This window comes from Methylobacterium oryzisoli (assembly GCF_046557895.1).
GTDB lineage: Bacteria > Pseudomonadota > Alphaproteobacteria > Rhizobiales > Beijerinckiaceae > Methylobacterium > Methylobacterium oryzisoli.
Map to the genome: position 1 here is coordinate 413 of NZ_JBKIBX010000046.1, position 49287 is coordinate 49699.

The 49287-nt window shown below is 71.1% G+C and carries 42 protein-coding genes and 3 pseudogenes; 10 read left to right on the forward strand and 35 right to left on the reverse strand.

The features are described from left to right. Positions 1–3 precede the first annotated feature (3 nt). From ACKUB9_RS28550 to ACKUB9_RS28560, 3 genes are all read left to right on the forward strand, one after another. The gene (locus tag ACKUB9_RS28550) at positions 4–189 is read left to right on the forward strand and encodes an Lrp/AsnC ligand binding domain-containing protein (protein WP_410825970.1); all 186 of its coding nucleotides are present in this window, start codon (positions 4–6) and stop codon (positions 187–189) included. Between the two features lie 404 nt (positions 190–593). Next, complete coding sequence (locus ACKUB9_RS28555) at positions 594–8039, forward strand: SDR family NAD(P)-dependent oxidoreductase (protein WP_407529993.1); 7446 nt, start codon at positions 594–596, stop codon at positions 8037–8039. Then, positions 8040–9407, forward strand: coding sequence for an aminotransferase class I/II-fold pyridoxal phosphate-dependent enzyme (locus tag ACKUB9_RS28560; RefSeq protein WP_407529994.1), 1368 nt, complete (start codon positions 8040–8042; stop codon positions 9405–9407). A gap of 13 nt (positions 9408–9420) precedes the next feature. Here ACKUB9_RS28560 and ACKUB9_RS28565 read toward each other — a convergent pair whose 3' ends face one another. Continuing rightward, the gene (locus ACKUB9_RS28565) at positions 9421–10269 is read right to left on the reverse strand and encodes a formyltransferase family protein (RefSeq protein WP_407529996.1); all 849 of its coding nucleotides are present in this window, start codon (positions 10267–10269) and stop codon (positions 9421–9423) included. A gap of 8 nt (positions 10270–10277) precedes the next feature. Continuing rightward, positions 10278–11045: an SDR family NAD(P)-dependent oxidoreductase gene (locus ACKUB9_RS28570; RefSeq protein WP_407529998.1), complete on the reverse strand. Its 768-nt coding sequence runs from the start codon at positions 11043–11045 to the stop codon at positions 10278–10280. Positions 11046–11195: 150 nt separating this feature from the next. Here ACKUB9_RS28570 and ACKUB9_RS28575 point away from each other — a divergent pair, with 150 nt between their 5' ends. Next, positions 11196–13178, forward strand: a complete 1983-nt coding sequence (locus ACKUB9_RS28575) for a capsule polysaccharide biogenesis protein (RefSeq protein ID WP_407530000.1) — start codon at positions 11196–11198, stop codon at positions 13176–13178. Between the two features lie 248 nt (positions 13179–13426). Then, a complete protein-coding gene (locus ACKUB9_RS28580) occupies positions 13427–14584 on the forward strand; it encodes a YncE family protein (RefSeq protein WP_407530004.1) in 1158 nt (385 codons plus the stop codon). 63 nt (positions 14585–14647) lie between these two features. Here the strand turns inward: ACKUB9_RS28580 and ACKUB9_RS28585 are convergent, their stop codons facing one another. After that, positions 14648–15997, reverse strand: a complete 1350-nt coding sequence (locus ACKUB9_RS28585) for a capsule polysaccharide biogenesis protein (protein WP_407530006.1) — start codon at positions 15995–15997, stop codon at positions 14648–14650. Positions 15998–16649: 652 nt separating this feature from the next. Between ACKUB9_RS28585 and ACKUB9_RS28590 the strand changes: the two are divergent. Then, positions 16650–17831 (forward strand): annotated as a pseudogene (locus ACKUB9_RS28590) (polysaccharide biosynthesis/export family protein); the annotation flags it as partial. Between the two features lie 11 nt (positions 17832–17842). Continuing rightward, positions 17843–17992 (forward strand): annotated as a pseudogene (locus ACKUB9_RS28595) (polysaccharide biosynthesis/export family protein); the annotation flags it as partial. A gap of 314 nt (positions 17993–18306) precedes the next feature. Here ACKUB9_RS28595 and ACKUB9_RS28600 read toward each other — a convergent pair. Next, positions 18307–24948 (reverse strand): autotransporter-associated beta strand repeat-containing protein, encoded by a 6642-nt coding sequence (locus ACKUB9_RS28600; RefSeq protein ID WP_407530009.1) that lies wholly within the window; start codon positions 24946–24948, stop codon positions 18307–18309. Positions 24949–25769: 821 nt separating this feature from the next. Here ACKUB9_RS28600 and ACKUB9_RS28605 point away from each other — a divergent pair. Beyond that, positions 25770–25984 (forward strand): annotated as a pseudogene (locus ACKUB9_RS28605) (IS5/IS1182 family transposase); the annotation flags it as partial. Positions 25985–26200: 216 nt separating this feature from the next. Next, a complete protein-coding gene (locus ACKUB9_RS28610) occupies positions 26201–26836 on the forward strand; it encodes a GntR family transcriptional regulator (RefSeq protein ID WP_407530016.1) in 636 nt (211 codons plus the stop codon). Positions 26837–26873: 37 nt separating this feature from the next. Here the strand turns inward: ACKUB9_RS28610 and ACKUB9_RS28615 are convergent, their stop codons facing one another. Then, positions 26874–27848 (reverse strand): D-2-hydroxyacid dehydrogenase family protein, encoded by a 975-nt coding sequence (locus tag ACKUB9_RS28615; protein ID WP_407530011.1) that lies wholly within the window; start codon positions 27846–27848, stop codon positions 26874–26876. Between the two features lie 95 nt (positions 27849–27943). Beyond that, entirely contained in the window at positions 27944–30991 is a 3048-nt protein-coding gene (locus tag ACKUB9_RS28620) for an esterase-like activity of phytase family protein (protein ID WP_410824713.1), read from the reverse strand. Between the two features lie 233 nt (positions 30992–31224). On the opposite strand from ACKUB9_RS28620, the gene ACKUB9_RS28625 reads away from it, so the two are divergent. Beyond that, positions 31225–32328: a branched-chain amino acid ABC transporter substrate-binding protein gene (locus tag ACKUB9_RS28625; RefSeq protein WP_407530574.1), complete on the forward strand. Its 1104-nt coding sequence runs from the start codon at positions 31225–31227 to the stop codon at positions 32326–32328. 151 nt (positions 32329–32479) lie between these two features. On the opposite strand, the gene ACKUB9_RS28630 is transcribed toward ACKUB9_RS28625, so the two are convergent. From ACKUB9_RS28630 to ACKUB9_RS28770, 29 genes are all read right to left on the reverse strand, one after another. Then, on the reverse strand, positions 32480–33757 hold the full coding sequence (locus ACKUB9_RS28630; RefSeq protein ID WP_407530569.1) for an aspartate aminotransferase type Ic: 1278 nt from the start codon (positions 33755–33757) through the stop codon (positions 32480–32482). Positions 33758–33987: 230 nt separating this feature from the next. Further along, entirely contained in the window at positions 33988–34407 is a 420-nt protein-coding gene (gene rplQ, locus ACKUB9_RS28635) for a 50S ribosomal protein L17 (protein WP_407530567.1), read from the reverse strand. A 150-nt stretch (positions 34408–34557) separates the two neighbouring features. Further along, positions 34558–35607: a DNA-directed RNA polymerase subunit alpha gene (locus tag ACKUB9_RS28640; protein WP_407530572.1), complete on the reverse strand. Its 1050-nt coding sequence runs from the start codon at positions 35605–35607 to the stop codon at positions 34558–34560. Between the two features lie 196 nt (positions 35608–35803). Further along, positions 35804–36193 (reverse strand): 30S ribosomal protein S11, encoded by a 390-nt coding sequence (gene rpsK / locus ACKUB9_RS28645; protein WP_012330319.1) that lies wholly within the window; start codon positions 36191–36193, stop codon positions 35804–35806. Positions 36194–36324: 131 nt separating this feature from the next. Continuing rightward, complete coding sequence (rpsM, locus tag ACKUB9_RS28650; protein ID WP_407530565.1) at positions 36325–36693, reverse strand: 30S ribosomal protein S13; 369 nt, start codon at positions 36691–36693, stop codon at positions 36325–36327. Between the two features lie 219 nt (positions 36694–36912). Further along, on the reverse strand, positions 36913–37512 hold the full coding sequence (locus tag ACKUB9_RS28655; RefSeq protein ID WP_407530563.1) for an adenylate kinase: 600 nt from the start codon (positions 37510–37512) through the stop codon (positions 36913–36915). A gap of 207 nt (positions 37513–37719) precedes the next feature. Next, positions 37720–39057 (reverse strand): preprotein translocase subunit SecY, encoded by a 1338-nt coding sequence (secY, locus tag ACKUB9_RS28660; protein WP_407530561.1) that lies wholly within the window; start codon positions 39055–39057, stop codon positions 37720–37722. Between the two features lie 210 nt (positions 39058–39267). Then, positions 39268–39756 (reverse strand): 50S ribosomal protein L15, encoded by a 489-nt coding sequence (gene rplO / locus ACKUB9_RS28665; protein ID WP_407530559.1) that lies wholly within the window; start codon positions 39754–39756, stop codon positions 39268–39270. Positions 39757–39766: 10 nt separating this feature from the next. Continuing rightward, positions 39767–39958, reverse strand: a complete 192-nt coding sequence (gene rpmD / locus ACKUB9_RS28670; RefSeq protein ID WP_407530557.1) for a 50S ribosomal protein L30 — start codon at positions 39956–39958, stop codon at positions 39767–39769. Positions 39959–39969: 11 nt separating this feature from the next. Next, on the reverse strand, positions 39970–40545 hold the full coding sequence (rpsE, locus tag ACKUB9_RS28675; protein WP_407530556.1) for a 30S ribosomal protein S5: 576 nt from the start codon (positions 40543–40545) through the stop codon (positions 39970–39972). 101 nt (positions 40546–40646) lie between these two features. Beyond that, entirely contained in the window at positions 40647–41009 is a 363-nt protein-coding gene (gene rplR / locus ACKUB9_RS28680) for a 50S ribosomal protein L18 (protein ID WP_407530554.1), read from the reverse strand. A 12-nt stretch (positions 41010–41021) separates the two neighbouring features. Next, positions 41022–41555: a 50S ribosomal protein L6 gene (rplF, locus tag ACKUB9_RS28685; protein ID WP_407530552.1), complete on the reverse strand. Its 534-nt coding sequence runs from the start codon at positions 41553–41555 to the stop codon at positions 41022–41024. Positions 41556–41583: 28 nt separating this feature from the next. Continuing rightward, positions 41584–41979, reverse strand: coding sequence for a 30S ribosomal protein S8 (rpsH, locus tag ACKUB9_RS28690; RefSeq protein ID WP_407530551.1), 396 nt, complete (start codon positions 41977–41979; stop codon positions 41584–41586). Positions 41980–41995: 16 nt separating this feature from the next. Then, entirely contained in the window at positions 41996–42301 is a 306-nt protein-coding gene (gene rpsN, locus ACKUB9_RS28695) for a 30S ribosomal protein S14 (protein WP_407530549.1), read from the reverse strand. A gap of 43 nt (positions 42302–42344) precedes the next feature. After that, positions 42345–42911, reverse strand: coding sequence for a 50S ribosomal protein L5 (rplE, locus tag ACKUB9_RS28700; RefSeq protein ID WP_407530547.1), 567 nt, complete (start codon positions 42909–42911; stop codon positions 42345–42347). Next, positions 42904–43221 (reverse strand): 50S ribosomal protein L24, encoded by a 318-nt coding sequence (gene rplX / locus ACKUB9_RS28705; protein ID WP_407530545.1) that lies wholly within the window; start codon positions 43219–43221, stop codon positions 42904–42906. The genes rplE and rplX overlap by 8 nt, the downstream gene beginning before the upstream one ends. Next, positions 43221–43589: a 50S ribosomal protein L14 gene (rplN, locus tag ACKUB9_RS28710; protein WP_012330332.1), complete on the reverse strand. Its 369-nt coding sequence runs from the start codon at positions 43587–43589 to the stop codon at positions 43221–43223. The genes rplX and rplN overlap by 1 nt, the downstream gene beginning before the upstream one ends. A 268-nt stretch (positions 43590–43857) precedes the next feature. Further along, entirely contained in the window at positions 43858–44118 is a 261-nt protein-coding gene (rpsQ, locus tag ACKUB9_RS28715; RefSeq protein WP_407530543.1) for a 30S ribosomal protein S17, read from the reverse strand. 15 nt (positions 44119–44133) lie between these two features. Continuing rightward, entirely contained in the window at positions 44134–44349 is a 216-nt protein-coding gene (gene rpmC / locus ACKUB9_RS28720; protein WP_238237959.1) for a 50S ribosomal protein L29, read from the reverse strand. 13 nt (positions 44350–44362) lie between these two features. Next, entirely contained in the window at positions 44363–44776 is a 414-nt protein-coding gene (gene rplP / locus ACKUB9_RS28725) for a 50S ribosomal protein L16 (protein WP_012330335.1), read from the reverse strand. Between the two features lie 32 nt (positions 44777–44808). After that, complete coding sequence (gene rpsC / locus ACKUB9_RS28730) at positions 44809–45561, reverse strand: 30S ribosomal protein S3 (RefSeq protein WP_238237961.1); 753 nt, start codon at positions 45559–45561, stop codon at positions 44809–44811. A 10-nt stretch (positions 45562–45571) separates the two neighbouring features. Continuing rightward, positions 45572–45955 carry a 50S ribosomal protein L22 gene (gene rplV / locus ACKUB9_RS28735; RefSeq protein ID WP_015928591.1) on the reverse strand — a complete coding sequence of 128 codons (384 nt, stop codon included), beginning with the start codon at positions 45953–45955 and terminating at the stop codon, positions 45572–45574. A 1-nt stretch (position 45956) separates the two neighbouring features. Then, positions 45957–46235: a 30S ribosomal protein S19 gene (gene rpsS, locus ACKUB9_RS28740; protein ID WP_407530539.1), complete on the reverse strand. Its 279-nt coding sequence runs from the start codon at positions 46233–46235 to the stop codon at positions 45957–45959. A 20-nt stretch (positions 46236–46255) separates the two neighbouring features. Next, the gene (gene rplB, locus ACKUB9_RS28745) at positions 46256–47092 is read right to left on the reverse strand and encodes a 50S ribosomal protein L2 (RefSeq protein WP_238237966.1); all 837 of its coding nucleotides are present in this window, start codon (positions 47090–47092) and stop codon (positions 46256–46258) included. Between the two features lie 27 nt (positions 47093–47119). Continuing rightward, complete coding sequence (locus ACKUB9_RS28750) at positions 47120–47416, reverse strand: 50S ribosomal protein L23 (protein WP_407530537.1); 297 nt, start codon at positions 47414–47416, stop codon at positions 47120–47122. After that, positions 47413–48033 carry a 50S ribosomal protein L4 gene (rplD, locus tag ACKUB9_RS28755; protein ID WP_407530535.1) on the reverse strand — a complete coding sequence of 207 codons (621 nt, stop codon included), beginning with the start codon at positions 48031–48033 and terminating at the stop codon, positions 47413–47415. Before rplD ends, ACKUB9_RS28750 begins: the two co-directional genes overlap by 4 nt. Beyond that, positions 48033–48779 carry a 50S ribosomal protein L3 gene (gene rplC, locus ACKUB9_RS28760; protein WP_407530533.1) on the reverse strand — a complete coding sequence of 249 codons (747 nt, stop codon included), beginning with the start codon at positions 48777–48779 and terminating at the stop codon, positions 48033–48035. Before rplC ends, rplD begins: the two co-directional genes overlap by 1 nt. Before the next feature lie 47 nt (positions 48780–48826). After that, positions 48827–49135, reverse strand: a complete 309-nt coding sequence (gene rpsJ, locus ACKUB9_RS28765; RefSeq protein WP_012330343.1) for a 30S ribosomal protein S10 — start codon at positions 49133–49135, stop codon at positions 48827–48829. Between the two features lie 82 nt (positions 49136–49217). Beyond that, positions 49218–49287, reverse strand: a 70-nt coding sequence (locus tag ACKUB9_RS28770) for an EF-Tu C-terminal domain-related protein (protein WP_490390956.1), incomplete at its 5' end; no start/stop codon positions are given.

Below are 49287 nucleotides of genomic sequence, written 5' to 3' on the forward strand. Positions count from 1 at the left end.
GGCGTGGCGAGCGCGCTCGCCGACCGGGAAATCGCCTCCGAGATCTACTCGACGGCCGGGCATTACGACGTGCTGGCGAAGTTTCACGTGGAGGACGGGGTCGATATCGGCCACTTCGTCGCCGAGAACGTTCAGACGATCCCCGATATTCAGGACACCCGTACCATCATCACCTTCAAGGCCTTCTGACTTTCCGTCGCGCCGGCCCCGGCGCTGGACTCGGCCGGCGGCCGGCCTGAACTGTCAAGGTTAACTTCCCGCCATTCACGGTCTGCCGTATTGCGACCCGAATTGCAGGCTTATTAGCGTTCCAGACAACTGAGGGTCGCGATCGGGCCTCGACGACTTCGTGACCTCGCCCGTGCTCGTCCCGGTGCAGGCCACAATGGCGCCGAGAAGAGCAATGTGCTGCCTTTTGCGACATGAAGTTGACTGAGGATGATCGGCAACACCTGTAGCCTCTCAGTGCGAGTTGAGCGGCCTTCGACCAGCCCCAGGGTTGGACTCAGGTAGTGCCTCATACTATGGGTTGCCATGTCTGCCCGGGGCCGGAAACCCCGTCCTCTGGTCTTCAGCGAGCGTGCGAAGCGAACGTGAGACATCGTCCTGACATCGCGATCATCGGTCGGGCTTGCCGACTCCCGGGTGCCACCGGCATCGACGGTCTCTGGCAGCTCCTCAGCGAAGGGCGCTGCGCGGTTTCCCGCGTGCCGGAGGACCGCTGGTCCCAGGAGCGTCTCGGCCATCCCCGGGCTCAGGAGCGTGGCAAGAGCTACACCTGGGCGGCGGGCGTGCTCGACGACATCTGGTCGTTCGATCCCACGGTGTTCGGCATCTCGCCGCGCGAGGCGGAGCAGATGGATCCCCAGCAGCGCCTGCTGCTGGAGCTGACCTGGGAAGCGTTCGAGGATGCGGGCCTGCGCCCCTCGGCGGTGGCGGGCAGCGAGATCGGTGTCTTCGTCGGCGCCTCGTCCCTCGATTACGGCAACCTGCGCGTGCTCGACGCGGCCTCGGGCGACGCCTACGCGGCGACCGGCAACACGCTGTCGATCCTGTCGAACCGCATCTCCTACATCTTCGACCTGAAGGGTCCGAGCTTCACCCTCGACACGGCCTGCTCGTCCTCGCTGGTCGCCCTCGACGCGGCCGTGGCGGCGCTCGCCTCCGGGCGCATCGACACGGCGCTGGTGGCGGGCGTCAACCTGCTGGCGAGCCCGTTCAACTTCATCTCCTTCTCCAACGCGTCGATGCTCTCGCGCACCGGCCTATGCCGCGCCTTCTCGGCGCAGGCGGACGGCTACGTGCGCTCCGAGGGCGGCGTCGTGCTCGTGCTGCAATCCGCCGAGGCGGCGGCGCGCGCGGGCGCGGCGGTGCGCAGCGTGATCGCCGCCTCGAAGGTCAATTCCGACGGGCGCACCACCGGCATCTCCCTGCCCTCCGGCTACGCGCAGGGCGTGCTGCTCGAAGAGATCTACCGCGAGGCGGGGATCGCCCCGGACGCGCTGGCCTTCGTGGAGGCCCACGGCACCGGCACGCCGGTCGGCGATCCGATCGAGGCCGGCGCCATCGGCGGCAGGCTCGGCCGCGCCCGGCAGGCGCCGCTGCCGATCGGCTCGATCAAGACCAATATCGGCCATACCGAGCCGGTCTCGGGGCTGGCGGGCCTGCTCAAGGCGAGCCTCGCGCTGGAGCACGACCTCCTGCCGCCCTCGCTCCACTGCGACGCCCTCAACCCGGCGATCCGCTTCGACGAGCTGAACCTCGCGGTGAACACCGCCGCACGGCCCCTCCCCCGCACCAGGGCCGAGCGCTTCGCGGGCGTCAACTCGTTCGGCTTCGGCGGCACCAACGCCCACGTGGTCCTCACCGATCCCAAGGTCCTCACCGATCCCAAGCCCGCCGTCCCGGCCCGGGCGACCGCCCCGGCCGCGGCGCCCGAGGTGCTGCTCGTCTCGGCCCAGACCCGCGCGGCCCTCAACGAACTCGCCGAGGCCTATGCCGACCGCCTCGCGGCGGAGCCGGCCGAGGCCGGGCGCATCGCGGCGGCGGCGGCTCATCGCCGCGACCGGCTGCCCGTGCGCGTCGCCGTGCCGCTCGGCGAGGCCGCCGACATGGCCGCGACCCTGCGCGCCGTCGCGGCCGAGGAGGAGGCCCCCGGCGCCACGCTCGGCACCGCGGTCGAGCGCGCCGGCGCGGTCGCCTTCGTGTATTCGGGCAACGGCAGCCAGTGGGCCGGCATGGGCCAGGAGGCCTATGCGGAGAGCGCCGTCTTCCGCGAGCGGTTCGACCGGGTCGACGCCCTGTTCCGGCCGCTGGCCGGCTGGTCGCTCAAGGAGGCCCTGTTCGCCGAGGATCTGGACGAGCGCCTCGCGCTCACCAGCGTGTCGCAGCCGCTGATCTTCGCGATCCAGAGCGCCTCGACGGCGGCCCTGCGGGCCGTGGGCGTCAAGCCCGACGTGATCCTCGGCCACTCGGTCGGCGAGATCGCGGCGGCCGAGGGCGCCGGGATCCTCAGCCTCGATCAGGCCGTGAAGGTCATCTTCCACCGCTCGAAGCATCAGGAGATGACCCGGGGGCTCGGCACCATGGCGGTGCTGCTCGCGCCGGTGGAGGAGGTGCAGGCCTTCCTGGTCGAGTATCCCGACCTCGACATCGCGGCCCTCAACAGCCCCAAGGCCGTGACGGTGGCCGGGCCCGTGGCCTCGATCGATGCCGCCATGAAGGCGCTGGCGCGCAAGCGCCGCCGCGGGCGCAAGCTCGACCTCGACTACGCCTTCCACGGCCGCCTGATGGACCCCACCGAGGGGCCGCTCCTGCGCGACCTCAAGGGCCTCGCGCCCGCCGCCGGCACGGTGGCGCTCGCCTCGACGGTGACGGGCGACGTCCTCGACGGCACGCAGTTCGGCGCCGGCTACTGGTGGCGCAACATCCGCGAGCCCGTGCGCTTCAGCGAGGCGGTCCAGGCCGCGGCCAAGCGCGGCGTCCGCGTCTTCGTCGAGGTCGGCCCGCGGCCGACCCTCCTGCCCCATATCGGCGACTGCCTGGAGCCGCTCGGGATCGATGCCGCCACGGTCGGCGTCCTCAACAAGAAGCCGGTGGGCGGCGATCCCTTCCTGCGGGCGTTCGCCTCCGCCCTCGTGCAGGGCGCGGCGGTCGACGAGGCCGTGGCCTTCGGACAGGACCCGCAGGGCGCGGTCGCGCTGCCCACCTACGCCTGGCAGCGCCGTCCCTTCCGGCTGGCCGAGACCACCGAGGTCGCGGCCGCGGTCGGCCCCCGGGCCTACCATCCGCTGATCGGCTCGCGGCTTTTCGCCAGCGGGCTCGAATGGCAGTCCCACATCGACATCGCGACCCTGCCCGACCTCGACGACCACCGCATCGAGGGGCAGGCGATCCTGCCCGGCGCGGCCTTCGTCGAGATGGCGCTCGCGGTGGCGCGCGAGCACCTGGGCAGCGAGTCCGTCACCCTGGCGGATGTCGAGATCCAGCAGCCGATGGTCTTCGCCGAGGAGGGCCTGCGCGAGGTGATGTCCCGCTTCGCGCCGGGCGCCAACCTCGTCCAGATCCTGTCGCGTCCGCGCCTGAGCCAGGCGCCCTGGCAGCTCCACGCCGTCGCCAAGGTGGTGGAGGGCGACGCGCCGGTGCCGCCGCGGACCGATGCGGCCGTGCCCGACGAATCCGCCGTGACCGGCGAAGAACTCTACCGCCGCGCGGTCGCCTCCGGCCTCGGCTTCGGCCCGAGCTTCCGGCAGGTCGCCCGCAGCGCGCGCCTCGACGAGGCGACGATCGTCTCGGAGCTGCTGCCCGCCGAGCCGAACGCCCGCTACGGCCTCGTGCCGGCGCGCCTCGATTCCTGCTTCCACGGCCTGATCCTGCTCTTCGCCGATCTCCTCGGCGAGAATGCCGGCAAGGCCTACGTGCCGGTGCGGTTCGGCGAGGTGCGCCTGCTGCGGCCCGGCGCCGTCATCGCCCGGGCGGTTATCCGCACGCGCCGCTGCAACGAGCGCAGCATCCTGGCCGACTTCACCCTGGTGGACGAGGCCGGCGAGGTGATCGCCACCCTGCGCGAGGGCCGCTTCCAGGCGCTGCGCGCCAAGGGCGGCGGGGAGCTCGACGCCTACCTCATCACGCAATCGACCGAACTCGCCACCGAGCCGACCGCGATCCCGCTGGAGCCGCAGCCCGCGGTCGCGGCTGTCATCCGGCGGCAGGCCGGCGGCGTGACGGTGCAGGGCGAGGCCGCGCTCTCGGCCGGCCACATGCTGCTCGAAGGCTGGGCGACCTCGCTTGCCTACCGCCTGGTGCGCGGGCTCGCCCGCGGCGGCGTGCTCGACCTCGCGGCGCTGCCCCGCGTGCCGGCCGACCTCCGGCCGTGGTTCGTCAACCAGATCCTGGCCCTCGAAGGCAGCGGCCTCGCCGAAAGCCTCGGCGATGCGCGCTGGCGCCTGCGCACCGACGTCACCCTGCCGGATCCCGACGAGATCATGCGCTGGATCGCGGCGGACCATCCCGACCTCTCGGCCGAGCTGCTGCTCTGCGCCGAACTCGGGGCGGTGGTGGCCCGCATCCTCGACGGCACGCTGGAGCGGGCGCCCGCCCTGCCGCAGGCGGCGCTGGACGCCTTCGCGCTGCGGGGCGCCACGGTGCGCGCCTCGGCCGCGACCCTGATGAACCTGATCGAGCGCAGCGCCCCCGCGCTGCCGCGCGACCGGGCGCTGCGCCTGCTCCAGGTCGGCTTCGGGCCGCTCTCGGCCCAGGTCGCGGCCTTCGCGCAGGGCGCCGAGGCACGGCTCACGGTGTTCGAGGCCGACCGCCGCCTCGCCGAGCGCGCCCGCCTCGCCCTGCCGTCCGGGGTCACGGTGGTGGAGGATCCCGCGAGCCTCGTGCCCGCGAGCGTCGACGCCGTGCTGGCGAGCGACGTCCTGCACCGCAGCGACCGCGACCTGCTCGGGCGGCTGGCGGCGAGCCTCGCCACCGGGGGCCTGTTCGCGGCGATCGAGCCGGCGGCCTCGCTGTTCCGCGACCTCGTGTTCGGCCTCAACCCCGGCTGGTTCGAGGGCGAGGCCGACCTGCCAGTCGGGCGCCTCGACGACGTGGCGGGCTGGCAGCGCACGCTGTCGGCGGCCGGGCTCGTCAAGGTGGCGGCGGACCGCGCCGCGACCCAGACCGGCAGCGACCTCCTGCTGCTCGCCGAGGCGCCGCCGCGGCCCAAGCCCGCTCCGGGCCAGACCTTCGCCTTCGTGATCGGCTCGGAGGACGATTTCGCGGCCGAGACCGCCTCCTCGCTGGCGACGCTGCTCGTCGCGAGCGGCGTCCACGTCTCGATCATCCTCGATTCGGAAGCCTCCCTGCGGGAGCTGGAGCGCGAGACCCCCGACACGGTGGTCTACCTCGCGGGGGCCTTCGCGCGCCGCGGCGAGCCGGCCGAGCGCCTGCGGGACCGCTGCCTCAACCTCAAGCGCTGCGTCGAGCATCTCGGCACGCGCCCGACCCGCCTCTGGGTGGTCTGCCCCGGCGCCACCCGCGACCGCGGCGGGCAGGGCTGCAGCATCGAGGCCGGCGTGTGGGCCTTCACCCGCACGCTCGCCAACGAGGTGTCGAGCCTCGACGTGCGCCGCGTCGACCTCTCCTCGGCCCTCACGTCGAAGCGCACGGCCGAGCGGCTGCGCGACCTGATCCTGTCGGGCACGCCCGAGACCGAGATCGTCATCGACGACGACCGCACCCGGGTGGTGCGCTTCGCGCCGGGCTCGGCGGGCCTGCGCTCGGCCCGCGAGGCGGGCCCCGCCCCGGCGGCGCGGCTGGAGCGCAGCGTGGCGGGCGGCCTCAACGAGATGCGCTGGGGACCGGCCGAGCGCGCCGCCCCCGGCCCCGGCCAGGTGGAGATCGCGGTCGAGGCCACCGGCCTCAACTTCCGCGACGTGCTCTGGGCGCTCTCGATGCTGCCCGAGGAGATCCTGGAGGACGGGTTCGCGGGTCCGCGGCTCGGCCTCGAATGCTCCGGCCGGGTCGCGGCGGTCGGCCCCGGCGTGACCGCGGTCAAGCCCGGCGACGCGGTGGTGGCCTTCGCCCAGTCGGGCTTCGCCACCCACGTGATCGTGCCCGAGACCGTGGTGGCGCCCGCCCCGCAGGGCGTGAGCCTGGAGGCGGCGGCGACCACGCCGGTCGCCTTCCTCACGGCCCATTACGGGCTCGTGACGCTCGCCAACCTCAAGGCGGGCGAGTGGGTGCTGGTGCACGGCGGCGCGGGCGGCGTCGGTCTCGCGGCGCTGCAGATCGCCCTCCTGCGCGGGGCGCGCGTCATCGCCACGGCGGGCTCGAACGAGAAGCGCGCCCTCGTGAAGGCGCTCGGGGCCGAGCACGTGCTCGATTCCCGCTCGCTCGCCTTCGTGGACGACGTGCGCCGCATCACCGGCGAGGGCGTCGACGTGGTGCTCAACAGCCTCTCGGGCGAGGCGATGGAGCGCAGCCTCAACGCGCTCAAGCCGTTCGGCCGCTTCGTCGAACTCGGCAAGCGCGACTACGTGGCCAACACCCACATCGGCCTGCGCCCGTTCCGCCGCAACCTGTCCTACTTCGGCGTCGACCTCGACCAACTGCTGCAGTTCCGCCCCGAGGAGGGCCAGCGCCTGTTCCGCGAGGTGATGGGGCTCTTCTCGGACGGGTCGCTGAAGCCGCTGCCCTACCAGCCCTTCGCGGCCGAGGAGGTCTCGGACGCGTTCCGGCTGATGCAGCAATCCGGCCACGTGGGGAAGATCGTCATCGCCCCGCCGAAGGCCGGCACGGTGCCGGCCGAGACCCGCAAGCCCTTCGTGGTGGCGCCCGACCGCAGCCACCTGATCACCGGGGGACTCGGCGGCTTCGGCATCGAGGCGGCGCGCTGGCTGGCCGACCGGGGCGCCCGGCACCTCGTCCTCGTCGGCCGCAAGGCGCCGTCGAGCGAGGAGGCGCTGTCGACCCTGGCCGACCTCGCCGCCCGCGGCGTCTCCGTGCGGGTGAAGTCCTGCGACATCACCGACCGGGATGCGGTGGCGCGTCTCCTCGACGAGGTCGAGGCCGGGGGGCCGAAGCTCGCGGGCCTGATCCACGGCGCGATGGTGCTGCAGGACGGCCTGATCGCCAACCTCGACGCGGCGGCCCTCGACGCGGTGCTCGCGCCCAAGGTCGCGGGCGCGATCCACCTCGACGCGCTCACCCGCACGCGGTCCCTCGACTACTTCGTGGTCTTCTCCTCGGCCACGACCTTCATCGGCAACCCGGGCCAGGGCGCCTACGTGGCGGCCAACGGCTTCATGGAGGGCCTCGCCCGCCAGCGCCGCCGGCTCGGCCTGCCGGCGATGGCGGTGGCCTGGGGCGCGATCGGCGACGTGGGCGTGCTCGCGCGCAACCGCGCCGTGATGGAAGCCCTGTCCGAGCGGGTCGGCGTCACGCCGGTCGATGCGCGCAAGTCCCTCGACCTGATGGCCGAGGCGCTGGGCGTGCAGGGAGCCGCGCCGGACGACGCGGTGGTGGCCATCGCGGCGATGCACTGGGGCAAGGCGCGCGAGCGCCTCGCCACCCTGCGCGCCCCGAGCTACGCCGGCCTCGGCTCCGACCAGCAGGCGGAGGCCGGCGGCGTCACGGCGATCAGCATCTCGTCCCTGATGCGCAGCCTCGACGTGGACGAGGTGCGCAAGGTGGTGGCGGACGCGATCGTCGAGGATGTCGCCCGCATCCTGCGCCTGCCCAAGGACGACGTCAGCCGGGTGCGGCAGCTCTCGGAGATCGGCCTCGACTCGCTCATGGGCGTCGAACTCGGCGCCAGCCTGCAGGAGCGCTTCGGCCTCGAAGCGCCGCCCGCGGGCGCGTCGAGCGGGCAGACCGTCAACGAACTGGCCGACACCCTCATCCAGTCGGTGGCGGCCCCGGTGGACGAGGGCGCGGCGGCGGTGCTGAGCCTCGCCCAGCGCCATACCGGCGAGAGCCTGGACGCGAGTCAGCTCGATCCGCTCCACGCGCTGGTCGAGGAGAAGAGCCGCGAGATCAAGGTGATCCTGTAGATGAGCGCACCCAAACCCTCCGGCGGCCGCGAGGCACTGGCCGGCTTCGTCTCCGCCCGTCTCGGCAAGGCGCCGGCCCGTCCGGCGCCCGCGCGGCCCGCGGCGAAGCCCACCGCCCTCGTGCCGGCGCAGGAATTCGAGTCGCTGCCCGGCTACAAGGAGCTGAAGCTCCAGCGCTCCGCCGCCGAGCTGATCGGGCTCGGCAACCCGTTCTTCCGGATGCACGACGCCAAGGCGGGCGCCACCACCCGGATCGACGGCGAGACGCTGATCAACTTCTCGTCCTACGACTATCTCGGCCTCAACGGGCATCCGGAGGTGAGCGCCGCCGCCCAGGAGGCGATCGTCGCCTACGGCACCTCGGCCTCGGCGAGCCGGATCGTGGCGGGCGAGCGGCCGGGCCACGTGGCGCTGGAGCGCGCGCTCGCCGCCCACTACGAGACCGAAGCCTGCATCGTGATGGTGAGCGGACACGCCACCAACGTGGCGACGATCGCGGCGCTGATGGAGGCGGGGGACGTGATCTATCACGACGCCCTGATCCACAACAGCGTGGTCACGGGCGCCCAGCTCTCGGGCGCACAGCGCCGCAGTTTCGCCCACAACGACCTCGGCGCCCTCGAATCCCTGCTGCACGCCACGCGTCACGAGCACCGCCGGGCGCTCATCGTGATCGAAGGCCTCTACAGCATGGACGGGGACGCCCCCGACCTCGCCGGTTTCGTCGCCCTCAAGGAGCGCTACGGCTGCTGGCTGATGGTGGACGACGCCCACGGCCTCGGCGTGCTCGGGCGCGAGGGGCACGGCCTGCACGAGCAGTGCGGCGTCGACCCGCGCTCGGTCGACATCTGGATGGGCACGCTGTCCAAGACCCTCTCGGCCTGCGGCGGCTACGTCGCGGGCTGCGCGGCCCTGGTCGAGTACCTGAAGTGCACGGCGGGCGGCTTCGTCTACTCGGTGGGCATGTCCCCGCCGCTGGCGGCGGCCGCCACGGCGGCGCTCGCCGTGATGCGCCGCGAGCCCGAGCGGGTCGAGCGGCTGCGCCGCAACGGCCACCTGTTCGTCGCCGAGGCCCGCGCCCGCGGCCTCGACACCGGATTCAGCCTCGGCCTCGCCGTGGTGCCGGTAATCATCGGCGACTCGCTGCGGGCCGTGACCCTCTCCGACCGGCTGTTCAAGCGCGGCATCAACGTGCAGCCGATCATCCACCCGGCGGTGCCCGAGCGGTCCTCACGCCTGCGCTTCTTCATGACCTCCGAGCACACGGCGGAGCAGATCCGCACCACCGTGGCGGCGCTCGCCGAGGAGGTGGAGGAGCTGAACCGCGGCGGCTCGCTGGTCGAGCGGCTGATGGCGCGGCGCAGCTGAGCGGCCAAGTCGCTCAGCCCCGCAGCGACAGGCTCAGCGCCTCCGAGAGATCCCGCGCATCGACGAGGCGGCGTCCGCGCCGCTTCAGGGCGGTGAGCTGCGCCCGGGTCGGGAAGCCGCAATAGGGCTCGCGCGCGAGCGGCCGGCCCTCCGGCAGGCGCCCCTCCGCCCGCACCCGCGCGACCACGCCCTCGACCAGCGGGCGCCCCGCCTCGTGCAGCAGCATGGCCGCCCGCGTCGCCGTCACGTCGGCCGGCAGCGCCACCGCCTCCTGCGCCAGGAGGGCGCCGGTGTCGATCTCCGGATCGAGCCGGTGCACGCTCACCCCGAAGGCGGGCGTCTCGTCGAGGAGCGCGTGCAGGGTCGGCACCGGCCCGCGGTGGCGCGGCAGCAGCGAGGGGTGGAGGTTGAGGCCCCCGACCGGCACCGCCGCGAGCGTCGCGGCGTCGAAGATCTGATCGAAATGATAGGAGAGGATCAGGTCGGCACGGTGCCGGGCGAGGAGCGCCCGCGTCTGCGGGCCGTTGACGTCCGCGATGGTGGCGTGCGGCAGGCCGAGGCGGTCGCACAGGGTCGCGAGCGGCGTCGCCTCCGGCACGTCCCGGGTGCCCGCGAGGCGCTGCGTCGCCGGGGCGAGCCCCCGGGCGAGGTCGGGCAGGCCGAAATTCACCGCGAGATAGGGCAGGAAGCCCGGCCCCGAGCGCGCGAGGTGGCGGCGCACCTGTCCGACCAGCCCGCCGGTGCTCGGCCGCTCCGCGTCGGACAGCCCCACGAAGGCGATCTCGTGCGCGTGGTCGGCCACGAAGCGGCGCACCGCGCGGGCGTTGGGCAGGGCTTCGAGGGCGAACAGGGCGATCCGCATGCCGCCCGCTACCGGCTCTCGCGGATCTTGAAGCTGAAGCCCCGCATGCCGAGGCGGCGCAGGCCCTCGGGGAGCAGCGCGGCGCCCCGGGCCGCCGCCGCGAGCGCGGCCGGGAAGGCGACCACCGCCTCGTCGCGGGCCAGGCCCTTGGCGATGCGCCGGGCCGCCGCCTCCGCGCTCATCTCCAGCGGGCGCCAGCCCTGGTAGTTGCCGCCCATCGCGGTCTTCACGTAGCCGGGACAGACCACGTTGACGCGCACCCCCCGCGGCGCGAGTTTCTCGCGTAGCGCCAGTCCGTGGGCGAGCAGCGCCGCCTTGGTGCCGCTGTAGGCCGGGGCGTCCGGCAGGGGCGCGATGGCGGCGAGCGAGGAGATCAGCCCCACCTGGCCCCGCCCCGCCGCCTGCATCAGGCTCAGGGACGGCAAGGCCACGTTGAGCGCGCCGAGGAGGTTCGTCTCCACCACCGCGAAGGCGGTCGCCTCCGCTTCGATGCCGCCCTCCGCGTGGCCCCCGTTCATGCCCGCATTGGCGATGACGAGGTCGAGTCCCCGCCCCGCGGCCGCCTCCTCGATCCAGGCCCGCACCCCTGCCCGGTCGCGCACGTCGAGGGCGCGCGCCATCACGGCGGCGCCCCGGCGGCGGCAGCTCTCCGCCACCGCCTCCAGGCGCTCGGGGCCGCGGGCGTTGAGCGCCAGGGTGGTGCCGGGCGCCGCGTAGTGCTCCGCCAGGGCGGCGCCGATCCCGCTCGACGCGCCGGTGATCAGGATGACGGGCATGCGGCGGGGCTCCTCTGCGCGGGCGGGACGCCGCGCGCCCCTATAGCCGTCCGGCGCACCCGCCGGAAGCGTCCATGCTTGACGCCGCCGAGGCGATGTGGAACGGCCCCTCACCCGCGCCGCGTGGCCGGCGGCGTACGCGAGCGACGGATGGAAGGCGGCAAGCTCAAGCGGTTGTGGCCCCGGACGGTCTCCGAGGACGAGGTGCCGAATCCGCGCCGCTCCCGGCGACTGGGCAGCGATCCCACCTCCCGGCGCGTGCGCCTCACCGACCGGTGGGACGACGGCTTCCTGCGCATCCCGGGCGCCCCGGCCGCGCGCGGCCTCAGCTACATCGTCGACGGGCTCGGCATCTACTACGACGCCACCGCGCCGAGCGAACTCGAGATCATGCTCGAAGAGGGCGGCTGGGAGACCGAGGAGATCCTGGCCCGGGCGGAGAAGGCCTGCGCGGCGCTGCGCCGGCTCGACCTCAGTCTCGACAACGATCCCCGGCGCCTCCCCTTCGCGCAGGCCCTGGAGCGGGCCGGGGCCGGGTCGGCTGCGGCCGGCCGGGTCGTCATCGTCGATCAGGCCCGGGGCGACCCCACGGTCGGCTTCGGGCTCGCCGGCCCGGCGAGCTTTTCCGCCATGCTGAACGCCGCGGCGGCCGAGCATCCGCGGGCCGAGCGCGTGGTGGTGATGGATCCCGCCGCGCCCCTCGGGGCGACGGGCCACCTCACGGCGGCCGACGCGGCGCGGAGCGGGGCGCGGTTCGTGGCCGATCCGGTCGGCGCGTGGTCGCTGGTGGAGGGCTGCGACCGGCTCTACACGGTGACGAGCCATGTCGGCTTCGAGGCCGCGCTCGCCGGACGGTCGGTCGCCTGTCTCGGGATGCCGTTCTACGCCGGCTGGGGCTTCACCGACGACCGCCTCCACCTCGCGCGCCGCTCGCGCCGCCGCCGGCCCGACGAGGTCTTCGCCGCCGCCTACCTCGTCTGCTCGCGCTACTTCGACCCCTACGGCGGCGAGGCCTGCCGGCTGGAGGACGCCCTCGACACCCTGGCGCTCGTCACCGCGCGCCGGCGCGAGAATGCCGCCCGCACCCTCTGCCTCGGCTTCTCGTCGTGGAAGCGGCGCTGGGTGATCGAGACCCTGTCCTCCCCCGGCAACAAGCCCGCGATCCCCCGCGCCAAGGACCGGGTGGAGGCCGCCGACCTCGACGGCATCGACCGGGTGGTCGCCTGGGCGAGCCGTGCGCCCGAGGGCACGGAGGAGGCCTGCCGGGCCGCGGGGGTGCCGCTCCTGCGCATGGAGGACGGGTTCCTGCGCTCGATCGGGCTCGGGGTGGCGCTCCGCCCCGGCGCCTCGCACGTCCTCGACGCGACCGGCGTCTACTACGATCCCACTGCGCCGAGCGACCTCGAGACCCTGCTGGAGACCGCCACCTTCGAGCCCGCCCTGCTCGCCCGGGCCGCCCGGCTGCGCGAGGCGATCGTGAAGGCCCGGGTCAGCAAGTACAATGTCGGCGGGGCGCCGGTGCCGCCGATGCCGCGGCCCGGCCCGGTGGTGCTGGTGGCCGGCCAGGTCGAGAACGACGCCTCGATCCGTCTCGGCACGGTGGGCGTGCGCACCAATGCCGGCCTGCTGCGCCTCGCGCGCGAGCGGCATCCGGACGCCGTCATCGCCTTCAAGCCCCACCCCGACGTCGAGGCGGGCCTGCGCCCGGGCTGGGTGCCGCCGGAGGAACTGAAGGCGCATGCCGACGTGGTCCTGCGCGACGTCTCGGCGGCCGACGCCATCGACGCCGCCGACCGGATCGAGACCCTGACCTCGCTGATCGGCTTCGAGGCCCTGCTGCGCGGCAAGCCCGTGACCACGCACGGCCTGCCCTTCTACGCCGGCTGGGGGCTGACCGAGAGCCCGCCCTGCCCGCGCCGCACCCGGCGGCTCTCGCTCGACGAGCTGGTGGCGGGCACGCTCATCGCCTATCCGCGCTACGTCGACCCGCGCACCGGCCTGCCCTGCCCGCCCGAGGTGCTGGTGCGTCGCCTCGGCGAGGGCGACCCGGCGCTGAACCGCCGGGAACTCACCGCCGAGGCGGTGATGAAGCAGGTCTGGTCGACGATCTGGCGCCGGCTGCTGCGGCGCTGATCCGGCCCGGCCCCGCACCGGTCGTCGAAACCTTACGGAAGGCGTCGGTCAACAAGCGAGGCGGTGGTCTGCCGATGCGATCTCGTCTAGAGCAAGATCCGATCGCGTTGCAATCGGATCTTGCTCTAGGTTTTTGATTTTGCCGCATTTTCTACGACGAACCGGTATCCACTTCGTCGGAAAATGCTCTAGGATCGCCCCGTCGGGTGCGGCGATGAACGACCGCGCCCTGCCGGGAGGATGTGACGATGCGAATGCGTCTGCAGGCGGCTGCGGCCGTGGCGGCCACGACCCTGTTCGCCCTGCCGCTCAGGGCCGAGATCGCCGTCTCGGCCAATGACGGCCACACGGTCCTGACGGATGCCGGCGTGCCGGCCGCCGCGTCGGGGCCGGCCGAGGACAGCGTCACGGTCCTCGACCTCTCCACCAATCCGCCGAAGGTGCTCGGCGAGGTGAAGGCGCCTGCCAGCGTGGTCGGGCCGCCGCAATCCGTGGCCATCGCCCCCGACGAGAGCCTCGCCCTCGTCACCAGCGCTAACCGCCTCGATCCGAACGATCGCGGCAAGCTGGTGCCGGACGACCGCCTCAGCGTGATCGACCTCACGAGCACGCCCCCGCGCGTCGCGGCGACGCTGCAGGCCGGCAAGGGTGCGGCGGGCGTCTCGATCGACCGCACGGGCAAGCTGGCGCTGGTGGCCAACCGGGCGGAGGGCACGCTCTCGGTCTTCACGATCAACGGGCGCGAGGTCACGCCGGCCGGCAAGGTCGACCTCGGCAACGAGAAGGCCGGGCCGAGCCACGTGGTCTTCACCCGCGACGGCCGGGAGGCCCTGGTGACGCGGGACGGCGACAGCAAGGTCTCGGTGCTCACCGTCGACGGCAGCAAGGTGACGTATGCCAAGCGGGATCTCACGGCGGGCGTGCGCCCCTACGGGATCGACATCACGCCCAACGGCGATCTCGCGCTCGTGGCCAATGTGGGAACGTCGAGCGGCGACCACGACACCGTCAGCGTGATCGACCTGCGGGCCAAGCCCTCGCGCGTCGTCAACACCGTGACGGTCGGGCCGACGCCGGAGAGCATCACCATCTCGCCGGACGGGCGCCACGCGGCCGTGGTGGTCGAGAACGGCAGCAACCTCGCCAAGACCTCGCCGTTCTTCAGCGACAAGGGCCTGTTGCGCGTCTACGCGCTCTCGGGCACGGATCTGCAGAAGGTGGCCGAGGCGCCCATCGGCCGCTGGTGCCAGGGCGCGGTCTGGACCAAGGACGGCCGCGGCGTGCTCGTGCAATGCATGATGGACCGCCGGATCGAGCGCTTCCGCCTGGACGGCAACGCGCTCGCGCCGCAGGAGCCGGTGGCGCTCAGCGCCGGCGGCGCGGGCTTCCGCACGCGCCAGCCCTGAGAAGCTGTCCGTCGCCGGGCCACGGTCCGGCGACGCACACCTCCGGGGGACGGGCGCCGTCGCTCAGGCGTTCTGCATCGCCTCGATGGCGCCCAGCGCCGGCTGGGCCTCGGGCGCCTCGCGGCGGCGGGCGGCGCGGGAGCGCACGTCGAGCCACGCGTCGTTGGCGAGATCGAGGCGGGCCGCGGCGGCCTCCACGGCGGCGGCGAGGCCCTCGGGCGCGTAGTACACGCCGCGGATCTGGATGTTGGCGACCACCGCCTTGACGAAGGCGTTCCAGAGGTCCTGCCGGGGCGGCTGCGCCTCGGTCCAGAACCGGTCGAGGGGACCCTGGTAGGTCAGGCCGTCCACGTCGTAGACGGCAGCCCCGAGGGTCATGATCGGCTTGCCGGCCCGCATCGCCCACATGCCGACCGTGCTGTTGACCGTGACCACGCCCTGCGAGCCCTCCAGCATCGTGGCGAGGTTGCCGCCGTCCACGTAGTCGACGCGGTCGGCGACGTTCCACTTCTGCGCCGAGCGGCGCACGATCCGCCGCCAGTTGCGGATGTTCGGGTCGAGCGGGTGGATCTTGACGAGGAGGCGCGATCCCGCCGGCGCGTGGGCCGCGAAGGAGCGCAGGACCGTGTGGATCGGCGTCTTGAGGTCGAAGAACGGCGAGTAGGCGCGCAGCTGGAAGTCGTTCTCCATCTGCAGCGGCATGACGTAGTAGGGCGTGCCGGCCTCGCGCAGCGACTGGACCAGCGCGTCCCCCCGCGGTCCCGTGCGCCGCGCCGTCAGCATGTGCAGCCCGGTGCCGAGGTAGACCAGGGCCGGGTGGTGCACTTGGTGCGAGCGGTAGCCGGGATAGAGCCACCAGAGCCAGTTGCTCATCAGGTGGTAGGCCATGTCCCAGACGACCTGGGTCAGGAAGCTGTCCCGGTAGCGCGGCGCGAGGTCCGGCTCGGGCGCGTTGCGGGCCAGTTCGAGGACGGCCTCCGGGTCGCGGGGGAAGCAGGAATCCCCCGACATGCCGTCGCGCTCGAAGGTGATCCAGTCCGGCCGCAGGTAGCCGAAATCCGTCACCGTGACGTTCAGGTCCCGGGCCTTGGCCGCCGCGATGGCGACCTTGTGGTAGAAGCGCTGCTCGCCGAGCACCACGAGGTCGGTCACGCCCTCGCGGTCGATCAGGTCGGCGATGAAGGCCGGCCATTTCTCGCGCGAGCCGCGGAAGTTGATCCCGCCGGCCCGGCGCCAGAAGAGCCAATCCCCGAAGCACAGGTTCACGCGCAGGCAGCGGTGTCCGCGGGCTTCGAGCGCACCGGCGATGTCGGCGAAGAACGGCGAGATGGGACCCTGCAGGAAGAGGAAGACCTGGCGGCTGGTCCGGCCCGGGGAGACGGCGCCGGCGTGTCTCGCTGGATCATCTCTCACGGGCACACCTCGGAACTGGTTACGGGCGACGGACGGTGGACCCCGGCGTCGGGCCGGAGGGTTGCGGACCGGCCGCCCCGGGGCAATGGCAGGAATGCAACAATCACCGGAATTCACCGGCCGCCGGCTGGGCGGGACAGGGTCGGTTAACGGAGATGAACGGGCCGATTCGACGCATCGGTCGGCGGCGGCACAGGAACGCGCCAAACGCGGCAGGAACAAGGAAAGACCATGAAATCCTGACGGTTTCCTCAGGCGCGTGCCGGCGCGCCGGCGTGGGTCCCCTCCCCGTCACAGTGGCGACGCATTCCCGCGCGAGGAAGCGCGGCCATGGGGCTCGATCCCGGGCCCCGCCGCCCTGCGGGCCTGTGGATACGGCGCAACACCGGGCGATCGGCCGTGCCCGAACCCTCTGTTAAATCGCCTGTGGCGAGACTGGCTGCTAAGCTGGGTGCGGCCGAAGCGGGAGCCGATCCCGCCGCCGGTCAGGCTTCCGGAGGCGCCGGCCGGCGATCCGGGCGGTCGCGCGGTCCCCTGAGAGACGATCATGGATCGGGTGCAGGCTCCGCGTCACGGAGCCTCTGCCCGGCAAGGTGAGATGCCCGCGCGGGACCCGTCAGGGCGCGCCGGCGGTGCGGTGTGGAGGTCATGTATGGTGCGCGTCGGTACGCTCGCAGCCCTGGCGGCCTGTCTGCTCTCGGGCTGCAGCATCCTGCCCGCCGCCGGACCCACGGCCAGCGCGGTGGTGGACGGGGCCGGCATCGCCACCGACCAGGGCCTGTTCGCCCGCTACGAGATCATCGACGTCGACGCCGCCACGGTCGAGGGGATGCGCGGGCGTCCGCTCGACAGCCTGCTCGCCTCCTTCGGCGACCGCCGGCCCGCGCTGCAGCCGCTGATCGGCATCGGCGACACCGTCTCGGTGACGATCTGGGAGGCCGGTTCCGGCGGCCTGTTCTCCGGCCCCGCGATCGCCGACCGGTTCTCGTCGGGATCCAAGTCCTCCACCATCCCCGAGCAGATCGTCGGGCGCGACGGGGCGATCTCGGTGCCCTACGCGGGCCGGATCCAGGTGGCGGGCAAGCGCGTGCAGGACGTGCAGGCGCAGATCGAGCAGGAACTCGCCGGCAAGGCGATCCAGCCGCAGGTGCTCGTCACCGTCACCTCGCCGCTCAGCGCCAGCGTCACGGTGGTGGGCGAGGCCGCGAGTTCCGGGGGCGCGCGCCTCGCCTCCCTGCGGGGCGGGCCGGCCTCCGCGATCGGCGGCGGCCGGATCCCGCTCACCGAGAAGGGCGACCGCCTGCTCGACGTGCTGGCCTCGGCCGGCGGCGTCTCGGCCGCGGTGAACGAGACCTTCGTGCGGCTCTCGCGCGGGCAGACCACCGTCACGGTGCCGCTGATCACGGTGGTGTCGAACCCGCGCGAAAACATCTACCTGCGCCCGGGCGACACCCTCACGCTGGTGCGCGACCCCCAGACCTTCCTGGCGATCGGCGCGCTGGGCGCGCAGGCCGAGATCCCGTTCAGTGCCGACGGCATCACCGTCGCGCAGGCGCTCACCAAGGCGCGCGGCCTCTCCGACTTCCAGGCCGACCCGGCCGGGGTGTTCATCTTCCGCTTCGAGCCGTCCTCGGTGGTGCGCCGCCTGCGCCCGGCGAGCCCGCTCCTCGGCACGCCCCAGGTGCCGGTCGTCTACCGCTTCAACTTGCGCGACCCGAACAGCCTGTTCGTCACCCAGGCGTTCCGGATGCGCAACCGCGACCTCGTCTACGTGTCGAACGCGCCCTTCACCGAGGTGCAGAAGGTGCTCAGCGTCTTCTCGANTTGCGCGACCCGAACACCCTGTTCGTCACCCAGGCGTTCCGGATGCGCAACCGCGACCTCGTCTACGTGTCGAACGCGCCCTTCACCGAGGTGCAGAAGGTGCTCAGCGTCTTCTCGACCGTCACGGCCCCGGTCGCGGCCGGCGCCTCGATCTACTCGGTCACGCGCTAGAGCAGCGCCCGATCGCGTTGCGACCGGGCGCTGCTCCAAGTCTTCGATTTGCCGCATTGTCTGCGCCGAACCGGCATCCACTTCGTCGGACAATGCTCTAGGCTGTCGTGAAAATCTGACGATCGGGGCTGCCGGATCGCTTCGGGTCGGTCTCGGGCGGCACGCCGGCGTCGAGCGTCGGATGAAGGGACTTTTTCGGCCTCCCGGATCGAGGCGCCTGCTGCATCTCGATCCGGGGATGCCCGCCATCTCGGGCCGGCTCACCCCATTCGCCGGCGGTATCCGAACCGGGGCAATCCCAGGATCCGGTGCCGTCAGAAGCGGAGGGTGAAGGTGCCTCGGGCGGCGTGGTCCTGGGCGCGCTGACCGACCTGTCCGGTGTACGACACGCCCAGCGTGGCGTTGGGCGTCACCCGCACCGACACGCCCGCCTCGGCCACCAGGGCGTCCCGGTCGATCGGCAGGCCGGCGCTGGTGAAGCTCGCCCCCGTCCCCAGAACCGTCAGCCGCGTGACCGGGATCACGGCGCCGAAGGCGTGGCGGTAGCCCAGGAGCCCGTGCACGAAGGCGCGCATCCCGAGGCCGAGATCCACCTCCATCTGGCCCCGCATCCCGACGGTCGAGACCGGGATCGTATCGTCCTGGGCCGCGCCGCCGAGGGCCGCCGGGCCACCCAGCTCGGTGAAGCGGTCGCGCCGGATCGAGACCACGGCGCCCCCCGCGAAGGGCTCGAGCATGGCCGCCCCGAGCCCGAACCGGTACCCGACCTCGCCGAAACCCTGCGCCGTCGTCCCGCCGGTGCGGACCGACGGCGTGCCGTTGAAGCCCGGGAACTGCACGAGGCGCCGCAGCGACACCGCGTCGTCGGCCGCCAACGCGCCGAACCGGACCGCCATCGGGCCGAGGCGGTAGGCGCCGTACAGGCCGCCGAACGCGCCGTCGACGGAGCCCGACTCGGCCGAACCGGGGGTGGCGAAGCTCGTCGTCCGGTAACCGCCCGTCAGACCCAGCCGCAGGCCGTTCTCCAGGCGCGCATCCGCCCCGAACAGGAACCCGCCCGTCGTCCGGGACAGCGTCGCCGCATTGCCGTCCGTGCCCGCTCGGCCGGTGCTGCCGAAGCCCTGGCCCCAGAGCGTGAACGCCTGCGGGTCGAGCACCCGGGCGGGCACCGCCGACAGGGCGGCGGGATGACCGGGCCGGTCCGCCGCGTAGGCGGCCGGCAGCGTGCGGTCGTCGACCGGCCGCGCGTCCCAACGCAGCTGGTCGAGCACCGCCTCGCGCAGCAGCCCCGCCGTGGCGAAGGCCGTCGAGGCCAAGCTGGCATGCGCGTCGCCCGACAGCGACGCGAAGGCCGCCCGCGCCTGCCCGGCCGAGAGGGTCGCGACCGCGTCGTAGAGCGGCGATCCGACAGCGCCGGCCTGCACCGCCGCCGCCGCCGCCCGCTGGTTGCGCGTCTGCGCCACCGCGGTGAAGGTGAGGTCGTTGCGCGCCAGCGTCAGGTAGGCGTCGTTGGCGTCGTAGCTCAGGAACGGCGTCAGGAAGGCGAAGTTCGCGGTCACGCCCGCGAACTGCCCGCTCAGGCCGCCCGCCGCGCTGAGGATGGTGTAGCGGGTGCGCGGCGCATAAAGGCCGGTGTCGGCGATCGCCTGGACGCCGGCGCCGGTCAGGGTGGCGCGGCCGCCGGCCACGATCCGGTCGGAGCGGCCGTCGGCCGTGGCGTCGACCCGGTAGGTCGCGCCCGGCGCGAAGCTCAGGTCGCCGATCACCGCGACCCGGCCGACCGCCCCGGGCCCCGCTCCGGGCGCGACCGTGCTGCCGGCGCTCAGCGCGAGGCTGGCGAAGCTGGCCTGTCCCGACAACAGCGTCCCGGTGCCGAAGCGCGCGGCGCCGCCGGCCAGCGTGCCGGTGACGGTGAGTTCACCCCCCAGCACGGTCAGCGGCCCGGTGAAGCGGCTGTCGCCCGACAGCGTGAGGGCGCCGCCCCCGACCTTGGTCAGCCCGGTGGCGCCGTCACCGTCGATGATGCGGCCGGCATAGGTGGTCGAACTGCCGTCGGTGCCCACCGTGAGCCGGCCGTTGCCGAGGCTGGCGGCGGCCGTGCTTCCCGCGAGGGATCCCACCGACAGGGCCGTGGTTCCGAGGTCGAACGCGCCGTCGTTGGTCAGGCGGGCGATGCCGGTCGTGGTGCCGATGAGCTGGATCAGGCCGGTATTGGCCACTGCCCCGTTGAGCTGGCCCGCGGCCTGGACGGTGCCGGTGTTGGTCAGCCCCCCGTTCAGGACGCCCGTGGTGACGAGCGTGCCCGCATTGGCGAAGGGTTGCGAGACGGTGGAGAACGTGCCGCTGTTGACCAGCGTGGCACCGGCGGCGTTGCGGGCATCGGCGGTGTAGGTCCCGGCATTGCTCAGGAAGCCGGTGTTGGTGAGGGCGTCGATCACGCTGGCCTGGGCGGCCACCGTGAGCACCCCGGCGTTGTCGACGCCGGCCGCGGTCAGGCGCCCGCCCGCGGCGACGGTCAGCGTGCCGGCGTTGGTGAGGAGGCCGGCGAGACCGTAGCTGCCGCTGACGGTCAGCGCGGCCCCGGCGGCGTTGGCGAAGGTCGCGTCGCTCGACACGGCGCCGGTGACGCTGAACCGTCCGGCCAGGTTGCGGATGGCGCCGTTGACCTGTCCTGCGGTGGCGGTGAGGCTTCCGGTGTTGGTGAGGCCCCCGGCGATGATGCCGGAGGTGGCGGTCGTGCCGCCGTTGACGAGGCCGCCGGTGAGCCTGCCGGCGTTGGTCAGGGTCGTGCCCGCCAGGGTGACGACGGGCGAAACGAGGCTGGCCGTGGCGGTCAGGGCGAGGCCGCCGGCGGCGACGGTGGTCAGGCCGGTATGGGTGCTGGCGCCCGTGAGCGTCAGGGTGCCGGTGCCGATCTGGTTCAGGTTGCCGGTGCCGCCGATGATGCCGGCGAAGGTGATCGCATCGGCGCGGTTGAAGGCCAGGGTGGCGTTGTTCAGGACATCGCCGGTGATCGAACCGGCGGTGCCGCCGCCGCCGATTTGCAGGGTGCCGGCGGTGATCGCAGTGCCGCCGGTATAGGTGTTGGCGCCCGTGAGCGTCAGGGTGCCCGCGCCGATCTGGTTCAGGCTGCCGCTGCCGGTGATGGCGCCGGCGAAGGTGACGGCATCGGCGCGGTTGAAGGCCAGGGTGCTGTTGTTGAGCACGTCGCCGGTGATCGAACCGGCGGTGCCGCCATTGCCGATCTGGAGGGTGCCGGCGGTGATCACGGTGCCGCCGGTATAGGTGTTGGCACCCGTGAGCGTCAGGGTGCCGGTGCCGATCTGGTTCAGGCTGCCGGTGCCGCCGATGATGCCGGCGAAGGTGACGGCATCCGCGCGATTGAAGGCCAGGGTCGCGTTGTTGAGGACATCGCCGGTGATCGATCCGGTGGTGCCGCCGTTGCCGATCTGGAGCGTGCCGGCGGCGACGGTGGTCAGGCCGGCATAGGTGTTGGCGCCAGTGAGCGTCAGGGTGCCGGTGCCGTTCTGGTTCAGGACGCCGGTGCCGCCGATGATGCCGGCGAAGGTAACGGCATCGGCGCGGTTGAAGGCCAGGGTGCTGTTGTTGAGCACGTCGCCGGTGATCGATCCGGCGGTACCGCCGTTGCCGATCTGGAGCGTGCCGGCGGCGATCGTGGTGCCGCCGGCATAGGTGTTGGCGCCGGTGAGCGTCAGGGTGCCCAGTCCCGCCTTGGTCAGGCCGCCGGCGCCGGACAGGGTTCCGGCGAACAGGGTGGAGCTGGTATTGCCGCCGGCGGTGAGGCGCGCCGTGCCCAGGGCGACGGAGCCGCTACCGGCGAGCGAGCCGATCGTCTCGCTCTGGCGCAGGGCGAGGGTGGCGCCGGCGGCGACGGTGACGGCGCTGAGGTCGCCGATCGCCTGCCCGCCCCGGGCTTCGAGGGTGCCGGCGGTGATGGCGGTGCCGCCGGAGTAGGTGTTGGCGCCAGCCAGGGCCAGCGTGCCCGCGCCGAGCTTGGTCAGGTTGCCGGTGCCGCCGATGATGCCGGCGAAGGTGAGAGCATCCGCGCGGTTGAAGGCTAGAGTGCTGTTGTTGAGGATATCGCCGGCGATCGACCCGATGGTGCCACCGTTGCCGATCTGGAGCGTGCCGGCAGTGATCGCGGTGCCTCCGGTGTAGGTGTTGGCACCCGTGAGCGTGAGGGTGCCGGTGCCGATCTGGTTCAGGCTGCCGCTGCCGCCGATGATGCCGGCGAAGGTGACGGCATCGGCGCGGTTGAAGGCCAAGGTGCTGTTGTTGAGGACGTCGCCGGCGATCGATCCGGCGGTGCCGCCGTTGCCGATCTGGAGCGTGCCGGCCGTGATCGTGGTGCCGCCGGTATAGGGGTTGGCGCCCGTGAGCGTCAGGGTGCCGGTGCCGATCTGGTTCAGGCTGCCGGTGCCGCCGATGGTGCCGGCGAAGGTGAGGGCATCGGCGCGGTTGAAGGCCAGGATGGCGTTGTTGAGGACATCGCCGGCGATCGACCCGGTGGTGCCGCCGTTGCCGATCTGGAGCGTGCCGGCGGCGACGGTGGTCAGGCCGGCATAGGTGTTGGCACCCGTGAGCGTCAGGGTGCCGAGCCCCGCCTTGGTCAGGCCGCCGGCGCCGGACAGGGTTCCGGCGAACAGGGTGGAGGTGTTGTTGCCGCCGGCGGTGAGGCGCGCCGTGCCGAGGGCGACGGAGCCGCCGCCGGCGAGCGAGCCGATCGTCTCGCTCTGGCGCAGGGCGAGGGTGGCGCCGGCGGCGACGGTGACGGCGCTGAGGTCGCCGATCGCCTGCCCTCCGCGAGCTTCGAGGGTGCCGGCGGTGATCGCGGAGCCGCCGGTATAGGTGTTGGCGCCGGCCAGGGCCAGCGTGCCCGCGCCGAGCTTGGTCAGGCCGCCGGCGCCGGACAGGGCCTGGGCGACGGTGAAGGTGTTGGCCGGGGCGGCGATGTCGAAGCCGCCGCCTGCGGCGCCCCAGGTGATGGCGCGCGCGGTGGCGGTGAAGCTGGTGCCCGTGACCTGCAGGATGCCGCCGTTGAAGGTCAGGCCACCGGACGGGGCGCCGAGGTTGGCCTCGCGCGAGACCGAGAGGCCACCCCCCGCCAGCGTCACGCCGCCGGAGAAGGTGTTGGTTCCCGTCAAGGTCAGGGTGCCGCCGCCCGTCTTGACGAGGCTGCCGGCGACCGGCCCGCCGCCGAACCCGGCCAGCCACGCCTGCGCCACGTCGTTCTGGGCCCGGATCCCCGCCAGAACGGGCGCGTAATCGACGTTGCCGAGAGGTGCCGCCGCGGCTGTTATGCTGGAACCAAGAAAAGCCCAGAGCTCCGAGTCGGAGAACGAGTTCAGATAATCCTGGTAGATCGTGATCGCGCCCGGAAGCTGACCGAGCACCAAGGAGGCGATGGGGTCGGCGCGGGCCGCGTCAAAGGCCGGCAGGATTGGGCCTAAGCTGGACGCTCCCGCCACGGCCGCCCGCAGGTTGGCGATCAGTTGCTGCGCCCGGGCGAGGGCAGCCTGCTGCGCCGCGGGGCTGCTCTGTTGCCGCAAGTCCTCGGCTTCCTGCCGCCGCTGGACGAGCGCCGCCTCGGAGATGTCGTTGGTCCAGGTGTCCGAGGCGCCGGTCGGCAGGTTGGCCTGGAAGGTGCCGAGGAACTGCCCCGGCCCCTGCATCGCTCTCCTGAGATCGATCAGGCCGAAGCCGTTCTGGTCATTGACGCCCGTCTGGCCGCCGACCGGCGCCGCCGTGGTCAGCAGCACGTCGCGCGCCTGCTGGCTGGTCATGTACGGGAACCGCGCCATGACCAGGCCCATCGCCGCCAGGGCGTCCGCCGAGGCTTCCGACGTGCCTCCGAGGCCACCGCTCACGTAGGTGGTGTAGGTGATCGGATTGTCGGTGCTCGGGATCAGGGTGCCGTCCTGGGTCATGTAGCTCGGCGCGTTCCCGTGTGCCGTCGCGGTGATGCACCACCACTTCGAGGGTCCGCAGATGTTCGAGTAGCCGGTGAGGGCGCCGCTCGCGTTGGCGGTCGCGGTCACGGCGAGCCAGTGCGATTCGATGCCGGCGACGAAGTTGGGCAGGGACGCGCCCACGCCCACCGGCTCGCGGTTCTGGTTGCCGCCCGGCATGAGCACGACCACGCCGGCGGCAGCGGCGCGGGCCATTCCCAGCAGGGCACCGTTGTTCGGGTCCTCCTTGTACTGCGTGACGACGCCGGCGAAGCCGGATCCTGGGGCCTGGGTGATCTGCCACTCGCCGTTGACCGCGCGTGCGCCCGCCGCGACGACGGCGTCGTAGGCGGCGCCCATGACGGCACCGTCGATTCCCTTCAGGCTCGGCGGGAAGAATTGTCCGATCGAGCGGGCGACGGACAGATCGCTCCCGGGGGCGAGACCGCGGGGCCAGGGATTGCCGTTCGGGTCCGTCCCGGATGCGCCCTGGGCGACGATGAAGCCGGACATCGCCGTGCCGTGAATGTCCCCCGAGTAGACGTTGAGGCCGAGATCGCTGGCGGACAGCGTGAAGGGCTGGCCGGCAATGCTGGTGTTGAACACGCCGTCCTTCGTGTAGACGCCGGTCGTCGTCAGCGTGTGGAGGCGGCTGCCGACGAGATCCGGATGGTTCACGGCGACGGAGGTATCGACGAGCCCGAGCTTGACGCCGTTGCCGTCGATCCCCATCGCGTAGGCGTACTGAGCGTTGAGCGTGGCGAGGGCCGGGTTGGCGAGGAAGGACGGCAGGGCGGCCCAGGTCGCCGCCGCCGCCGTCAGATCGGTCGTGCGCGTTCCGTCGGCGTTGACGTAGAGTTGCTGCGCTTGCGCCGCATACGGCGACAGGGCGGCCGAGGAGAACACGGTCCCGAGGAGGAGCGCCTTGAGGCGTCCCCCGCGTGCGATCGCCGGTTTCCGAATCGTGTCACGAGCGATCAGCCCCATCGTCCTGCTCCGAAGTGCGTGGTGTCAGCGGTTCCCTGCGGCGCCTCGCGCCCGACCACGCGGGCAGCGAGGCATCCCCAGGGCTGCGATCCGCAGCGGCGCGGGCCTGCGAGGTCCCAGCGACGCGTGCCGGATCGCGCCGAATGGCGGATTCCTGAACATCTTCAGCGAAGCAGACGAGTTTCATCGAAAATCGAAGGGAATTCTTCGATTTGCGTCGTCCGCAAGTTCAACGTCTATGTTCTCAGGTCAAGCGATCATAACACAAATCGCACGCGAGTTTATTTAGTCGCTCGATCCAGCATCGATGTTCTTTTTCGAATCAACGCAGACAATCAAATTTCAGAAGTATTGCTTTGCGCGTTGCGATTGTGAAGGAATCAGAAGGCGCGATGGAAGAATTCATCCCGCCCATGATGTCGCGCCGACGTCATCGGATGCCAGCACTCCAGCAATCATGGTGTCGTCGGCAACGCCCCGTGATCACCTGCCAGCCTTCACCCAGGCCGGGACAATGCTGCGTGAGGGATCGGCTGCGAACCCATGTGGTGGCGGCTCCTGCTCCGGTGGGCTGGCGATCCGGGATTTCCCGCGTGCTGCACCAGGAGCATCGAGCGAATCGACAAGGCGGTCAACGGTGTTCAACAATGATCCCGGATCAATCGTGCTGCCTTGACAATTTTGCCACATCTAGGGAAGGAATGGTGCGGCGCACGCTCGATTACTGCGATGCGTCAGGATTTATGTGACGAATAGTTGCATTTTGCGTCGGAGGTTGTGCTTCCTCGCCATCGATTGGCGTGCTGACGCTAGGGAATTTGGCACGCGGGACCGTGCCGCGCATCGCCCGGTGCGGCATCGAGAGAAGCGAGAGACCCGGCCGTCACCGGTGGGTCGTGGAACGGACGCACGGCCTGGTTCAGCCGTTTCCGCCGCCTGCCCATCCCGCTGCAAGCGGCGCAGCGCCATCGGCGAGGCCTTCAACCGCCTCGCCGCGGACCTCACCCTCACCAGAACAATCGGTTCCGTCAGGCGCTCTCGGCATCGGCGGCACTGTGCGCGGCATCATGCCGGATGGAATATGGGTGATTGCGAGCCGCCGACGCAGACGTGTAGGTCGCTGTCGAGCGGTGGTGCGCGCATAGCAAGGGCCTTGCAGGACGTCATGAGAACCGAGGTCGGAGATCAGATGGAGGGCTCGTTGCTGCAAGGGCAGGTCCAGGGCGCGACAGCCGCGAGCGCTTCCGATCAGATGTCGACCCTCACCCAGAGGCTCGCCGGTTCGATCCGGGACAAGCTGATCGCCGGCGAGTTGAAACCAGGCGAGCGCCTCTCCGAGACGGCTCTCAGTGCCTCTCTCAAGGTATCGAGAAACACTCTACGTGAAGTGTTTCGGATCCTGACGATGGAAGGACTGTTGTTTCACGAGCCGAACCGAGGCGTGTTCGTCTCCGTGCCGAGCGTCAGTTCGATCATCGACATCTATCGGATACGTCGGATCGTCGAATGCCGAGCCCTGGCGGGGGCCGATCCGAACCATCCTGCCGTCGGTCGGATGCGGCGGGCGGTCGAGACGGCGATCGTGGGCCGCGCGTCGAAAGACTGGGCGAGCGTCGGGAGCGCGAACATGCTCTTTCACGCGGCGATCGTGGAATTGGCGGACAGCAGACGGCTGAGTGTTTTCTACGCCCAGGTGGCGGCGGAGCTGAGACTCTGCTTCGGAATGCTTGAGGATCAGGAATTCCTTCACGCATCCTACGTGGACCAGAATGCCAATATTCTCGCCGCCTTGGAGGCAGGACGGCCTGCCGAGAGTGCGGAGATGTTGGACGCCTACCTGACCCGGTCGGAGCGCACCATCCTCGCCGCGTTCGAACGAAAGATGTGATCGGTTTCAAGAACGGCGTATTCGGGAATGTTTGCTCCTACGAGGGCGCGTAGACCCGCACCGGAATCCCCCGGCGCCACGCCGCGATCGCCTCGACGGTGTCCTCGTAGAACATCCGGTAGGTGGCGCGCGTGACGTAGCCGAGATGCGGCGTGAGCACCGCGTTGGGCAGCCCACGCAGCGGGTGATCGGGCGGCAGCGGCTCGCTGTCGTAGACATCGAGGCCCGCCGCCGCGAGACGCCCGCTCCGCAGCGCCGCGATCAGCGCCGCCTCGTCGACGAGCGGCCCGCGGGCGGTGTTGATCAGGATCGCCTCGGGCCGCATCAGGCCGAGTTCGTCCGCGCCGACCATGCCGCGGGTGGCGGGCGACAGGACCATGTGCAGGCTCAGCACGTCGGCGTCGCGAAACAGCGCCTCGCGCGGGACGAGCGCGGCCCCGCCGGCCCGCGCGCGCTCCGGCGTCAGGTTCGGACTCCAGGCGATCGGCACCATGCCGAACGCCGCTCCGATCGCCGCCATGCGGCTGCCGATGCGCCCCAGCCCGAGCAGGCCGAGGGTGCGCCCGTCGAGCGTGGTGCCGATCGTCTCCTGCCAGCGCCCCTCGCGCATATTCGTGAATTCCTGCGGCAGGTGCCGGGCGCAGGCGAGGATCAGGGCGAAGGCGAGTTCCGCCGTGGCGGTGCCGCCCTCGCCGTTGCGGGTGTGGCAGACGGTGATGCCGGCCTGCGCCAGCGCGTCGAGATCGATCGCGTGCGTGCGCCCGCCGGTGAACACCACGAGCCGCAGGTTCGGCAGCGCGGCGATCAGCCCGGCGGTCAGCGGCATGCGCTCGCGCATCAGGCACAGCACCGCGTAGGGCGCGAGGCGGCGCGCCGCCTCGTCGGGCGCCACCGGCTGGTCGAGGAAGTCGACCGCGACGTCGGGGCCGAGCCCCGCCCAGTCAGCGAGCCCCGCGGCGGCCCGCTGGTAGTCGTCGAGCACCGCGACCCGGATCCCGTCCCCCTGCCCCATCTCATCGTCTCCGGCACGTCCGCGCGACGTGCCGGGGAATGTGGCGCAGTCCGGCGCCGCGTGGAAGCGGCGGCGTGTCCGCGCAGCGGTCCGGATCAGGTGAAGGCGAGTGTGCCGGCGGTCAGGTTGGCCACCGTGATGTTGCTGATCGTGACGACCGTCTGCGCGTCGAGGGTGATGCGGACATCCGCCCCGGCCTGGATGCTGGCCGCCTGGACCTGGGCCACCGAGGTGAAGACCCCGCCGTTGAACAGCAGCCGGTCCGCCGCCGGGCCACCCACCGCGAAGTCCTGCACCACGTCCCGGCCGTCGCCGCGGCCGAACACGAAGGTGTCGCTGCCGGCTCCGCCCACCAGGGCGTCGTTGCCGGCATTGCCGTACAGCACGTCGCTGCCGTCCTCGCCGTTGAGGCCGTCGTCGCCCGCGCCGCCGGACAGGAGGTCGTTGCCCGCCCCCGCGCCCAGGAAGTCGCTGCCGTCCGCGCCGAACAGCTGGTCGTCCCCGATGCCGCCGAACAGCGCGTCGTCGGCCTGCTCGCCGAAGAGCCGGTCGGCGCCCGCGTCACCCGTGAGGACGTCGTTGCCCGTGCCGCCGTACACGAGGTCGTCCCCCGCCTCGCCGTAGACCCCGTCGTTGCCCTCGTCGCCGAACAGCAGGTCGTTGCCGTCCTCGCCGTGCACCTCGTCGTTGCCGACGCCACCTGAGGCGAAGTCGGAGCCGGCCCCCGCTCCGATGAAGTCGTTGCCCAATTCGCCGAACAGGAGGTCGGCGGCGAGGCGCCCGAACAGCACGTCGTTGCCCGCGCCGCCCCGCAGGGTGTCGGGCCCGTCCGTGCCGACGAGGCCGTCGTTGGCCGACACGGGCGGGCGCTCGCCGAGATCGAGCGCGAAGGCCAGCACCTGCGTGACCTGGGAGGCCGCGAAGTTGTTGTCGGCCACCATGATCAGGCTCTGGCGGCCGTCCGGCAGGCGCGGCCCGAAGGTCAGGCCCTCGACGTTGTCGAGGGTGATGCCGAGCGTGCCGAGGTCGAGGAGCAGCTCCTTGCGCACCGGCGTGACGCCGTCGACCTGGATCGTGCCGCCGGCCGCGCGGGCCGGCAGGGCGGCGAGGCCGGACACGTCGGTCGCGCCGTCGAGATCGACCCGGTAGAGCTTGATGGCGTTGCCGATTCCGGTCGAGAACGAGCGCTCCAGCGCGAGCAGATGGCCGCCATTGTCGATCGCCAGGAGGTCGACGAGACCGTTGGTCGCGAACGCGTCCGCCGGCGCCGGCGGCGCCGCCACCGGGTCGGCGAGATAGACGAACTCGCCGGTCGCCCGGTTGCCGGCGAGGTCGTAGCGCAGGATGCGCGAGGCGGTGCCGTTCGTCCGGCTGGCGGCCGGCCCGTCCTGGGCCAGCGCGTTCTCGGTCGCGGTGTAGAGCGTGCCCTGGTCGGGGGTCGCCGTCAGGCTCTCGAAGGCGAGGTTGTTGCGCACGCCCGTGGTGCCGGACGCGCTCGCGTTGAACTTCGCGTCGACCGGCAGGGCCGCGGTCTGGTTGCCGTCGAGGCCGAACCGGCGCACGAAGGGGTTGGTGAAGCGGCCCGAGGCCGGGTCGGCCTCGCCCTCCGACGAGACGTAGAGACCGTTTCCGGTGAGCGCGATCCCCTCCGGGTCGAGGGAGAAGGCCGGGAAGGCGGCGCCGTCCTGCCTGAGCGTCGTGACGCCCGCGACGGTCACGTCGCCCTGGTTGAGGCGCCCGTCCGAGAGGTCGATCCCGAGGGTGTAGAAGCGCGCCGGATTGATCTGGCTGCGGTCGTCCGAGATCGAGAGGTAGCGGTCGTTCACGCGGTCGTAGGTGATGCCCGACAGACCGCCGAGTTCGGTGCCGGCGAACTGGGTTCCGGTCGGGAAGGTCGCCTGGCCGAGGAAGGCGATGCCGCCGACGCTGCGGGCGGTGTCGTCGGTGACCGTCACGTCGAGGGAGGCGAGGCGGTGGTCCGAGGTCGGGAAGCCGCCCGGCAGGCTCGGCGTGAAGGTGCCGACCAGCGGAAAGGTCGGATCGGTGTCGAGGGGCCAAAACACCCGCCCGCTCACCGGGTCGAGGCCGTTGAGCGATGGCAGCACGTAGTCGACCCGCAGGTTGCCCGGCGCGGTATCCGCGAAATCCGCCGTGTCGAAGCGGGGATCTCCCACCTGGCGGCTGTTGGCATTGCCCTGCAGGGCAGCCTGCTGCGGTCCGCCGAGGCTCGTGGGCGCGACGGTCGCGTCGACGAGCGGCGCGTCGAGGATCTGGCGGGCGGCCTGCGCCACGCTGTCGCCGTCGAAGGGGTCGGCGTTCATGTCGCCGAGGATCAGGAAGCGCTCGCCCGCCGCGAGGCCGCCGGTGCGGCCCCGGTCGTCCACGATGTACCCGCCCCAGCCCGGCTGGACGTAATCGGCGAGGAAGCGGATCTCGTCGGCGTTGCGCAGGCCGTTGCGGTCCTCCGGACCGTCGAAGGTCGGCGGCGTCGGATGGGCCGCCAGGATGTGGACCGTCTCGCCGTTCACCTCGACCGGCACGTCCCAGTGGTTCTTCGAGGAGAGGCGCAGGACCGCGAGTTCCTGCGGCGAGTAAAAGTCCTGCGGGGCGGGCGTGGCAGCGTCGTCGGGCAGCCGCGCGCCCGGCATGTCCTTCCACAGGAAGGTCTGGAAGGTGCGGGCCGCCGCCGCATCGATCGGGTGGCGCGAAAAGAGCACCATCCCGTACTGGCCCGGGAAGTCGCCGAAGCCGAGCGCGTCGTCGCCGTAGCCCGGAGCGCCCGGCGTCCTGACGGCGGCGCCGTTGTTGTTGAGGTCGAAGCCGGAGGCGAGGCCGGTGTTCGAGGGCGCGACGAAGACGTAGGGGTAGTCGATCGCCGCCTGTCCGTTCTGCCCCACCGCGAGGTAGTTGCGACGAAACAGGTCGGCGGCCAGCGAGGCGCCGCCGGGGCCGCGGTCGTCGTAGTCGAACTCGTTGATCAGCAGCACGTCCGGCGCACTGCGCTGGATCACCTCGGCGACGCGTCGCGCCTGGGTGTTGTCGGGCGTGCTCAGATCGGCGATCAGGCCGCCCGCAGCGGAGCGGTTGAGCGAGGCGTTGAAGGTGGCGACGCGGAGCGTGCCCGGCGCAGGCGAGACGGCCATCGCGTGTTCTCCCGTGACGCCGGCGCGGCCGCGCTGCGGGGCCGGTTCGTGTCCGGGTGTTTCTGACCGCCGCGCCTGACGCTGGTGTGACGGGCGCGCGCGTCCGGTGGGGCGAGGCCGGAACGGTCTTGCGTCCGGCAAGGCGGCGCGGACAGGATGCGACCGGCCGTGCTATGCGGCCTGGGAAGCGGAGCGCGGAGGACAGGGTGGTGGAGCACGTGCGGGCGTGGGACATGACGCGGAGCGGATTCCTGGCCCTGTGTCTGGCGCTCGCGTTCCTGCGCTTCGCCGACCCGGCCGCGGCCGACGTGATCATCGGCGTGGCGGTGCCGCGCACCGGGCCGGTGGCGGGCATCGGCGAGCAGGTGCTGCAGGGCGTCCAGGCGGCGGCGCGGGACGCCAACGCCCGCGGCGGCATCGCGGGCGAGCCCATCGTGCTCAGCGTGCAGGACGACGGCTGCGACCCCGGCCAGGCGGTCGAGGTCGCCGAGCGCTTCATGCAGGCGCAGGTGCGGCTCATCGTCGGCCACGTCTGCTCCAGCGCCTCGCTCGCGGCCTCGGACGTCTACGCGGCCAACGGCGCGGTGATGATCAGCCCGGCCTCGAACGCCGCCCGCCTCACCGACCGCGGCCTGCCCACCATCTTCCGGGTCTCGGGCCGGGAGGACGACCAGGGCCGGCTCTCGGCGACCATCCTGGCCGAGCGCTTCCGCGACAAGAAGATCGCCATCCTGTCGGACGACACGCCGCTCTCGCGCAGCCTCGCCGACTCGACCAAGGCCAACCTGAACAAGATCGGCCAGAACGAGGCGCTGTTCGCCACCATCGTGCCGGGCCAGACCGACGACGCGGCCCTGATCAAGCGCTTGCAGGGCGCCGGCATCGAGGTGGTGTATTACGGCGGCCACTACCAGGAGATGGGGCGCCTCGTGCGCGCCGCCGCCGAGCAGGGCTACCGCCCGCAATGGTTCGGCACCTCCGGCATCGCCACCAAGGAGTTCGGCGCGCTGGCGGGGCCGGCCAGCAACGGCGTGCTGATGACCTTCAACCCGGACCTGCGCCGCAAGCCCGAGGCGGCGGCCGCCGTCAAGGCCTTCCAGGCCGAGGGCATCGATCCGGCCGGCTTCACCCTCTACGGCTACGCGGCCCTGCAGGCCCTGGTGGAGGCCGGCAACTTCGCGAAGTCCACCGACCCGAAGGCCATCGCCGAGACCCTGCACGCGGAGCGGTTCAACCTCGTGCTCGGCAATGTCGGGTTCGACCAGAAGGGCGACGTCACCGCCCCCGGCTACGTCCTCTACGTCTGGCGCGACGGCGCCTTCACGTACGCCAACTGACGGGTCGGCCCCCAGCGGAAGACCTCTGACCGGCGAAGGACTTGAGGCGATCCGTTGATGTCGTGTGCGAAGGCCCGGCGCCCCGGCGCATATCCTCCCGTGCAGGATCAGGACGTCGGGGCAGGCCCCTGATCCCGCGATGTTTTCCGCCTCAGGCGCGCAGCCGCGCCTCGGCGGCGGCGATCAGCGTGCACAGCGCGATCACCTCGGCGGCGGCCTCCACCTCCGCGAGGCTCGGATAGGATGGCGCGAGCCGCAGCATCCGGTCCTGCGGGTCGCGGCCGTAGGGGTGCGTCGCGCCGGCCGGCGTCATCGCGAGGCCGCAGCCGGCGGCGAGGTCCACCACCCGGGTGGCGCAGCCGTCCGGCACCTCCAGCAGGATGAAGTAGCCGCCCTCGGGCGTCGTCCAGCGCGCCGCGCCCGAATCGCCGAGCACCCGCTCCAGCGTGTCGGTGACGGCCTTGAACTTCGGAGCCAGCAGGCGGCGGTGGCCCTCCATCAGCCGCTCGAGCGCATCGGCCTCGCGCAGGAAGCGGACGTGCCGCAGCTGGTTGAGCTTGTCCGGGCCGATGCTGCGCTTGCCCGCCTGGGCGAGGTACCAGCGCAGGTTCGCGGGCGAGGCCGCCAGGAAGGCGAGCCCGGCCCCGGCGAGCGTCACCTTGGAGGTCGAGGCGAACACGATCGGCCGGTCCGGCTGCCCGGCCGCGGCGGCGGCCTCCAGCACGTTGCGCAGCCGCGGCCGATGCGCGGTGAGGTGGTGGAGCGCGTAGGCGTTGTCCCAAAAGAGCCGGAAGTCGGGGGCGCCGGTCTCCATCCGGGCGAGCCGCTCCACGGTCTCGTCCGCGTAGGTCTCGCCTCCGGGGTTGGAGTATTGCGGCACGCACCACATCCCCTTCACCCGGGGATCGCGCGCGCGCTCCTCGACCACCGCCATGTCGGGGCCGGCCGGCGTCATCGGCACCGCTTCCATGACGATGCCGTAGGTCTCGCACAGGGCGAAGTGGCGGTCGTAGCCCGGGACCGGGCAGAGGAAGCGGATCTCCTCCTCGCGCGACCAGGGCCGGCTGCCGCCCGGCACGCCCTTCAGGAGCGCGTAGACGAGGCAGTCGTGCATGAGCGCGAGGCTCGAATTGTTGCCGACCGCGATCTGCTCCGGCGCCGCCCCGAGCACGCCGGAAAAGAGCCGGCGCACCTCCGCCAGCCCCTGGATGCCGCCGTAGTTGCGCGCATCCTCCCCCGCCTCGGTGAGATGGTCGCGGTTGCCCGGGAGCGTCAGCAGCCCCTCCGCGAGGTCGAGCTGCTCGGGGGACGGCTTGCCGCGGGTCATGTCGAGCTTGAGCCCGCGGCCCTGGAGGGTGGCGTAGCGGGTCTGCAGCTCCGCGAGGGTGCTGCGCAGGCTGTCGGGCGTCCGGTCGGCGAGGTGGGGCATGGGATCGATCCGGGGGCGTCGAGCAGCGCCCGATCACGACGCGATCGGGTGCTGCTCTCAGTCTTTGATGGGGCGCATCGTCCGCGACGAACCAGGATCCACTTCGTCGGACAATGCTCTCGGCGTCAGCCTCGCGCAGCCGGGGCGCGGGGTCCAGCCGGCGGTGCGGACGGCGCATGAAAAAAGGCGGCCCCGGGGGACCGCCTTCGTGGGTGGGACGGGAGGGAGCCTCAGGCCGCCTCGTCCGCCGACGCGGCCTGCGTCGGACCCGAATCCTTGCCGCGCGCGTCCACGTCGCGGTCCACGAACTCGATCACCGCCATCGGGGCGTTGTCGCCGTAGCGGAAGCCGGCCTTCATGATGCGGCAGTAGCCGCCGGAACGGCTCTGATAGCGGGGCCCCAGCACGTCGAACAGCTTGCGGACCATCGCCTCGTCGCGGATCTGCGCGATGGCCTGGCGGCGGGCGTGCAGGTCGCCGCGCTTGCCGAGCGTGATCAGCTTCTCGACCACGGGGCGCAGGTCCTTGGCCTTCGGCAGCGTGGTGACGATCTGCTCGTGCTTGATCAGCGCGGCCGACATGTTGGCGAACATCGCCTTGCGGTGCTCGACCGTGCGGTTGAAGCGGCGACCGCGGAAACCGTGACGCATGGCTGTCTCCTTTGATTCTCGGCCGCCGTGCCACGGGCCGGCCGGTGTTGATTGGCGAATAGCGAGTAGCGAGTAGCGAATAGAATGAGAGCGGAACCGGGGTGCCTGGTGCGACACCCCGATTCGCCACTCCCTATTCGCTATTCGCCCTCAGTAATGCTCCTCGAAGCGCTTGGCGAGATCCTCGATGTTCTCCGGCGGCCAGCCGGGGACGTCCATGCCGAGGTGCAGGCCCATGGCGGCGAGCACTTCCTTGATCTCGTTGAGCGACTTGCGGCCGAAGTTCGGCGTGCGCAGCATCTCGGCTTCCGTCTTCTGGATCAGGTCGCCGATGTAGACGATGTTGTCGTTCTTCAGGCAGTTCGCCGAGCGGACCGACAGCTCCAGCTCGTCCACCTTCTTGAGCAGGGCCGGGTTGAAGGGGAGCTGCGGCGCGAGCGGCGCGGCCTCCTCCTTGCGGGGCTCCTCGAAGTTCACGAAGATCTGGAGCTGGTCCTGGATGATGCGGGCCGCGTAGGCCAGTGCATCCTCGGGCGAGACCGCGCCGTTGGTCTCGACCGTCATGGTCAGCTTGTCCTTGTCGAGATCCTGGCCCTCGCGGGTGTTCTCGATGCGGTAGGACACCTTGGTGACGGGCGAGAACAGCGCATCGACCGGGATCAGGCCGATCGGCGCGTCCTCGGGCCGGTTGCGGTCGGCCGGGACGTAGCCCTTGCCGGTCGCCACCGTGAACTCCATGCGGATCTCCGCCCCCTCGTCGAGGGTGCAGAGCACGAGGTCCGGGTTCAGGATCTGGATGTCGCCGATCGTGCCGATGTCGCCCGCCGTGACCGAGCCGGGGCCGGTCTTGCGCAGGGTCATGCGCTTGGGCGCGTCGCTGTTCGAGCGGATCGCGATGGTCTTGATGTTGAGGACGATGTCCGTGACGTCCTCGCGCACGCCCGGGATCGACGAGAACTCGTGCAGCACGCCGTCGATGTGCACGGAGGTGACCGCCGCGCCCTGGAGCGAGGACAGGAGCACGCGGCGCAGCGCGTTGCCGAGCGTCGTGCCGAAGCCGCGCTCCAGCGGCTCGGCCACCACGGTGGCGACGCGCTTGGGGTCGTGCCCCGGGACGACATCGAGCTTGTTCGGCTTGATCAGCTCTTGCCAGTTCTTCTGAATCACCACGGTGACACCTCTCGTCGGCCTGCCGGGCAGGAGGCCGCGTCCGGCCCTGCCCTCGCCTCGTCCTGATGGTCTCGGGTACCCGGGGAAAGCGGATGCGGTCAGGACGCCGCCCCGTCACGCTCACCCAGCCATGTCAACGGCGAAGCCCAGCGCCCTTCTCAGGACGCCGGGCGCTTCGTCGATCCTCCCGCCGGCGCGGCCTCGCGCCCGGCGGGCCAGCCACGAATCAGACGCGGCGGCGCTTGCGCGGCCGGCAGCCGTTGTGCGGGATCGGGGTGACGTCGCGGATCGACGTCACGGTGAAGCCCGCCGCCTGCAGCGCGCGCAAAGCCGATTCGCGGCCCGAGCCCGGGCCCGACACCTCGACCTCGAGGGTGCGCATGCCGTGCTCGGCGGCCTTGCGGCCCGCATCCTCGGCCGCGACCTGGGCGGCGTAGGGGGTCGACTTGCGCGAGCCCTTGAAGCCCATCGCGCCGGCCGACGACCACGAGATCGTGTTGCCCTGCGCGTCCGTGATGGTGATCATCGTGTTGTTGAACGACGCGTTCACGTGCGCGACGCCGGACACGATGTTCTTGCGCTCGCGACGGCGGATGCGGGTTGCTTCCTTGGCCATATTCTCTTTCGATCCTTCAGGCGCGCCCGTGGTGCCAGGCGCTCGGGACGGTGTGCTGGAGGGGGCGGCGCAGGGCGGCCGCCGGGTGGACCGGGGGCCGAGCGCCCCGGGTCCGGACGGTCAGGGCCGGCTTACTTCTTCTTGCCGGCGATCGGCTTCGCCTTGCCCTTGCGGGTGCGGGCGTTGGTGTGGGTGCGCTGGCCGCGCACCGGCAGGCCGCGGCGGTGGCGCAGGCCGCGGTAGCAGCCGAGATCCATCAGGCGCTTGATGTTCATCGCGACTTCGCGGCGCAGATCGCCTTCCACGATGTAGTCGCGGTCGATCGCCTCGCGGATCTGCAGCACCTCGGCGTCGGTGAGCTGGTTCACGCGGCGCTCGGCCGGGATCCCGACCTTGGTGGTGATCTCCTCGGCCTTCTTCGAACCGATGCCGTGGATGTACTGCAGCGCGATGACGACGCGCTTGTTGGTCGGGATGTTGACGCCAGCGATACGGGCCACGTGTGCTCTCCATGGGCGCCCGGGCCGGCGGAGCCGCCGCGGGTGCCGAGTCGTTAGGTTATCGCGCGTCCGGTGGAGTCCGGCCCCTGCGCGCCGTCCCGACGGCAAATCGGCCCGGAGCGGCCTTGCAACAGGCACGCCGGGCCGTCCGGGTCTGAACGAAGGAGGGCGGACTAGCGCGGACGTGCAGGCTTGTCAACCAGCCCGTCCGCCGCCGTCTCACGCCGAGACGGGCTGCAGGCCGCGCAGGAGCGTCTCGATCTCCCGCGTCACCGCGTCGATCGGCGCCATCCCGTCGACCGTGCGCAGGAGGCCGGTGCCGGCGTAGTGCGCCGAGAGCGGCGCGGTCTGCCGGCGGTAGGCGTCGAGCCGGGTCTTGAACACCTCGGGCGTGTCGTCCTTGCGCACCGCCTCGCCGCGCGCCTCGGTCTCCGCCGCGCGCTTGGCGATGCGGCCCACGAGGGCGTCCTCGTCGACCTTGAACTCCACCACCGCGTCGAGGCGCAGCCCCTTGGCGGCGAGCATCTCGTCGAGGGCGACCGCCTGCGCCACGGTGCGCGGGAAGCCGTCGAGGATGAAGCCGCCCTTGGCGTCCGGCTCCTCGATGCGGTCCCCCACGATGCCGACCACCACCTCGTCGGGCACGAGCGCGCCGCTCTCCATCAGGCTCTTGGCCTTGAGGCCCACCGGAGTGCCGGCCGCCACCGCCGCGCGCAGCATGTCGCCGGTCGAGAGCTGCGGGATCCCGAACCGCTCGACGATCCGCGTCGATTGCGTGCCCTTCCCGGCGCCCGGCGGGCCGAGGAGTATGATCCGCATAACCTGTCTCTCCCTTGGGCGCCCCGGACGGCGACGGCGTCCGGCCGGGACCATAGTTCTAGAGCATGGCGGCCGGCCGGCGGTACCGGACCAAGAGCCGAGGCGATCGCCGAAGCCCATGCCGACGACGGGGCGCGTCCGCGGCCCGCCTCCGATGATGCGGGAGCGGGCGGATCCGCGAAACCCGTCCCGCGCCCCGACTATGGGCTAACGCCGCCGGGCGCCGCGCAGCTTCGCCTTCTTGACCAAGCCCTCGTACTGGTGCGCGAGCAGATGGCCGTGGACCTGCGCCACCGTGTCCATCGTCACCGAGACGACGATCAGCAGCGAGGTGCCGCCGAAGTAGAAGGGCAGCGAGGCGTAGGAGACGAGGATCTCGGGGATCAGGCAGATCAGCGTCAGGTAGGCGGCGCCGATCACCGTAACGCGGCTGAGCACCTTGTCGATGTACTCCGCCGTGCGCTCGCCCGGCCGGATGCCCGGGATGAAGCCGCCGTGCTTCTTGAGGTTGTCGGCCGTCTCCTGCGGGTTGAACACCACCGCCGTGTAGAAGAAGGCGAAGAAGATGATCAGGGCCGCGTACAGGACCATGTAGGCGGGCCGGCCGTGACCCAGATAGGTCGCGAGCGTGGCGACGATGCCGGTGCCGTTCGGATCGGTCTGGAAGCTCGCCGCGGTGGCCGGCAGCAGCAGCAGCGAGGAGGCGAAGATCGGCGGGATCACGCCCGGGGTGTTCAGCTTGAGCGGCATGAACGAGGTCTGCCCCTCGTACATCCGGTTGCCGACCTGGCGCTTGGGGTAGTTGATCAGCAGCCGGCGCTGCGCCCGCTCCATGAACACGATGAAGTAGACGACCACCGCCGCCATCACGGCGACGCCGAGGATCACGGGCGTCGAGAGCGCGCCCTGGCGGCCGAGTTCGAGGGTGCCGGCGATGGCCGAGGGCAGGTGCGCGACGATGCCCGCGAAGATGATCAGCGAGGAGCCGTTGCCGATGCCGCGCGAGGTGATCTGCTCGCCGATCCACATCAGGAACAGGGTGCCGCCGGTCAGCGTGATCACCGTCGAGATGACGAAGAACGGCCCGGGATCCTGGACGATGCCGCCCGAGCTCTGCAGGCCCACCGCGATGCCCCAGGCCTGGAAGATGGCCAGCACGACCGTGAGGTAGCGCGTGTACTGGTTGAGCACCTTGCGGCCGGACTCGCCCTCCTTCTTCAGCGCTTCGAGCGAAGGCAGCACCGAGGTGAGGAGCTGCACGATGATCGAGGCCGAGATGTAGGGCATGATGTTGAGCGCGAAGATCGCCATGCGCTCGACCGCACCCCCCGAGAACATGTTGAACAGCCCGAGCACGCCGCCTTGCGCGTTGGCGAAGCTCTGGCGCAGCGCGTCCGGGTCGATCCCGGGCAGCGGGATGTAGGTGCCCAGGCGGTAGACGATCAGCGCGCCGAGGGTGAACCAGATGCGCTTCTTGAGTTCCTCGGCCTTGGCGATGGCGCCGAAGTTGAGGTTGGCGGCGAGCTGCTCGGCTGCAGAGGCCATGATGCTGTCCTCAGAGCATTTTCCGACGAAGTGGATCCCGGTTCGTCGCAGAAAATGCGGCAAGATCGATGACCTGGAGCAGCATCCGGTTCAACCGGACCGGATGCTGCTCCAGAGGGCGGCGGGGCGCGGCGGCGCCTGAAAACAAGGGCGGCGGCCTCGCGCTGCTCGCACGGGCCGCCGCCGATCTCGTCCGACTTAAGGTCTGCCTTACGCGGACGCAACCGCGCCGTCGGTCGCGGCGAGCGCCTGGGTCACGGAGCCGCCGGCCTTCTCGATGGCGGCCACGGCCGACTTCGACGCCCGGGCGACCTCGAAGGTGAGCTTGGCGCTGAGTTCCCCGACGCCGAGGATCTTCACGCCGTCGCGCACCCGGGCGACCACGCCCGCGGCGTGCAGGGCCTCGACGGTGACGGGCACCGCCGGGTCGAGCCGGCCGGCATCCACCGCCTGCTGGATGCGCCCGATATTGACCTCGTTGAGGTCGGTCGCGCCCGGGTTGTTGAAGCCGCGCTTCGGCAGGCGCCGATGCAGCGGCATCTGGCCGCCCTCGAAGCCCTTGATGGCCACGCCGGAGCGGGCCTTCTGGCCCTTCACGCCGCGGCCCGCGGTCTTGCCCTTGCCCGAGCCGATGCCGCGGCCCACGCGCATCCGGTTCTTGGTCGCGCCTTCGTTGTCGCGAATCTCGTTCAGCTTCATGACGCCCTCCTCACGCCGCGTCGTCGAGGACGCGCACGAGGTGATGCACCTTCGCGATCATGCCGCGCACGGACGGATTGTCCGGGAGCTCGGCGATGCGGTGGAGCTTGTTCAGCTTGAGGCCGATCAGCGTCTGGCGCTGGCTGGCCTCGCGGCGGATCGGGGAGCCGATCTGCTGAACCCGCACGGTCTTCTCTGCCATCGCTGCCCTCCTCACGCGGCGTCGGCCGAATCGGCGCCGGGCTCGGCGTCGCGACGGCGGGCCTGGAGGGCCGAGACCTTGAGGCCGCGGCGCGCCGCGACCGCGCGGGGCGAATCCTCGCGCTTGAGCGCGTCGAAGGTGGCGCGGATCAGGTTGTAGGGGTTCGACGAGCCGAGCGACTTCGCCACCACGTCCTGCATGCCGACCGATTCGAACACGGCGCGCATCGGGCCGCCCGCGATGATGCCGGTGCCCTGGGGCGCGGCGCGCAGGATGACCTTGCCGGCGCCGTGACGGCCGGCGACGTCGTGGTGGAGCGTGCGGCCCTCGCGCAGGGCCACGCGGATCAGGCCGCGCTTGGCCGCCTCGGTGGCCTTGCGGATGGCTTCCGGCACCTCGCGGGCCTTGCCGTGGCCGAAGCCGACGCGGCCCTTCTGGTCGCCCACGACCACGAGCGCCGCGAAGCCGAAGCGCCGGCCGCCCTTCACCACCTTGGCGACGCGGTTGATGTGGACGAGCTTGTCCACGAACTCGCTGTCGCGCTCCTCGCGGTCGTCGCGGCGACGACCCTCACGTTCACGTGCCATCAGATCACATCCGGTTCACTGGCGCGGGCGGCGGTCCCGCTCGCGTGTTGTCTTGTCCGCCGTTGGTGCGGGGCGCGCGGCCCCGCCCGGAAGAGGAGTTTTCAGAACTCCAGCCCGCCCTCGCGGGCGGCGTCGGCCAGCGCCTTGACGCGGCCGTGGAAGAGGTAGCCCGAGCGGTCGAAGATCACTTGGGTGACCCCGGCTGCCTTGGCGCGCTCCGCCACCAGCTTGCCCACCTCGGCGGCGGCGGCCTTGTCGGCGCCGGTCTTGAGGTTGGCGCGCAGGTCCTTGTCGAGGCTGGACGCCGCGGCGAGCGTGCGCCCGCTCGCGTCGTCGATGACCTGGACGTAGATCTGCTTGGAGGAGCGGAACACCGAGAGGCGCGGACGCCCGTTCGCCGCCGCCCGGATCGCCCGGCGCACGCGGGCGCGGCGCCGGTCCTGCAGGTCGATTTTGCGAGACATCTCCGGCGATCCTTACTTCTTCTTGCCTTCCTTGCGGAAGATGAACTCGCCGGCGTACTTCACGCCCTTGCCCTTGTAGGGCTCGGGGCCGCGGTAATCGCGGATCTCCGCCGCGATCTGGCCGACGCGCTGCTTGTCGATGCCCGTCACGATGATCTCGACCGGCCGCGGCGTCGTGATCGTGATCCCGGCCGGGATCTCGTACTCGATGTCGTGGCTGTAGCCGAGGGACAGCTTGAGCACCTTGCCGGCGACCGCGGCGCGGTAGCCGACGCCGTTGATCTCCAGCTTCTTCTCGAAGCCCTTGGTCACGCCCTCGACGAGGTTGGCGACCTGGGCGCGCGAGAGGCCCCACATCGCGCGGGCCTCCTTGGACTGCGAGCGGGGCTGCACCGAGATGGCGCCGTTCTCCTGCGTGACCTCGACCTGGTCGGGGACGCGGAAGGACAGCTCACCCTTGGAGCCCTTGATCTTGACGTTCTGGCCGTCGACCGTGGCGGTGACGCCGGCCGGGACGGGCACGGGCTTCTTGCCTACGCGGGACATTGTCGTCTCTCCTGATGGGACGGCAAGGTCAGAAGACCTTGCAGAGCACCTCGCCGCCGACGTTGCGCTCGCGCGCCTCGTGGTCGGCCATGACGCCCAGCGGAGTGGACACGATGGTGATCCCCAAGCCGTCGGCGACGCGCGGCAGGGTATCGACCGACGAATAGACCCGGCGGCCGGGCTTCGAGACGCGCTCGATCGAGCGGATCACGGGCGCGCCGTCGTGGTACTTGAGCTCGATCGCGAACTCGGTGCGCCCGTTGCCGTAATCGGTCGTGGCGTAGTCGCGGATGTAGCCCTCGGACTTCAGCACGTCGAGGACGCGGGCGCGGAGCTTGGAGCCCGGCGTCTGCACCACGTTGCGGCGGCGCTGCTGACCGTTGCGGATGCGGGTGAGCATATCGCCCACGGGATCGGTGATCATCTGTGGCGCCCTCCCCTTACCAGCTGGACTTCACGAGGCCCGGGATCATCCCGCGCGAACCGAGGTCGCGCAGGGCGACGCGGGAGATGCCGAGCTTGCGGTAATAGGCCCGCGGGCGGCCGGTCATCTCGCAGCGGTTGCGGATGCGGGTCGGGTTCGAGTTGCGGGGCAACTCGGCCAGCTTGAGGCGCGCCTCGAAGCGCTCCTCCATCGGCAGCGACTCGTCGTTCGCCGTCGCCAGCAGCGCCTCGCGCTTGGGGGCGAAGCGCTGGGCCAGCGCGCGCCGCTGCTTGTTTCTCTCGATCTTGCTCTTCTTGGCCATCTCTAATGCTCTCCGGTTGCCGCGTCTGAGGAGCGGACGATCCTCACTGCCGGAACGGGAAGTTGAAGTGCTTGAGCAGGGCGCGGGCCTCGGCATCGGTCTTCGCCGTCGTGGTGACGACGATGTCCATGCCCCAGCTGTTCTGCGCCTTGTCGTAGTTGATCTCGGGGAACACGAGGTGCTCCTTGATGCCGAGGGCGTAGTTGCCGCGTCCGTCGAAGGACTTTGGGTTCAGGCCGCGGAAGTCGCGCACGCGCGGCAGCGCGATGGTGACCAGGCGGTCCATGAACTCGTACATGCGCTGGCGGCGCAGCGTGACCTTGCAGCCGATCGGCATGTTCTCGCGCACCTTGAAGGTCGCGATCGCCTTGCGGGCGCGGGTGATGACCGGCTTCTGGCCGGCGATCAGGCCGAGATCCTCGGCCGCCACCGTCGCCTTCTTGGAATCCTGCGTCGACTCGCCCACGCCCATGTTGATGACGATCTTCTCGATCGTCGGCACCTGCATGGGGTTGGTGTAGCCGAACTCCTCGATCATCTTGGCGCGCACCACGTCCTCGTAGTGCTTCTTGAGCCGCGGCGTGTAGCCGTCCTTCACCGCCTCAGCCATCGATCAGATCTCCCGAGCGCTTTGCGAAGCGCACCTTGCGTCCGTCCTCCAGGATGCGGAACCCGACCCGGGTGGGCTGGCCATCCTTGGGGTCGCGCAGCGCCAGGTTCGACAGGTCGATCGCGGCCTCCTTGGAGATGATGCCGCCCTCTTGGTTCTGCGTCTGGCGCTGGTGGCGCTTGACGAGGTTCACGCCGCGCACCAGCGCGCGGTTCTCCTTCGGCATCACCTGGATCACCTCGCCCGAGCGGCCCTTGTCCCGGCCGGTCAGCACGATGACGGTGTCGCCCTTCTTCACCTTCGCGGCCATCACAGCACCTCCGGGGCGAGCGAGATGATCTTCATGTGGTTGCGGGCGCGCAGCTCGCGCGGCACCGGCCCGAAGATGCGGGTGCCGATCGGCTCCTTCTGGTTGTTGATCAGCACCGCCGCGTTGCGGTCGAAGCGGATCACCGAGCCGTCGGGACGGCGCACGTCCTTGGCGGTGCGCACGACGACCGCCTTCATGACGTCGCCCTTCTTCACGCGGCCGCGCGGGATCGCCTCCTTCACGGAGACCACGATGATGTCGCCGACGCCCGCATACTTGCGCTTGGACCCGCCGAGCACCTTGATGCACATCACGCGACGTGCGCCGGAATTGTCGGCGACGTCCAGATTCGTCTGCATCTGGATCACGACCCAACACCCTTTCCTTGTTTCAGGCAGGTCTCCGCGGCGCGACGCGCGCCCCGGACGGCAGCCTGATGGGGATCTGACGTCCCCGCCATTGAAGAGACCGCGCTGCGGCGCTGAGGCCGGCGCGGTCGACGAACGCGATGATGGGCGCGGACACCCGTCATGTCTGTCGTGGAGGCCGGTCGGTTACACCGGTTCGGCCCGGATGACAAGCGGCTTTCGGCTCTGCGCGGCCCCCTCCCCCGCTGGACGCGGGGGAGCCGGCGCGTCACGCCTCGACGGTCGCCGCCTCGGCCGCCCCGCCCTCGACCAGCTTCCAGGTCTTGAGCTTGGAATAGGGCCGCGACTCCTCGATGAACACCAGCTGCCCGACCTTGGCGACGTTGTTCTCGTCGTGGGCGTGGTAGTTCTTCGACCGGCGAACGGTCTTCTTCATCACCGGGTGGGTGAAGCGGCGCTCCACCTTCACCACGACGGTCTTGTCCTGCTTGTCGCTGACCACGACGCCCTGCAGCACGCGCTTCGGCATGGGCTCCTACTCCTATCAGCCTTGCGCCGCCTGCAGCGTCTTCTGACGCTGCAGGGTCCGGACGCGGGCGATGTCCCGGCGCACCTCGCGGATGCGCGCGACGTTCTCGAGCTGACCCGTCGCCCGCTGGAAGCGCAGGTTGAACTGCTCCTTCTTCAGGTTGACGAGTTCCTCGCTGAGCTGATCCGGCGACAGCGCGCTCAGGTCAGACTGCCTCTGGCTCGACTTCATGGTGGGGTCTCCCTCAATCCGCGATGCGCTGGATGAAGCGCGTGCGGACCGGCAGCTTGGCCGCGCCGAGACGCAGCGCCTCGCGGGCGATGTCCTCGGCGACGCCGTCGATCTCGAACATCACCCGGCCCGGATGGACGCGGGCCGCCCAGTACTCGGGCGAGCCCTTGCCGGAGCCCATGCGGACCTCGGTCGGCTTCTGGGTCACGGGCACGTCCGGGAAGATCCGGATCCACACGCGGCCCTGGCGCTTCATCTCGCGGGTGATCGCGCGGCGGGCCGCCTCGATCTGACGCGCGGTGACCCGCTCGGGCTCCAGGGCCTTGAGGCCGTAGGAGCCGAAGTTCAGGTCGGTCCCGCCCTTCGCGGTGCCGTGGATGCGGCCCTTGAACTGCTTGCGGAACTTCGTCTTCTTGGGTTGCAGCATCGCAGCCTCTCAAAACCTCCAGCGTGGCGTCGTCAGGCCGCGTCGCGTCCGCCGCGATCACCGCGGTCGCCGCGCTCGCCCCCGCGCTCACGCTCGCGACGTCCGCCCGAGCGGCCGCCCTCCTCGTGGGCACGCTTGTCCTGCGCCATCGGGTCGTGTTCGAGGATCTCGCCCTTGAACACCCACACCTTGATGCCGCAGGTGCCGTAGGTGGTGAACGCGGTCGCCGTGCCGTAATCGACGTCGGCGCGCAGCGTGTGCAGCGGCACCCGGCCCTCGCGGTACCATTCCAGGCGCGCGATCTCGGCCCCGCCGAGGCGGCCCGAGCAGTTGATGCGGATGCCCTCGGCGCCGAGCCGCATCGCCGACTGCACGGCGCGCTTCATCGCCCGCCGGAACGCCACGCGGCGCTCCAGCTGCTGGGCGATCGAGTCGGCCACGAGCGTCGCGTCGATCTCGGGCTTGCGCACCTCGACGATGTTGATCGTCACGTCGGCTTTGGTCATCGTGCCGACGAGCTTGCGCAGCTTCTCGATGTCGGCGCCCTTCTTGCCGATCACCACGCCCGGACGACCCGAGTGGATGGTGACGCGGCACTTCCGGTGCGGACGCTCGATCACGATCTTGGAGACCGCGGCCTGCTTGAGCTGCTTCATCAGCGCCTGGCGGATCGCGACGTCCTCATGCATGAGGCGGGCGTACTCGCCCTTGTTCGCGTACCAGCGCGAGTCCCAGGTCCGGTTGATGCCGAGCCGGAGACCGATCGGATTGACCTTCTGTCCCATCGTTAACTCCTCACGCGGCCTCGGCCCGGACCTCACGCACCACGATGGTGAGGTTCGAGAACGGCTTCAGGATGCGCGCGCCGCGACCGCGGGCGCGGGCGTGGAAGCGCTTGAGAACCAGCGCCTTGCCCACGTAGGCCTCCTTGACGACGAGATCGTCGACATCGAGGTCGTGGTTGTTCTCGGCGTTGGCGATCGCGCTCTCGAGGCACTTCTTGACCTCGACGGCGATGCGCTTCTGCGAGAACTGCAGGTCGGCGAGCGCGGTCGCGACCTTCTTGCCCCGGATCAGCTGCGCCACGAGGTTCAGCTTCTGCGGGCTGACGCGCAGCATACGCGCGACGGCCTTCGCCTCGTTCTCGGGGAGCGCGCGGGGTGCTGCTGCCTTGCCCATCTTAGCGCCTCTTCGCCTTCTTGTCGGCCGCGTGCCCGTGGAAGGTGCGGGTCGGCGAGAACTCGCCGAACTTGTGCCCGACCATCTCCTCGGTGACGTAGACCGGGATGTGCTTCTGCCCGTTGTAGACCCCGAAGGTCAGGCCAACGAACTGCGGAAGGATCGTGGAGCGCCGGCTCCAGATCTTGATCACCTCGCTGCGGCTGGAGCCGCGCGCGGTTTCCGCCTTCTTGAGGAGGTAGCCGTCGACGAACGGCCCCTTCCAGATCGAACGTGACATGGGTCGAAGCTCCTTCGCCCTTACTTCTTGCGGTTGTGTCGGCTCGACACGATGAAGGTGTCGGTCCGCTTGTTCGAGCGGGTCTTCTTGCCCTTGGTCGGGAAGCCCCACGGGGTGACCGGATGACGGCCGCCCGAGGTGCGGCCCTCGCCGCCGCCGTGCGGGTGATCGATCGGGTTCATGGCGACGCCGCGGTTGTGCGGGCGCCGGCCGAGCCAGCGCTTGCGGCCGGCCTTGCCGAGCGAGATGTTCATGTGGTCGGGGTTCGAGACCGCGCCCACCGTGGCGTAGCACTGGCCGTGCACGAGGCGCTGCTCGCCCGAGTTCAGGCGCAGCGTGACGTAGCCCTGGTCGCGGCCGACGATCTGGGCGTAGTTGCCCGCCGAGCGGGCGATCGCCCCGCCCTTACCGATCTTCAGCTCGACGTTGTGCACGATCGTGCCCACCGGCATCGCGCCGATCGGCATGGCGTTGCCGGGCTTGATGTCGACGCTGTCGCCCGACACCACCTTGTCGCCGGCCTTCACCCGCTGCGGCGCCAGGATGTAGCTCTGCGCCCCGCCCTCGTAGGTCACGAGCGCGATGAAGGCGGTGCGGTTGGGATCGTACTCGATCCGCTCCACCGTCCCGACCTTGCCGGCGTGCTCGCGGCGCTTGAAGTCGACGTTGCGCAGCGTGCGCTTGTGCCCGCCGCCGCGGAAGCGGACCGTGACCCGCCCCAGGTTGTTGCGGCCGCCGGACGAGGTCTTGCCCTCGGTGAGCGCCTTGACCGGCTTGCCCTTGTAGAGTTCGGACCGGTCCACGATCACGAGCTGGCGAAGGCTCGGCGTGACCGGCTTGAATGTCTTCAAAGCCATCGTCTTCTATCCCTTAACGCCGTCCTCTCAGAGCCCGGTCGTGACGTCGATGGTCTGGCCCTCTTCGAGGGTGACGATCGCCTTCTTCACGTCCGAACGCTGGCCGCGTTGACCGCGGAACATCTTGGTCTTGCCCTTGGTGACGAGCGTGTTGACGCTCTTCACACGAACCTCGAACAGCCTCTCGACCGCTTCCTTGATCTGCGGCTTGGTGGCCTTCGGGGCGACCCGGAAGACGACCTTGTTGAGCTCCGAGAGGTTGGTGGCCTTCTCGGTGATCACGGGAGAGACGATGACGTCGTAGTGGCGCGGATCCGCACTCATTTGAAACGCGCCTCCAGCGCATCGACCGCCGCGCGCGTCAGGACGAGCTTGTCGCGACGCAGGATGTCGTAGACGTTGATGCCCTGCACCGGCAGGACGTCGATGGACGGCAGGTTGCGCGCCGCGCGGCCGAAGTTCTCGTCCACCTCGGACCCGCCGATGATGAGCGCGTTCGACCAGCCGAGCTTGCCGAAGCGCTCCTTGAGCGCCTTGGTCTTGGCCTCCTCCAGCCGCACGTCGTCGACGACGACGAGGGACTCGGACTTGGCCTTGGCCGAGAGGGCGTGCCGCAGCGCCAGCGCCCGGACCTTCTTGGGCAGGTCGTGGGCGTGCGAGCGCACCTGGGGCCCGTGGGCCGGGGCGCCGCCGCGGAACTGCGGGGCGGTGGCGGCGCCGTGACGGGCGTTGCCGGTGCCCTTCTGCTTGTACAGCTTCTTCGTGGTGCGGGCGATCTCACCACGGGTCTTCACCGCGTGGGTCCCGGCCTGGCGCTTGGCCAGCTGCCAGCGCACGCAGCGCTGCAGCAGGTCGGCGCGGGGCTCCAGCCCGAAGATGGCGTCGTTGACCTCGACCGAACCGGCTTCCGCCCCGTCGAGCGTCGTGATCTCGAACTTCATCACGCGTTCTCCTCAACGGCCGGAGCTTCGGGGGCCGCCTGCGGGGCCTCGACCGGCGCGCCGCCATTGCCCTGCTCGCGGAACTTGCCCGGCATCGGCGCCTCGGCCGGCAGCTTGCGCTTGACCGCGTCGCGCACGTGGATCCAGCCGCCCGCGACGCCCGGCACCGCGCCCTCGACCAGGATCAGGCCGCGCTCCGGATCCGTGCGCACGACGCGCAGGTTCTGGGTCGTGACCCGATCGACGCCGAGGTGGCCCGGCATCTTCTTGTTCTTGAAGGTCTTGCCCGGATCCTGGCGGCCGCCGGTCGAACCGATCGAGCGGTGCGAGACCGACACGCCGTGCGACGCACGCAGGCCGCCGAAGTTCCAGCGCTTCATGCCGCCCGCGAAGCCCTTACCCGTGGTGGTGCCCGTCACGTCGACGAACTGCCCCGGGATGAAGTGGTCGGCGGTGATCTCGGCGCCCACCGGGATCATCGCGTCCTCGCTGACGCGGAACTCGGCGAGCTTGCGCTTCGGCTCGACCTTGGCGATCGCGAAGCGGCCGCGCTCGGCCTTGGACACGTTCTTCACCTTGGCCTTGCCGACGCCGACCTGCAGCGCGACGTAGCCGTTCTTCTCGACCGTGCGGTGAGCGACCACCTGGCACTGATCGACCTTGAGCACCGTGACCGGAACATGCTCGCCGGCGTCCGTGAAGACGCGGGTCATGCCGACCTTCTGTGCGATGACTCCTGAGCGCATGGTTCTCCCCCGCGCATTCTGCCCGAAACTCCGAAGCCCTCAGGGCCTCAGAGCTTGATCTCCACGTCCACGCCCGCCGCGAGGTCGAGCTTCATCAGCGCGTCCACGGTCTGCGGGGTGGGGTCGACGATGTCGAGCACGCGCTTGTGGGTGCGCATCTCGAACTGCTCGCGCGACTTCTTGTCGATGTGCGGCGAGCGGTTGACGGTGAACCGCTCGATGCGGGTCGGGAGCGGGATCGGCCCGCGGACCTGCGCGCCCGTCCGCTTCGCCGTCGAGACGATCTCGCGGGTCGACGAGTCCAGGATGCGATGATCGAACGCCTTGAGGCGGATGCGGATGTTCTGGCCGTTCATTGTGTCTTGGTCCTCGCGACGGGGAAGGGGCGGGCTCGAGGGCCCGCCCCCTCACCTGTCCCGTTGGAGTGGGCCGGTTGGTTTATTCCGAGATGCTCGCGACGACGCCGGCACCGACGGTGCGGCCGCCTTCGCGGATGGCGAAGCGCAGC

What these genes read in the sequence shown, in the direction of transcription:
- rplX (WP_407530545.1), bottom strand. Translation starts at nt 43,221, where the DNA reads ATGGCCGCGAAGGTGAAGAAGGGCGACACCGTCATCGTGCTGACCGGC.
- rpmC (WP_238237959.1), bottom strand. Translation starts at nt 44,349, where the DNA reads ATGAAGTCGAGCCAGAGGCAGTCTGACCTGAGCGCGCTGTCGCCGGAT.
- ACKUB9_RS28610 (WP_407530016.1), top strand. Translation starts at nt 26,201, where the DNA reads ATGTCGACCCTCACCCAGAGGCTCGCCGGTTCGATCCGGGACAAGCTG.
- rplE (WP_407530547.1), bottom strand. Translation starts at nt 42,911, where the DNA reads ATGGCTGAGGCGGTGAAGGACGGCTACACGCCGCGGCTCAAGAAGCAC.
- ACKUB9_RS28600 (WP_407530009.1), bottom strand. Translation starts at nt 24,948, where the DNA reads ATGGGGCTGATCGCTCGTGACACGATTCGGAAACCGGCGATCGCACGC.
- ACKUB9_RS28750 (WP_407530537.1), bottom strand. Translation starts at nt 47,416, where the DNA reads ATGAGTGCGGATCCGCGCCACTACGACGTCATCGTCTCTCCCGTGATC.
- rplB (WP_238237966.1), bottom strand. Translation starts at nt 47,092, where the DNA reads ATGGCTTTGAAGACATTCAAGCCGGTCACGCCGAGCCTTCGCCAGCTC.
- rpsE (WP_407530556.1), bottom strand. Translation starts at nt 40,545, where the DNA reads ATGGCACGTGAACGTGAGGGTCGTCGCCGCGACGACCGCGAGGAGCGC.
- secY (WP_407530561.1), bottom strand. Translation starts at nt 39,057, where the DNA reads ATGGCCTCTGCAGCCGAGCAGCTCGCCGCCAACCTCAACTTCGGCGCC.
- rpsQ (WP_407530543.1), bottom strand. Translation starts at nt 44,118, where the DNA reads ATGCCGAAGCGCGTGCTGCAGGGCGTCGTGGTCAGCGACAAGCAGGAC.
- ACKUB9_RS28630 (WP_407530569.1), bottom strand. Translation starts at nt 33,757, where the DNA reads ATGCCCCACCTCGCCGACCGGACGCCCGACAGCCTGCGCAGCACCCTC.
- rplV (WP_015928591.1), bottom strand. Translation starts at nt 45,955, where the DNA reads ATGGGCAAGGCAGCAGCACCCCGCGCGCTCCCCGAGAACGAGGCGAAG.
- rpsJ (WP_012330343.1), bottom strand. Translation starts at nt 49,135, where the DNA reads ATGAACGGCCAGAACATCCGCATCCGCCTCAAGGCGTTCGATCATCGC.
- ACKUB9_RS28570 (WP_407529998.1), bottom strand. Translation starts at nt 11,045, where the DNA reads ATGCCCGTCATCCTGATCACCGGCGCGTCGAGCGGGATCGGCGCCGCC.
- rplR (WP_407530554.1), bottom strand. Translation starts at nt 41,009, where the DNA reads ATGTCTCGCAAAATCGACCTGCAGGACCGGCGCCGCGCCCGCGTGCGC.
- rpsC (WP_238237961.1), bottom strand. Translation starts at nt 45,561, where the DNA reads ATGGGACAGAAGGTCAATCCGATCGGTCTCCGGCTCGGCATCAACCGG.
- ACKUB9_RS28620 (WP_410824713.1), bottom strand. Translation starts at nt 30,991, where the DNA reads ATGGCCGTCTCGCCTGCGCCGGGCACGCTCCGCGTCGCCACCTTCAAC.
- rplO (WP_407530559.1), bottom strand. Translation starts at nt 39,756, where the DNA reads ATGAAGCTGAACGAGATTCGCGACAACGAAGGCGCGACCAAGAACCGG.
- rplP (WP_012330335.1), bottom strand. Translation starts at nt 44,776, where the DNA reads ATGCTGCAACCCAAGAAGACGAAGTTCCGCAAGCAGTTCAAGGGCCGC.
- rpsK (WP_012330319.1), bottom strand. Translation starts at nt 36,193, where the DNA reads ATGGCCAAGGAAGCAACCCGCATCCGCCGTCGCGAGCGCAAGAACATC.
- rpmD (WP_407530557.1), bottom strand. Translation starts at nt 39,958, where the DNA reads ATGGCAGAGAAGACCGTGCGGGTTCAGCAGATCGGCTCCCCGATCCGC.
- rplC (WP_407530533.1), bottom strand. Translation starts at nt 48,779, where the DNA reads ATGCGCTCAGGAGTCATCGCACAGAAGGTCGGCATGACCCGCGTCTTC.
- rpsN (WP_407530549.1), bottom strand. Translation starts at nt 42,301, where the DNA reads ATGGCCAAGAAGAGCAAGATCGAGAGAAACAAGCAGCGGCGCGCGCTG.
- rpsH (WP_407530551.1), bottom strand. Translation starts at nt 41,979, where the DNA reads ATGATCACCGATCCCGTGGGCGATATGCTCACCCGCATCCGCAACGGT.
- ACKUB9_RS28625 (WP_407530574.1), top strand. Translation starts at nt 31,225, where the DNA reads ATGACGCGGAGCGGATTCCTGGCCCTGTGTCTGGCGCTCGCGTTCCTG.
- rplF (WP_407530552.1), bottom strand. Translation starts at nt 41,555, where the DNA reads ATGTCCCGCGTAGGCAAGAAGCCCGTGCCCGTCCCGGCCGGCGTCACC.
- ACKUB9_RS28655 (WP_407530563.1), bottom strand. Translation starts at nt 37,512, where the DNA reads ATGCGGATCATACTCCTCGGCCCGCCGGGCGCCGGGAAGGGCACGCAA.
- ACKUB9_RS28615 (WP_407530011.1), bottom strand. Translation starts at nt 27,848, where the DNA reads ATGGGGCAGGGGGACGGGATCCGGGTCGCGGTGCTCGACGACTACCAG.
- ACKUB9_RS28580 (WP_407530004.1), top strand. Translation starts at nt 13,427, where the DNA reads ATGCGAATGCGTCTGCAGGCGGCTGCGGCCGTGGCGGCCACGACCCTG.
- ACKUB9_RS28575 (WP_407530000.1), top strand. Translation starts at nt 11,196, where the DNA reads ATGGAAGGCGGCAAGCTCAAGCGGTTGTGGCCCCGGACGGTCTCCGAG.
- rplD (WP_407530535.1), bottom strand. Translation starts at nt 48,033, where the DNA reads ATGAAGTTCGAGATCACGACGCTCGACGGGGCGGAAGCCGGTTCGGTC.
- ACKUB9_RS28565 (WP_407529996.1), bottom strand. Translation starts at nt 10,269, where the DNA reads ATGCGGATCGCCCTGTTCGCCCTCGAAGCCCTGCCCAACGCCCGCGCG.
- rplQ (WP_407530567.1), bottom strand. Translation starts at nt 34,407, where the DNA reads ATGCGTCACGGTTTCCGCGGTCGCCGCTTCAACCGCACGGTCGAGCAC.
- rpsS (WP_407530539.1), bottom strand. Translation starts at nt 46,235, where the DNA reads ATGTCACGTTCGATCTGGAAGGGGCCGTTCGTCGACGGCTACCTCCTC.
- ACKUB9_RS28560 (WP_407529994.1), top strand. Translation starts at nt 8,040, where the DNA reads ATGAGCGCACCCAAACCCTCCGGCGGCCGCGAGGCACTGGCCGGCTTC.